A 43,834-nucleotide genomic window follows, 5' to 3' on the forward strand; every position below is an offset into this window, starting at 1 on the left:
ACGCCGACCAGCAGGCCCACGCCGCCGGCGTGGCCGACAAGGCCGACGCGGCCGCGGCCGCAATTTGATTCACGGAACATGAACGCGCCGCAAGGCTCCCTGTCGCTGCGCCGCTACGGCGCTTCCCACGGCAGCCATGCGCACCCGCATTTCCAGGTCCTGCTGGGGCTGGACGGCGTGCTCGAACTCGAAGTCCAGGGACGCGGGCGCCGCGTCGCGGCCGGCCAGGGCTGCGTGATCGCGCCCGGCGAGCACCATGACTTCGAATCGCGCGAAGGCAGCCGCTGCATCGTGCTGGACACTCCACACGCCGGCTGGGCGCGCTGCGCCGCCGACCCGGCCAATGCCGCGCAGGCCCTGGCACTGGGCAACTACCTGGCCCACGCGCTGCAGCAGCGCGGCAGCCTCGCCCAGCATTACGGCCCGGCCCTGCTGCTGGAATCCTGGCAGCCGCTGGCGCAGCATGCGCCGCGCACCACGCGCTACCGCCGCCCCATAGACTGGGAACAGCTGGCCACCTGGACGCGGCAGCGCCTGCACGAACCGCTCAGCGTGGCGCAACTCGCCGCCCAGGTGTTTTTAAGCCCCACACAATTCGCCGCGCGCTGCCGGCGCGAAACCGGCCTCAGCGTGATGCACTGGCTGCGCCGGCAACGCCTGGAACTGGCCTTGCAACTGCGCGGCCGCGGCATGAGCGTGGCCGACACCGCGCTGCACTGCGGCTACCACTCGCCCTCGGCGCTGACGGCCGCGCTTAAGCGCCAATCTCAATAGCGGTAGGGATTGTTGGGCCGGCGATCGTAGCGGTCGCTGACACCGTCGCCGTCACGGTCATGGCGCGGGCCGTAACCGCCGCCGCGGTAATGCGGCCCATTGTCATAAGGCACCGGATAGGCCACGCAGCCCGACAAGGCCAGAAAGCCCACGAGCGAGAGCAGGAGGATGGAAAGCTTTTTCATGAGGGGTCTCCTTGAGGTTGCAGGCCTCGGTTTGTTGTCAGAACATCTGCACCCTCATTGAACGCGCCACCCGCGCCCGGGAGGTGTCTGCCACACGCCCGCCAGGTGAAACTGGTTACCGGATGTAGGCATTCGTGTAGGACGGCAGGCGCACATGGTTCCGGCACGGACCTTGAACGTCGTTGCGCGCCGGAACAGCGTCGTTACGCGACGATGCCCCGCGCGGCGGCTTTTATGCTCGCGGCATGCCAGCCAATCTTTATGCACTCGGTGCCATCGCCCTCTGGGCCCTGCTTGCCTCGCTCGGCGTGTCGCTCAAGCACGTGCCGCCCTTTTTGCTGACCGGCGCCGCGTTGCTGGTCGGCAGCACACTGGCCCTGCCCTTTGTGCTCAGGGACAGGCGGCAATGGCGCATCCCGCCCGCCACGCTGGCGCTTGGCGTCTACGGTCTTTTCGGTTTTCACTTCCTGCTCTTTATCGCGCTGCGCCATGCGCCCGCCGTCGAGGCCAACCTGGTCAACTACCTGTGGCCGCTGTTCATGGTGGTGCTGGCGCCGCTGTTTCTTCGCGGCGTGCGACTGCGCGGCGTGCATGTGGCCGCGGCCCTGCTGGGGTTTGCCGGCGCGGCGATTGCCATCCTGGGTGCGGCCGGCGGGTCTTCCGCGGGCGGCTGGTCCTGGGGCTATCTGCCGGCGCTGGGCTCGGCCTTGATCTGGGCCAGCTACTCGCTGCTGACCCAGCGCGTGCCGGCTTTTCCCACGGCGGCCATAGGCCTGTTCGGCCTGGTGTCGGGCCTGCTCTCGCTGCTGTGCCACTGGGCGCTGGAGCCGGCGGCGACGCTGTCGGCACAAGACTGGCTGCTGCTGGCCGTGATGGGCCTGGGCCCGCTGGGCGCGGCTTTTTTCCTCTGGGACAAAGCCCTCAAGCTCGGCGACGCGCGGCAGATAGGTATCCTGAGCTACCTCACGCCGCTGGGCTCCACCGTGCTGCTGATGCTGGTCAGCGGCCGCGCGCTAAGCTGGAGCATAGGCCTGGCGGCTGCGATGATCATAGGCGCGGCGGTGCTGGGCACACGCGCGAATTAGATCAAGAGATCAAGGCTTGACGAGTCTGGTGATGCCGCAGGGCCATCGAATGCCTGTGCGGTACATCACCGCTCCAGGCAGGTATAGCCACCTTGCGGCGTATCGACATATTCGCCGTCGTTCCCGAAAGATATGCCGCCGTAACAGGCTGCCCACCTGTATTGCCCACCATTTTTTTGACCGATTGTCTCCTGCTTACCCGGATCAAGATTATTTGAATGGGTAAAAAACGCTCCCTTCGGGCCGCTGCCGCATGTCTTCCTTGAATACTTGAGATCGCCACAATAAATAATGAAAATCTTCGCGCCGCAGTTGTTGGTCAACACACCATTGTTGTCAGACACACAGCCTGCGGCGTCTCGGCCGGGATTCCTATTGCTGGAACCTGGTCGGCCACTTGTCGTGCCATCACCCGCAGAACCAGAACCAGAACCGGAGCTGGAGCCAGACCCAGAACCGGAGCCAGACCCGCCAGCGGCACTCGCCGAAGCATTGGGGTTACCGCCTGCAGCGGCCGGTGCGACGCAACGATTGCCGCTAAGCACGTTAGGCGCCGGGCAAACAACGGCCGCAGCGACACATTGGCCTTTGCTTTTTACCTGACCCGGCAGGCATTTCGGCTCTATGCATGCAATGGTCCCGTTATGCCGCTGGGCGGGCTGGTTGCAATAAAGATCCTGATCCGTAAACGCCGGGTTGGCGCCGCTCAATGTAGATCCCTGGCCCACGCGCTGCGCAGCAGCAGGATTCTCGCCATTGCGGTTCCGAAGATCGTCCAGCCCCGGCGTGTGCTGCTCGTCCTTGATGCAAATGGCAGTGGGCGGGATGGCGACGTAAGTGCCATTGGCGTGCCGTGCAGGCGAAGAGCCCGGCGGGCAGCTCGGCTGCGATGGTGACATGGTGACCACCGGCGTTTGATACCCGGCAAATGCCTTTGCGGCCTGCTTGCCGGCATCGTTCGACGCCTGCCCGGACGGCAAGGCCTGCGGCATCAAGCGGTTCGCGACCGACGGCGTGCCCTCACTGGAGGTATCGCGCGGAGGTGTCCCGGTCGGCCGATAGGCATTGTCGCCATACCCCACCTGGGGCCGGCCGGAGGTCGGCGGCGGCGTGTAGAGCTGGGGCCGTGCCGCCAGCCCGCCACTGGGCTGAATGCCGACACGATTCGGGTCCGCTATGGCACCCGTCGCGCCTGGGGGCACGCCAGGCCGGGCAAGCGCATTCTGCTGTTGCTGTTGCTGTTGCTGTTGCTGTTGCTGTTGCTGTTGCTGTTGCTGTTGCTGTTGCTGTTGCTGTTGCTGGGATTGTGATCTCCCCAGGTTCTGCTGCTCCAGCTGTTGACGCTGCATGGCCAAATGCCGTTCTTTTTCAGCATCACGCTCCTGTGCGGCACGGAGTTTTTCTGCCAGGCGTTCTTTCTCCGCTTCACGTGCTTGTGTCAGGCGCTGCTGTTGACGTTCCTTCTCCGCTTCGCGCTCTTGCGCCACGCGCTGTTGCTGCTGCAGGCGTTGTTTTTCCGCTTCTTGCTGCTGTTCAGCACGCTGGCGCTGCGCCTCTGCCTGCTTTTCAGCACGCTCGCGCGCCTGCTCGGCCTGGCGTGTTCTCTCCGCTTCGCGCTGCTGCTCGGCCCGCTGTTGCTGGCTCTGCTTTTCCGCTTCACGCTGCTGCTCGACACGCTGGCGCTGCATATCCGCCTGGCTTTCTTTTCGTGCGTCACGTTGCCGTTCAGCCTGACGTTCCCTCTCGGCCTCACGCTGCTTTTCGGCACGCTCCCGTTGGGCCTCGGCCTGGCGCTCCTTCTCGGCCTCACGCTGCCTTTCGACGCGCTCACGCTGCAGTTCGGCCTGGCGCTCTCTCTCGGCTTCGCGCTGCTTCTCGGCGCGCTCGCGTTGTAGCTCGGCTTGGCGCTCCCTTTCGGCCTCGCGCTGTTTCTCGGCGCGCTCGCGTTGCAGCTCGGCTTGACGCTCCCTCTCGGCTTCGCGCTGCTGTTCCGCTCGCTGCTGCATTTGTTGTTGCCGCGCATTGTTGGCGTTTCCATACTGGGCGAAGACCAGTGTGGAAAACAGGCAACCGGCCACAACCGAAACAAAGCGGGAGACGGGCATTTTTTGATGCTGCATGGTGTTGGATAGGGTTTAGCCGTGAGTTCCCGGACCTATTTTTTGCAGTACGTCGTATCCAGGGCTTTCACGACATAGGCGCTGTCGGTTGCGGGCAAATCACCCTTGGCCCTTATCAGCCTCAGCTGATTGCAGTAGGCATTCATGCGCCCGTCTATCGCGCCGAAGACCATCTTCAAAGGATTGGTTGTCGTCAGGTTGTGATACGCGATCCGAAGCTTCGCCGAATCTTCGTCAACTTTTTCAAGCTCGCCGATCAGGCCCGTCTGCCTTTGCAGCCATGCAAATGCAATCGGCGATGGCAGCTTCGCCGCATCAAAAACATCAAATTCGGCAGTCATTGCATCGACGCTGCCGATTGCGACGGCTTTATCGAGCACATCGAGCGCAAGCCGCTGCCTGGAATCAGGGTCCGTCACGTCAGGCAACGCCTCGTTGGCAAGGATTTTTTTGGCGGCAGCTACGCAGCTTCTGACCTCTTTTTTGTCGCATGCGGCAAGCAAGGCGGCAAACTCTGTACGGCCGGTGTTTTTGTCGGCCGCTGGAGCCGATTGCGTCGGCAGCGCCTGGCTGTCGTTACGGCTGTCGTTACGGCTTGCGGGACCGGCCGGCATGGGGGCCGGCGTCGCGATCGGCGCAGTGACCCTTTGCCCTTCGTTCATCGTGCAGTCCTCCAGCCCCCCGGCGGGCAATGCGCATTTGCCGGTTCCATGCATGGCAAGGCCTCGCATCGGCCCGGAATACTCGACCACCCACGCAATGGATTTGCCGTCCGCAGCCAGCACTGGCCGCTTGATCGCGGCGGAGACAAAGTCAAATGGTTCGCGTAGCGGGCCTTCGATGACGATCCCCTGGCGGAAAAGGGTCAGCACGCCCAGCTTGTCGTTAATTTGAAGGCGATCAAAGGTTTCCCGGTGGCTCAGTTCGGGAACGGCTCCGTTTTTGCCCTTGACCAAGCCTTGCTTGGTACAGGCTCCCGCCAGCAGTATCCAGCCGTCATATTTGCCGTTGCATCCATTGGGACCACTTGACAGGGACCTCAGGTCGCCGGATGCCAGCGCCTTGACGCCGTTGACGAAGTATTCCGCATTGACCTCGCCATCGCGCGCGGTACGAAAGTTAAAACCACTTCTTTCGTCCTCGAACCAGTCTCCTTCGGACGTGACGCCGTTTGCCCAGCGATAGGTACCGAAACCCTGGCGTCTGCCATTGACCCATTCACCCTCGTAACTATCCCCATTGGGGAATTTCTGCAGCCCCTTGCCGTTCGGCTGGCCGTTCCTGGACTCACCTTCGTAACCCGTTACGCCCCCCTTGCTGGGAATCGGGCTCTCGCTCCGCCCCGGCGCTCTTTCATTGAGTTGTGTCGCTGCGGACACACTGGCAAATGCAAGGACGAGGCCACCGATAAAAATCCACTTTGCCTGCTTGATCATTTTTCTATTTCATTTCTTCGACAGAAGCCGGCACTGCACCATGCACGGGAGCGTCACAGCTCTTTTCTGAGCCGGATACCGACCTGCGGCGGTTTGTATCTATTTGTTATTGTTACCCACAACGATAGTAAGGGCAAGCACCGGGTGAAGGTGGTAGCGTCAGGCCGCAACCTTTGCTGCCCGGCCTGGCGCGCGGCTACCCAGCGCCACAGTCAGTGCGGCAACGGCCAGCGCAGTAGCCACCACGAAAGCGATACGCATGCCGCCCGCCACCGCTTCAGGGCTGGCCGCCGTGATATCGCTGGCCGCCGAGGCAAAAGCGAACACCGCGCCCATGACGGAAGCCCCGGTGATCAAGCCCAGGTTGCGCGACAAGTTAAGCAGGCCGGAGACCACACCGCGCCGGTCCGGCGGAACATCCACCATAACCACCGTGTTGTTGGCCGCCTGGAACAGCTGGTAGCCCGGCGTCAGCACGGCGATGGCGGCGATATAACCCGCCAGGCCGAACAGGCCCGGCAGCACGGACAGCGCCGCCGAGCCCGCCACCATGGCGACCAGCCCCGCGGCGACCATGGCCGGCGCGCCCAGGCGGTCGACCAGCCGGCCCGCCACCACGCCGCTCAGCGCGGAAATCACCGGCCCCACCGACAGCACCAGCCCCACCATGGCCGTACCCAGCCCCAGCGCGCGGGACAAATAGAAAGGCCCGACCACCAGCGTCGCCATCATCACCGTGGCGACCAGCACATTCATCACCAGGCTGGCGCTCAGCACACGGTCGCGGAACATCGCCAGCCGCAGCAGCGGCGACGCGACCCGCGACTGGGCCAACACAAAGAGGCCGGCGCCCAGGGCCGCCGCCAGCAGCAGCGCGATATTGAGCGGGCCGAAGCTGCCGCGCCCCAGGGTCACGGCCAACGCATAGGCCGCGAGCGCCAGGGCCAGCAGCAGCGTGCCCAGCACATCAAAACCGGCCTTGCCGGTTTTTTCGGCACCGGCCGCGCGATCCGGCGGCAGGTGGCGCCAGGCCAGAAACAGCGCCAGCAGGCCCAGCGGCAGATTGACGAAAAACAGCGTCCGCCAGCCCAGGCCGGCGATCAGCACGCCGCCCAGCGAGGGCCCCAGGGCAGTGCCCACCGCCGACATGGTTCCCAGCAGACCCATGGCGCTGCCGGTCCTGGCCTTGGGTACCGTCTCGCCGACAAAAGCCATGGTCAGCGCCATCATCACGGCGGCGCCCAGGCCCTGCAGCGCGCGGGCCGCGACCAGCAGCCCCAGCGTGGGCGCGGCGGCGCACAACACCGAAGCCGCCGTGAACAGGCTGATGCCGGCCAGCAGCAAGCGCCGCCGCCCGAAGATGTCGCCCAGCCGCCCGGCACCCACGATCAGGGTGGTGATGGCCAGCAGGTAGGCCAGGACTATCCATTGCACCTCCTGAAAAGAGGCATTGAAGGCCTGCGCCAGCGTGGGCAGGCCCACATTGGCGATGCTGGTGCCCAGCGCGGACAGCAGCATGGACAGCGACAGGCTGGCCAGCGCCCAGCGAGCCGCGGGCGGCATGGGCGGCGATGCCGCGCCGGCACCGGGTTGTGTAGGGATTGGCTTGGACATGGGCTCCGCTTTCTTTCTTACTTACTTAGTTAGACAAGGCCCGAAACCGGGCTGTCCCAAGCGTAGGTTTTTGCCAGGCATAGCGGAAGACGCAGCATTTGCACTTTATTCGTGCGCTTGACGCCATGTCAGGCGCAAATGCGCTATGGTGCGGGCATGTCCATGCCTGATTTCAACCTGCTGGTGGTGCTTGACGTGCTGCTCGCCGAAAGCAGCGTGGCCGGTGCGGCCAGGCGTTTGCGGCTCAGCCCCTCGGCCATGAGCCGGGCGCTGGCCCGCCTGCGCGAGACCACGGGCGACCCGCTGCTGGTCAGGGCCGGGCGCGGCTTGGTGCCCACACCCCGGGCCATTGAACTGCGCGAGCAGGTCGGCCAACTGGTGCAGCACGCCGAAGCCGTGCTGCGCCCTGCCGAAAAGCTCGACCTCCAGCAACTGGTGCGCACCTTCACACTGCGTACCCGCGAAGGTTTTGTGGAGAACTTCGGCCCCGCGCTGATCGCCCGTGTAGGCCGGGAAGCGCCCGGCGTGCGCCTGTGTTTTGTGCAAAAACTCGACAAGGACAGCGCGCCGCTGCGCGACGGTGACGTCGACCTGGAAACCGGCGTGATCGGCAAGGCCACCGCGCCCGAACTGCGCGTGCAGGCCTTGTTCCGCGACCGCTTCATAGGCGTGGTGCGCCAGGGCCACCCGCTGGCCGAAGGCGAGATCACACCCGCGCGTTATGCGGCCGCCCGGCACATCGCCGTCTCACGGCGCGGCCTGGGCGCCGAGCCGGTGGACGAGGCCCTCGCGCCGCTGGGCCTGCAAAGAGAGGTCGCGGCCATCGTCGGCAGCTTTTCGGCGGCGCTGGCCCTGGCCGGCGATTCCGACCTGGTCGCCAGCGTGCCCGAACGCCATACCGGCAAGCTGCGCGCCGGCATGCTGAGTTTTGCCCTGCCCGTCGCCACGCCCGAGTTCACCGTGTCATTGCTCTGGCATCCGCGGCTGGATGCCGACCCGGCGCACCGCTGGCTGCGCGCTTGCGTGCGCGAGGTGTGTGCCGGCCAGCCGGCCTGAAGCCGGCGCGAAGCTTCAGCTCAGCGCCACAGCACCTGCACCGCCAGCCCCGGTGCCGCGTTGCGCACCTCCAGCGTCGTGCCGTGCGCCTGCGCCACCAGCCGGCACAGATACATTCCCAAGCCCACACCGCCGGTGGCGCGCTGGCGCGCGCCGTCTGTGCGGAAAAAAGGCTCGGTCAGGTGCGCCAGCTGCGCCGGGTCCACGCCGGGGCCGAAGTCGCGCACCTCCAGCATCACGCCGCCGCCGTCCCCGGCCTGCAGCGACAGGCGCGGCGGCTGCGCCGCGCCGGCGCTGTAGCGCAGCGCGTTGTCCAGCAGGTTGCGCAGCAGCAGGCGCACGCGCATGCGGTCCAGCGCCAGCGCCGGCAGGTCCGGCGCCAGGTCCAGCTCCACGGCGGCCGCCTGCGGCATGTCGGCCGCCACCTCGTGCGCCAGCGCGGCCAGGTCCACGGTCTCGCGCTGCAGGGCCGCATGCGGGCTGGCCAGGCGTTCGCTTTCCAGCAGGTCGCTGATCAGGTCGCGCATCTCGCCGAGGTCGCGCAGCAGCGCCTCGCGCTCGCGCGGCGCGCTGCCTTCACCCTGCACCGGCAGCAACTCGGCATTGAGGCGCGCGCGCGTCAGCGGCGAGCGCAGCTCGTGGCTGAGCGCCAGCAGCAGCCCGCGCTTGGCGTCCAGCATGGCCTTGATGTCGTGCGCCATGGTGTTGACACGCGCGGCCAGGTCGCCGAGCTCGTCGCGCCGGCGCAGCGGGATGGGTGTGTCGAACACACCGCGGCCGAAACGCTCGGCCCCGGCGCGTATGTCATCTAGCGGGCGCAGCAGGCGCCGCACATAGGCATAGGCGCCCACCAGCAGGCACAGCAGCAGCGACAGCGTGATCCAGCCGAACATGCCGTGCGAGGGAATGGTGCCGGGGCCGAATACCACCTTGTGGCCGTCGGCCGTGGTGCGGCTAAGCCACTCGCTGGCGCGGCCGCCGAAGAACTGCCGGTCCGGGTGCGACTGCCAGTTGACCTGCGGCCCCTCTATGCGTATCGAGATCGGCAGCCGCGCCGCCAGCGCCTGCGCGCGGCCCAGGTCGGGTGGAGAGCCGAGATCGGCCACCAGCCTGTCCATGTAGTCGCTGACCAGGGGCCTGGCCGCGTCGCGCCAGCCGCTGGAAAACGCGCGCTGCATGCCGCTCATGAAGACCGCGCCCATGGCCAGCGCCAGCAGCAGGAAGACCGTGATCAGGCGCAGGCGCAGCGAATGCCCCCAGCGGCGGCGCCAGCGCTCAGGCCGCGAAGGGCGGCAGTGCTTGCGCCTCATGGCGCGCCCGGCTTGCCCACCGCCAGCGTGTAGCCGGCGTTGCGCAGCGTCTTGATGCAGTCCAGCGGCTCGAGTTTTTTGCGCAGCCGGCTCACCACGATGTCGACGGCGCGCGTGTACAGCTCGGCCTCGTGGCCGCGCAGGCGGTTCAGGATGTCGTCGCGGTTAAAGACCTTGCCCGGGTCGGCCGCCAGCAGCGCCAGCAGTTCGAACTCGGTGCCTGTCAACTCGACCTTTTCGCCCAGGCGCAGCACCTCGCGGGTTTCCAGGTTGATCGCCAGGCCCTCGAACACGCGGCGCGGCGCAGCCGGCGCCACGGCGCGCTGGCGCCGCAAAATCGTCTGCACGCGCGCCACCAGCTCGCGCGGCTCAAAGGGCTTGGGCAGGTAGTCGTCGGCGCCCAGCTCCAGGCCGACCACGCGGTCCATCACGTCGCCGCGCGCGGTCAGCATGATGACCGGGATGTCGCTTTCCTTGCGAATCTCGCGGCAAAGCGCGAAGCCGTCCATCTCGGGCAGCATGACGTCCAGGATGGCCGCGTCGTAAGTGCCGGCGCGCAGTTTGGCCAGGCCTTCGCCGGGGCGCAGGGCGCTGTCCAGCGCAAAGTCAAAACGAGCGAAGTAGGCGGCCAGCGGCGCGGCCAGGTGCTCGTCGTCGTCGATCAGGAGTATGCGGGGCATGCAACCATCATAGGGAGAAATCGCGGTCCGCCCTCAGGCGACGCGGCGCGCGAAATACAGCCCCGCCAGCAGCAAGGCGACCAGCGCGAAGTGAAACACCAGGTCGGGTGCCGACCGCGGCCCTATGCCCACGGCAATGGTGAACAGGCCCACCAGCGTGCCGAGCAGCGCGAAGCCCTGGCCCAGCAGCGCCAGCTTGCGTGTGCGAGCCGGCAGCGCGAAGCTCAGAACCCAGGCCGCCAGCAGCACGGCGGCAATCACCGCTTCGGCGATGCGGGCCTGGCCGTGGGCATGGCCTTGCAGCAGCAGGCCGGAATGCACCGCGGAGGCCGCGCCCAGCAGGCCGGCTTCCAGCATTAGAAAGCCGCGCAGCGTGCGCGCAGCCCGGGCGGCCATCACCATGGGTCCTGCGGCCCCAGCCGGCCCAGGTGGGTATGGCCAAAACCCGCGCCGTATTTGAGGCCGTAGCCGAGCAAGCGGTCAAAGCCGATATGCGCGCACCAGACCAGCGCCGTGGCCAGCAACAGGGGTGAGCCACCGAGCACGCCAACGACCAGCAGGCCCACGGCACCTAGATAGGAATGCGCCGCGTTGTAGGCCAACGCACCCCAGCGCGGCCCGGCCAGGTAAGCCGCGAAGGACAGGTCGGGCAGCAGGAACAGTGCCGCGAACCAGCCCCAGCCCGCGCCGAACTGGGCATAAGCCGCCACCGAGGCGGCCAGCACCATCAAGCCTTCGGCGCGCAACAGCAGGCGCACGCCGCCATTGGCGCTGCCGGGCACCGCCGCCGCCGCCGCCTCGCGGCGCACGGGCCGCGCCACGCGGCCGGGCAGAAAGACCAGCGCCTCAGCCACGGTAACCCCAGCGGCGGCCGCGCTCCATGAAGTCGCGCACTTTCTGCTGCTGCTCGGGACGCAGGTTGTCAAAGAAGTCAGCCGCGGCGGCGATCACCTCGGGGCTGCCGGACTGCAGGGCCGCGGTTTTTTCGTCAATCAGCTTTTTGGCGCCGGCCTGGTCCAGCTTGTTGCCGGCAAACAGGCCGCGAAAGGCCTCGCGCGGCTCGGTGGCACCGCGCAGGGCGGTGCGCTGGGCCTGCAGCTTGTCGGCCAGCACGGCGAGTTTCTGTTTCTGCGCGGCGTCCAGGTCCAGGCGCTCGCCGATTTTTTCGACCATGCGGGCGCGCGCTTCGGGCGAGCCCGGGTCACCGTGCCAGCCGTGCCAGCCGTGGCCGCCGTGCGAGCAGGCGCCCAGGCTGCCGATGATGAGTGCCCCGCCAAACAGGCCGAGCAGGGTTTTTTTGATGCGGTGTTTCATGAAGAGCCTTGCGGGAGGTGTTGAGGTTCTTCATGGTGCCCGCGCCGGGCGCGGCGGTGTTTTCGCGCCGGTTGCGGCATGTTTCGCTTTGTTTCGGCGGGGGTCTTCCCCTAAGATAGGCAGCGAGAACAAGGGCCGGGGGGCCCCGAGGAGGGCTCAAACACATGGATCGTCGACGTTTTCTGCAGCGCGCCGCGGCAGCACCGGCCGCCGCGCTGGCCGCCTTGAGCCTGCCGGTTTTTTCACAGCCTTTTCCCGCAAGCGCCGCCGACCCGGCCGCGCGCGCCGCCTCCATCGAAGCCTGGCGGCAACGGCTGCAGGGCATGCTCGACAAGGGCCGCCTGCCCCTCATCGACATGGAAGCCACCTATGTGGCCGGCACCACCAACATCCCCCAGATCATGGCCTGGATGGACGAGACCGACATTGCGCAGATCGCTTTTGCGCCGGCCTTTTCGCCGGACTCCGAGCCCTCGCTGGAGCTGCACCGCCAGTACCCCGGCTATTTCATCCCCACGACCAGCAGCGGCGAGTTCCCGCGCTGGTGGAACAATCCCGACGCCTTTGTGAGCAAGGTGGCCGGCGACCTGAAAACCGGCCGCTACCACACCATGGGGGAGTACGAGTTTCGCCACTACCCCTCTCCCGAGCAGGTGGAAGCCCGCAACTTCGCCCGCGACATCACCGTGCCACTGGACGGGCCCGCGGGCCAGGCCCTGTTCCAGCTCAGCGAGGACACTGGGACGGCCTTCCAGATCCACTACGAGATCGAAGACACCCTGCTCCCGGTGCTGGAAGGCATGCTGGCGCGCTACCCCAAGGCGCAGGTCATCTGGTGCCACCTGGGCATGGTCCGTTACCCGGAGCGCGCCAAAAACTACAACCCCGCTTATGTGGCCTCGCTGATCACACGCTTTCCCGGCCTGCATTTCGACCTGGCGGTACCGCGCCCCGAAAACATTTACCGCCCCTCGGGCGCGCGCGACTCCACCCTGTTCCAGGGCGGGCGCCTGGGCAGCGAATGGCAAGCCTTGCTGGAGAAATTTCCCGAGCGCTTTGTGGCGGCCAGCGACTACCGGCCGCCGGTCGAATCCATGTACCGGACCGCCATGGGCCGGCAGCGCAACCTGATCCTGGCGCCGCTCAGCGAAGCCGCGCGCCACAAGATCGCCTATGGCAATGCCTGGCGGCTGGTGACCGGAAAGAACTGGGGCGCCTGAACGCTCAGGCGGACTGCAGCAGCGCGGCCGGGTCCTCGCTGGCCAGTACCTGTTCGGCCCAGGGCTGCAGCTTGGAGGCGTCGGCGCGCAGGATCTGCTGCTTGACCGCCAGGATTTGCGAGGGATGCATGGAAAAGCTGCGCAGGCCCAGGCCCAGCAGCAAGCGTGTCATGCCCACGTCGCCGGCCATCTCACCGCAGACGCTCACGCCCTTGCCCTGGGCATCGCACTCGGCAATGGTGTCGGCGATCAGCCGCAGCACCGCCGGGTGGCAAGGATCGTAGAGGTGCGAAACCGCCTCGTCGGCGCGGTCGATTGCCAGCGTGTACTGGATCAGGTCGTTGGTGCCTATCGACAAAAAGTCGAAGTACTTCAGGAAGAGCTTGAGCGTGAGCGCGGCCGCCGGGATTTCAATCATCGCGCCCAGGCGCACCGGGCCGTAGGGCGTGCCGTTGTTGTCCAGCGTCGCGCGCGCATGGTCGATCAGCGACATGGTCTGGCGGATTTCCGTGGCGTGCGCCAGCATGGGCACCAGCAGGTTGACCTGGCCGTGCGCGGCCGCGCGCAGGATGGCGCGCAGCTGCGTGAGGAACATGGGCGGGTCCGCCAGGCTCCAGCGTATGGCGCGCAGGCCCAGCGCCGGGTTCAAATGGGTGTCCTGGGCCTTGGCATGGCGGTCCAGCGGCTTGTCCGAGCCTATGTCCACTGTGCGTATGGTCACCGGCAGGCCGTGCATGCCTTCAATCGCCTTGCGGTAGGCCTGGTACTGCTCTTCCTCGTCGGGCAGCTTGCCGCTGCGCCCCATGAACAGAAATTCGCTGCGAAACAGCCCGACGCCGACCGCGCCGGCCGTCACCGCGCCCAGGGTGTCCTCGGGCATTTCAATGTTGGCCAGCAGCTCCACGCGCTGCCCGTCAATGGTCAGCGAAGGCGTGTTTTTCAGCCGGTTCAGGCGCTGGCGCTCAAGCTCGCCCTGGCGCTGCTTGAAGCCGTACTCGGCCAGGATGATGGGCGAGGGGTCGACGATCAGCACGCCGGCGTCGCCGTCGATGATGACCCAGTCGTCCTGCTTGATCAGCTGGCTGGCGCTGCGCGCGCCCACCACCGCCGGGATGTCCATGCTGCGCGCCACGATGGCCGTGTGCGAGGTCTTGCCGCCCACGTCGGTGGCAAAACCCGCGAACAGGCTTTGCTTGAACTGCAGCATGTCGGCCGGCGACAGGTCGTGCGCCACCAGCACCAGCGGCACGTCGGTGGTGTCGTCCAGCAGCAGGTCCTGCTGCGAGAGCTTGCGGCCCGCGCCCGCCTGGGCGGCCGGCTGCACCGGCGAGGCCACGCCCTTCATGTGGCGCAGGATGCGCTCGACCACCTGCTCGAGGTCGGCCTTGCGCTCGCGCAGGTACTCGTCCTCCATGTCGTCGAACTGGCGCGCGATGATTTCGTACTGCGTGGTCAGCGCCCACTCGGCGTTGTAGTGGCGATCGACGATCCAGTGCTTGACGCCGCTGATCAACTGCTCGTCCTGCAGCAGCATCAGGTGCACGTCCAGCAGGGCGGCCAGCTCGTGCGGCGCGTCCTTGGGCAGGTCCTGCTGCAGGCGTGTGATTTCCTCCATCACCGCGTTGCGCGAAATCCGCACCCGCGTGATCTCATCGGCCGTCTTGTCGTCCTCGATGAAATAGTGCGCCACGTCGGCGCGGCTGGACGCCACGAGCACGGCACGGCCTATCGCGATGCCACGCGAAACGGCAAGACCGTGGACGGAGAAAGTCACTTCACTCTCCTTCGCCGAATTTATCGGCGATCAAGGCCAGTATGGCCTCCATCGCGGCCTGCTCGTCATTGCCGTTGGTCTCGACCTCGACGGTGCTGCCCAGGCCGGCAGCCAGCATCATGACGCCCATGATGCTTTTGGCATTGACGCGGCGCTCGCCCTTGCTCATCCAGACTTCGCAGCCGAAGCTGCCGGCGAGTTTGGTGAGCTTGGCGGAGGCGCGGGCGTGCAGGCCCAGCTTATTGCTGATGTTCGTGCTGGTCTTGATCATGGTTTCGGCGCACCTGGTTTTGCGGTGCGGTAATGGCGACTTGCATCACGCCCTGCGTGGCCCCGACGAGGGCGCGCGCCACCAGGGCGTCGAGCGACTCGTGCCGGTAGGACACGGTGCGCAGCAGCATGGGCAGGTTGATGCCGGTAATGAGTTTGGAATGAACGCCGTCGACGAGTTTTTGCGCCACATTGCAGGGCGTGGCCCCGAAAACGTCGGCCAGCACCAGCGCATGCGAGGTGCCCAGCTGGGCCAGCATGATGCGGGCCTGGGCCAGGGTTTCCTCGGGCGGCATGTTCGGCTGCACGTCCAGCGCGGCGACGCCGGGCGCGTTGTCGGGGAAGACATGCAGCACGCACTGGCGCAAGGCGGAGGCCAGCGGGGCGTGGGCGATGATGAAGATGCCGTTCATGGGTTTTCGGGTTCCACTGAATTATCGGCGCGCACACTGAGGAAATACCCATATGAGGCGATACAACAACACAATAACACCCCCATGGCCGCCTGGAAGCTCGCCAGCGTGCCCAGGCCCAGGGCGGCGAACACGTCGATCAGCAGGCCTATGCCCCACTGCACGACAAACACGCCGGCAAAAATCATGAGGTTGTAGGCCGACAGCGCCCGCCCCGCCAGCGAAGGCTTGAAGGCCATGCCCACCGCCGGCTGCGCCAGGCCCATCACGCTGCAGCCCATGCAGAACAGCGCCCAGCCCAGCCAGCCGGTGGACGCGCCGGCCGCGATGTTGAAGGCCAGCACCGCGATGCTCACCGGCACACCCCAGGTGATCAGCCGGGTCGCCGACCAGCCCTGGCGCGACAGCCAGGGATTGACCATGCCCCAGCTCCAGAAGGTCAGCAGCATGGTGGCATTGATATAGAAGAGGCCGGTCGCGGCCTCAAGCGGCGTGTAGCCCGCGACCTTCACCATCCAGGGCCCGGCCCACAAGGTCTGCACCGCAACCAGCCCGCCGTAGTTGAAGAAGGCCATGGGCGTCATCTTGCGGAAATAGCGGCTGCGCCAGATGGGCGCGTAACCCGACTCGCCGACTGGCGCTGGCGCTGTGGGATGGTTCAGCCTCCAGGCCGGTGCCACCCAGGCGATGGCGGCCATGGACAGCACAATCATGGCCGCGAGGATCCAGAACAGCGGCCGCCAGCCCGTCACCGGCATCAGCCACTGCACCGGCAAGGTGGAGGCCAGCATGCCCAGCGAGCCCGTCATCAGCATCCAGGAATTGGCGCGCAGCACCGTGCCCGGCTCGAACCAGCGGCGGTAGCCGGTGAGCGGCGCCATCAGGCAGGCGCTCACGCCCATGCCCACCAGCACGCGCGCCGCCAGCAGCCATGCAAAACTCGTGGCCAGCGAAAACGCCAGGCAACCCAGCACGGCAATGCTTAAAAAACCCAGGATCACACGCTTGGGCCCATGACGGTCCAGCCAGGTGCCCAGCGGCAGCTGCGTGGCCGCAAAACCCAGGAAATAACCGCCGGCCAGCAGCCCCAGGTCACGCGCATGCAGCGAAAAATCCTGCGTCAGCACGGGCGACAAGGTGGCCGTGATGGCCCGCACCAGCGCCGAACAAAAGTAGGCCGCGGCAAAGGCCAGGAACACGATGGCGCCGGTCCAGGCATCCAGCCGGCCGGGTTCGGACGGCGCGGCCGATACATTGCGAGCGGCGGACAAGGAGGTTTCGGCAGTCGTCATTCGAATTTCAGGCTGGAGAAAAAGGTCTCGGCCACCTCGGGCGCGATACGGTCCGCATACAGCACCACCTGGAAGATTTGCGCGCCCTGGGCGAAATAAGCGGCCTGCCCCTCGACCACCGCACCGTCGGGGCGACTGCCCTGGGCCTTGACCAGCACGGCGGCGCTGCCGGAAACCTTGAGCGGCGACACCTGAGGGGACCCGGCCTTCATGTTTGCCAGCGTCAGGCTTTGCCATTGCGCCAACACCGGCTCGGCCTGGGACGCATCGCCCAGCTGCGCCACCGCCACGGCAAAGGTCGCGCCGCCGGCGTCACAGCCCAGCATGGACAGCGGCGTCGCCGGCCCGCCCAGGGGCACGGTTTTTTGCGCCTTGTCGGGTTTGCAAGGCAGCAGCAGCGCCAGGCGCGTACCCTCGGGCCGCACTTCGCGCCAGTTCAGGGTGGGGCTGCAGGCCGCGAGCGCGGCCAAAAGCAAGGCCGCCGCCGGTCGCAACAGCAGGCGCCCGGAGTTGCTGCAAATCGTAAGCATGCCTTGGACTTTACAGGGATTCATGCACCAGCTTCAGCCGGGCACGACGCTTTACAGGATTTTTGCACCGCCTTGGCGCATTCAATCCATGCGATGTACGCGAGGGAGGCACAAGCCAGGGCATGAGGCTTGCTATGGCATCCCAACACAGGAGCCAAACCATGAACCGCAACGACATCACCGAAAAAATCATTACCGTCAAAGTCAGCAAAGGCATCACCTGGGAGTCCGTCGCCAAAAAAGTCGGTCTTAGCAAAGAGTGGGTCACCGCAGGTTGCCTGGGCCAGATGACCTTCGACGCCAAGCAGGCGAAAGTGATTGGCAAGATATTCGGCCTGACGGTCGAAGAACAAAAATGGCTGCAGGTTGTGCCCTACAAGGGCTCGCTGCCCACGCCCGTACCGACCGACCCGCTGATCTACCGCTGGTATGAAATCGTGAGTGTCTACGGCACGACGATCAAGGAACTGATCCACGAGGAGTTCGGCGACGGCATCATGAGCGCGATTGACTTCAGCATGGACATCGTGCGTGAGCCTGATCCCAAGGGGGATAGGGTCAATGTGGTGTTGTCGGGGAAGTTTTTGCCGTACAAGACGTATTGATCTTATTAACGCTGCCGGTGTGCGGAGAGAAAGCGCACCAGGCTCTTGCTCAAGCCGGGCGCAATCGGCAAAGCCGGGTCGCCATAAGAGGCGATCTGCCGCGCCGGGTCCAGGGGAACCTGCTTGAGCACATGGTTCATGCCCTGGATGATGCGCAGTTCGGCATCCGGCTTCGCCGTGCCCAGCGCCATGGCTTGCGCGATGGAAACCTGGATATCGGTGTCGCCTTGCAGGATCAGGCACGGCACGCGGAGCTGTTTAATCTCCAGCGCAGGAATGCGTTTGAACCAGGAGATCAGATAGGGCTGGACGCTGGGCCGGTACAAAGCGGCCAAGGCCGCAGGCACATCGCCGACCGCCTCGCCCCTCTCCAGCGAGGACAGGATGGCCTCGTTGCGCTCGGCCAGGTCCGCAGGCAATTGGGGTGCCAGCTGCTGCCGCAGGATGGCGGCTGCGCCCTGGGCCGCGCCGGCAATGGAAACAAATGCGCTGACGTCCCGCCCTTGCGCGGCGAGCATGCCGATCAGGGAGCCCTCGCTGTGGCCTACCACGGCAACGCCTGAAAAGCGCGCATCGCTGGCCAGCAGGTCTATCCATGCGGCCGCGTCTTCCACAAAATTGTCCAGCCGCAGATCGGCCTCCCGGCCCATCGCCGCAGCACTCGCACCCACACCGCGCTTGTCATAGCGGACCGAGGCAAAGCCCGCATCTGCCAGGGACTGGGCCAGCATCTTGAGGCTGTCGTTTTTTCCTTGAACACCCGCGCTGTTGCCGTCACGGTCTGTGGGGCCCGAGCCTGAGATGATCAGCACAAGCGGGATCTTTTTTTCGCTGCCCGCCGGCAGCATCAGCGAACCCGCGATCCGGCCATGGGCGGTGTCCAGGGAAATGGGCTGGTCGGCCGCCGCTGCTACTGCAATCTGCACGGCCAATGCGGCAAAGGCGCAGGTGATGAGTTTTTTCATGGCTTGATGCTGAGGTCTGGGCTGGGTGCGATTGACTTCAGCACGGACATCGTGCGCCATCCCGATCCCAAGGGCGATAGGGTCAATGTGATCTTGTCGGGGAAGTTTTTGCCGCACAAGGCTTATTGATGCTGCTGAGCAGCCCTAAAAGAACTCATTTGCACTTCTTGATCGATGGCGCGCCCAGAGATACGCGCCTAGCTCATAGACCCAAAGGACTGGAATCACAAGAACCATCAAGCTCAGCAAAACAGGCCCGGCTATAAATCCCAGGCAGACAATCGCCAGGACAAAAAGGCCCGCCTGAAGGGCCATTGGGCCGGCGAGCGAAGCGGGACGCGCCAGCCGCAAACGTTGGAGGAAGATGGCTGTTGTCCGATACAAGACGTACATACCGCCAGCAACAACAGCGACGTCAAAAGCCCAATGCGTGAACAGCGCCCACAGCGACCACCAGGCGCGCCGAACCCAATCCTCACGAAGCTGGTCCAGGCTTGAACCGACTGCAAGTCGGCCGACACGTACACGCGGTGCCGTGAACTCGTCCGCGGCAAATGCCCGGGAGAGTTCTTGCGCGCTCACCGGAGGGTCTGCGTAGTAGCGATGGACAAGCGTGGCTTCGTAAGTACCAGAGCCCAGTTCATTCGAGAGCCGATGCAACAAGATTTCCGCTACGTCGGAGGGCACATCCTCGACCACGATGCGCCGCGCACAAGCTCCGGGCGCGGGAACATCCCTCGCCCGAAACTTCGTCGTGCAGGTTCCGTTGGAGCACTGCACAAAGAACCGGTCTTCGAAACCCATACAGGAAAGTGCATGGGCGGGCGCCGACAGACCCCAAAGACCCGCCGCAAAGAGCACGGCGGCAGTTGCTCGAATGATCGAAAGCTGGTTCATGTTCTCCCGCAGTGTATGCCGCAAGACCCGCGACCAACTTGATGGCTGCGGTCTGGGCTGAACATGCAACCCTCTTACTAGAGTTTCGTGGGGTCGCCAAGCGCCCGGTTGAGCCGCACCGCCTCTTTGGCGAGCCGGCGCGACAAGGCGGCATTGACCTTATCTCCCTCATGAAACTCTCTGGTCGCCATTTCATACTTGCCGCCGGGTTTGAGCAGTGGGTCCATCTCGCGAAGGCGTTGCCCTCGCCAGAAGCCGAACAGCACGCGATTTTCTTCAGCGCGAATCAGCAGCACAGGGCCATCCGATAGATAAACCAGGTGGCCCCATTTGATGGCTTCGTCCAGCGTGGCACTGCCCACCACTGCCGCTCGCAACTGCTCAACCGCCACACGTTGCCAGCCGGACAAGGCGGCGACGTATGCATCAGGGCTAGCGGCTGGGATGGTCTTCTTCATCATGAAAAGTGTTGCCCGCTTGTGGTGAACCTCTCGACTATCGTGTTAGATCGAGTCAGGCAGTTCGCTTTCTGAGATACCGGTCAATTGAGCTGAGGATTTTGAAACGATTGCGCTTAAGAATGGCGAACGTGGGAATTCGCCCAATTGTTCTTGATAGGCGCCAGTCATTCATGAGCATTTTGCGCAGCACGGCTTTGTCGCCGGCAACATGAGCTCGAATAACCACAAGTTGCTCAGTATTCCAGGACCAAAGAATACCTTCCGCAACTTTAATTTTGATGTACGCGGCCTCTGGCCATGTGAGTGATGTTGCAACTTTCCCGCACTTCCCACATGCGCCGCGACCTGCTATTGGGCCGCAAATTTCACCTTTAAGAACTGTATAGCCGCCGACCTCAGGGTCATATTGGTGGGTGGGAACAGGGTCAGGATTGAACAGGTAGGGCGCTTCACACTGACCGCATATTGCCTCAATGACTGATGGACGTTCATATGTCCAGTAACGGCTCTCGACGGGATTCCAGAAACGCCGAATCGAACGATGAAGTGGATGGAGTGGCATTTCACGCATGACGAGGTCTAACTTTTTGATGCATCTCGCAAAACCGCCGCATAACACGGCCTTGGTTTTTTGAGATTTTTCGTGACGCGACAGCCTACATCAACCCGGTGTAAAGGCAAAATGCCCCCATGAACTCCCTATCCGGTATCCGCATCCTCGACCTCTCCCGCGTACTCGCGGGCCCCTGGTGCACCCAGACTTTGGCCGACCTGGGGGCCGATGTGATCAAGATTGAACGGCCGGGCACGGGCGACGACACGCGGACCTGGGGACCGCCCTTCTTGAAGGATGCCGATGGCGCAGACACCGAGGCGGCTTATTACCTGGGCACCAACCGCAACAAGCGCTCTGTCACCTGCGACATTGCCCAGCCCGCGGGCCAGGCGCTGGTGCGGGAGTTGGCCGCGCATTGCGATGTGTTTGTCGAGAACTTCAAGGTGGGCGACATGGCGCGTTACGGCCTGGATTACGCCTCGCTCAAGGCCATCAACCCGCGGCTTGTGTATTGCTCGGTCACGGGTTTTGGGCAGAACGGGCCTTATGCCGAGCGTGCGGGTTATGACTACGCGATCCAGGGCATGGGCGGGCTGATGAGTGTGACGGGTGAGCGCGACGACCTGGGCGGCGGGCCGCAAAAGGTGGGCGTGGCGGTGGCCGATTTGATGACGGGCATGTATGCGACGGTGGCGATTCTTGCCGCGCTGCGCCATGCCGAAAAGACCGGCGAAGGCCAGCAGGTGGACATGGCGCTGCTGGACACGCAGGTGGCCATGCTGGCCAACCTGGGCGCCAACTATTTGGTCAGCGGCAAGGCGCCGGGCCGGGCCGGCAATGCGCACCAGAACATCGTGCCCTACCAGGTGTTTGAAGTGGCGCCGGCCGCTGACGGCAGCAAGGACCATTTGATCCTGGCGGTGGGCAATGACTCGCAGTATGCGAAGTTCTGCGCGGTGGCCAATATCCCTGAGCTCGCGACCAACCCGCTGTTTGCCACGAACCGCAACCGGGTGCAGAACCGTGCCAAGCTGGTGCCCATCCTGGAGGCCGTGATGAAGACGCGCGGCAAGGCCGACTGGCTGGCGGCGCTGGAGGCGGCCAAAGTGCCTTGCGGCGCGATCAACAACCTGGCCGAGGTGTTTGCCGACCCGCAGATCGCGGCGCGCGGCATGGTGACCGAGTGGCAGCATCCGGTGAAGCAGGACCTGAAGCTGGTCTCCAGCCCGATACGCCTGAGCGCGACGCCGGTGCGCACAGATTTGCCGCCGCCGCTGCTGGGCCAGCACACCGAGGAGGTGCTGCGCGAGCTGCTGAACTATTCCGACGCGAAGCTGTCGGAGTTAAAGGGCGGCAAGACGATTTAAACCCCACTCACAAGAGCACTTCACATGATGGTGATTCGACGCCGTGTCATCCAGGCCATGCTGGGCCTGCCCCTGGGCGCTGCCCTGCCCGGCCTGGGCCGTGCCCAGGGCATGGCCGACTTTGGTGTGCTGAAGGGCGGCTATGCCCAGCGCCTCAAGAAAATCCTGGCGGCGCGCGAACTCCCTTATGTGGACATCGAAAGCTCCTGCAACCCGGGCAAGCTGGACATCGATTTTGTGGCCGGGAATATGGACAGGCTCAACATCGGCCTGATGGCGCTGTCGGCCGACATAGGCCAGGGCGAGTTCAAGAAGGGCGTGCGCTTTCACACGTTGTCGGAAAAACTGGTCGCGGCCTACCCGGACCGCTTTGTCCCCGTGGGCAACGGCGGCCAGCCGCCGGCGCTGACGGAGGCGCCCACCGAGTTCATGGACGGGCAGGAGGCGGCCATCGCGAAGCGGCAGATCATGTGCCTGGGCGAATACGAGTTCCGCCACTACCCTTCGCCGCGGCAGGTCAAGCACGGCTCGGGGGATGACCGCGATGTCAGCGTGCCGATCGACGGCCCGGTGGGGCACCGCGTCTTCGCGCTCAGCGAAAAAACCGGTGTCGCCTTCCAGATCCACTATGAAATCGAGGACGGCCTGCTGGCGCCGCTGGAGGCCATGCTGGCCCAGTACCCCAAGGCCAAAGTGGTCTGGTGCCACCTGGCGCAGGTCCGCTACATCGAGCGGGCCACGCGCTACAACGCTGCCTATGTGGACGGCCTGATACGGCGATTTCCCAACCTGCAGTTCGACACGGCGTTTGGCGACTCGGCCTCGGTCTACCCGCTGAGCAACCAGCGGCATGCGCGGGTCTGGGGCAGCGACGGCGGGCTGGCGCGCGAGTGGCGCGATTTGATCGTCGCCCACCCGAAACGATTTTTGTCGGCGCTGGACCTGGGTGGTGACCGCATGGACCGCATGGTGTCCTACGACCAGAAGCACCGCTATTTTTTGCAGCAGCTGCCGGAGGAGGTCCGGCACCAGGTCGCCTACCGCAATGCCTGGTCGCTGCTGTTCGGCGAGGAATTTGCCTGAAACACAAAGAGGTGATGCGATGAAACACAATTTTGTTCTGGTGCATGGCGCATGGCACGGCGGCTGGTGCTGGCGGCGTGTGGCGCAGGTGCTGCAGCTGGACCACCACAAGGCCTTTGCGGTGACGCTGACGGGCCTGGGCGAGCGGGCGCACCTGCTGTCGCCCGCGATCAACCTGGATACCCACATCAACGACGTGATCAACCTGATTGAAGCCGAGGAGCTGCACGAGGTGACGCTGGCGGTGCATTCCTACGCCGGGATGATAGGCACGGCGGTGGCCGACCGCATGGGCGGGCGCCTCAAGCACCTGGTGTATGTGGATGCGGTGCTGCCGCAGCCGGGCGAAAGCTGGAGCAGCACGCACGATGCGGCCACGCAGCAAAAGCGCATGGTGGCGGCGCAGGCATCGCCCTGCTTCAGCTTTCCGCCGCCTGACCCCGAGGTGTACGGCCTGGCGGGCGCCGACCACGACTGGGTGCAGCGCCGGCAGACGCCGCACCCGGGCAACACCTACCAGGCGCCGCTGGATTTTGATGTGCAGCGCGTGGCGGCTGTGCCGCGCACTTTTGTGAGCTGCACCACGCCGGCGCTGGCGACCATCACGCCCAGCCGGCTGCGCGCGCGCGACTCGAATTTCTGGGGCGGCGCCTGGCTGCCGAATTCGCGTGTGCTGGAGCTGGCCACCGGCCACGACCCCATGGTCACCGAGCCCGCGGCGCTGGCGCGCATCCTGCTGGAGTGCGCTGAATGAAGGCGCTGGGCCGCCGCGGCTTCACGGCCGCGCTGGCGGGCAGCCTGGCCTGGCCGCTGCAGGCCCAAGCCAAGGACAGCGCCCTGCCGGTGCCGGCCTCGCTGCCCGAGGCGGCCGGGCTGGCCGCCGCGCGCGGCGAGCCGCTGGTGCTGCTGGTCAGCCTGCCCGGCTGCCCTTATTGCGAGCTGGTGCGGCGCAACTACCTGCTGCCGGCGCGCCAGGAAAGCGGCCTTCAGGCCTGGCAGCTCAATGTGACCGACAACCGCGCACCGCTGACGGGTTTTGACGGCAAGCCCACCACGGCGGCCGCGTGGACCAAGGCCGCCAAAGCGACTTTTACGCCCACGGTGCTGTTTTTGGGCCCGCAGGGGCAGGCGCTGGCCGAGCCGCTGGTGGGTGCCGCCATTCCGGATTTTTACGGCGCCTACCTGGACGAGCGCCTGGTGCTGGCGCGCCGGGCCGTGGTGACGCTGCGCTGAGCGGTTGATTTCATGACGGACGCCGAGTCGCTGCAGGCCGCCATCCACGAGGAGGTGGCGCTGCGGGCTTACGACCCGCACTGGCCCGCGATGTTTGAGGCCGAGCGGGAGCGGCTGCTGGCGCTGTTTCCTGGCGACTTCATCTCGATTGAACACATGGGCAGCACGGCGGTGCCGGGGCTGGCGGCCAAGCCGATCATCGACATCCTGGGCGGCGTAGCCTCCATGGCGGCGGCCAGGGCGCTGGTGGCGCCGCTGTGCGCGCAGGGTTACACGGCTTCGGCCGAATTCAACGCGACGCTGGCGGACCGCCAGTGGCTGATGCGCTGGGCCGACGGCCACCGCACCCACCACCTGCACCTGGTGATGCACGACGGCCCGGTGTGGGCGCAGCGCCTGCAATTTCGGGATGCGCTGCGCGCGGACGCCGCGCTGGCCTGGCACTATGCGGCGCTCAAGGCCGAGCTGGCGGCCAAACACCCGGCCGACCGCGAGGCCTATACCGAGGCCAAGGCGGCCTTTGTGCGGTCGGTGTGCGAAGGCTGAGGCTCCCGCATGCACCCTGGCTACTATTAAGCCGCCAAATCACCCCGCTGGACCTGTACTAATGCCCCCTGGGCCCTTGGCAAACAAGGCTTAGGTGGTAAATTCAAACCGTTCAAGCAGGAGAGCGCTGCCGCAAGGCAGCCACCGAAGGCGCAAACTTCCATAATCGCTCAGGTCCCGTACTGCCCGGAAACACACAGCCGTCTGGAGAGACGCCGCATGCAAGGTGCGGCGCACCGAAGGAGCAAAGCCCAAGCGTAAGCCGCGGCTGAATCTCTCAGGTAACAAGGACAGTGGAAGCGGCCGCAAGCATCTGATGGCTTGGCGGTTGCCATGATTCTTCCCGGATTCAAGCACCCCTCAAGGCATTGCATGGCGCTTGCGCAACTGCCATTTCTGCTTGAATAAAAGGAATTGCCATGAAAGTCATGGTTTTGGGTGCGGGTGTCACGGGGGTCACGACGGCCTGGTATCTGGCGCAGCGCGGACACGAAGTCACAGTCATCGAACGGCGCGGCGCGGCCGCGATGGAAACCAGTTTTGCCAACGGCGGGCAGATTTCCGTCAGCCATGCGGAGCCCTGGGCCAACCCGGGCGCGCCGCTCAAGGTGCTGCAGTGGCTGGCGCGCGAGGACGCGCCGCTGTTGTTCCGGCTGCGCGCCGATGTGAACCAGTGGCTGTGGGGCCTGGAGTTTTTGCGCAACTGCACGCCGGCTCGCACCGCGCAAAACATACGGCAGATCGTGAACCTGGGCATGTACAGCCGCGGTGCGCTGCAAAAGCTGCGGGCTGACCTGGGCTTGCAGTACGACGCGAAGACCCAAGGCATTCTGCATTTCTACACCAGCCAGGCCGAGTACGACGCCGCGCAGGAGCCGGCGCGCATCATGCGCGAGCACGGCTGCGAGCTCGACATGAAAACCGCCGATGAATGCGTAGCCATAGAGCCCGCGCTGGCGCAGTGCCGCGGCAGCATCGTGGGCGGCAGTATGACGCCCAGCGACGAGTCGGGCGACGCCCAGGCCTTTACCACCGCACTGGCGGCGCGCTGCGAACAGGCCGGCGTGAAGTTTCTCTACAACACCACCATCCTCGATGTGCAGGCCAGCGGCGGCCAGCTGGACGGTGTACAGGTCGCCAGGGGCAGCGGCGAGGCGGGCGGGCGCATTGAAACGCTCAAGGCCGACGCCTATGTGATGTGCCTGGGCGCCTTCAGCGCACCCTGGGCCAAAAAGCTGGGGCAAAGCCTGCGCATCTACCCGGCCAAGGGTTATTCGGTGACGCTGCCGGTGATCAACGAGGCGGCCTCTTACCAGGTGAGCCTGACGGACGATGAGTACAAGCTGGTGTTCTCGCGCCTGGGCAATCGCCTGCGCATCGCGGGCACGGCGGAACTCAATGGCTACAACACCGAGCTGAACCTGGTGCGCTGCCAGGCCATAGTCCGCCGCGTGAAGCAGCTGTTCCCGGAAATGACGGACGGCGAAGGCGCGCAGTTCTGGACCGGCCTGCGCCCGGCCACGCCCAGCAACGTGCCCTACATCGGCAAAAGCAAAACCCGCAATCTGTTCCTCAACACCGGCCACGGCACGCTGGGCTGGACGCATGCCTGCGGCTCGGGCGCGGCGATTGCCGACATTGTGAGCGGGCGCGTGCCGGAAGTGGATTTTGCGTTTACCGGCATGCCGGCGCGGGGGCACAGCATGCTATTGCCGGGCATGGTGAAAGCCTGAGGGCGGGCGCCTGTGCAGCATGGTGGCGGACACGGTAATATCGCCCTCCGTTCACCAGCCCCATGCCGCCATGACATCAGCCACGAACATGCCGCCCGACGGCCTTCCCATTTATCGACTGCTCACCGGCCCGGATGACGCAAGTTTTTGCCATCGCGTGAGCGAAGCCCTGGCTTTGGGTTACACGCTTTATGGCTCGCCGGCGGCGACTTTTAACGGTGAGCGTGTGATCGTGGCACAGGCGCTGCTCTGGCCTTCCGTTCAGACAGGCAAAGCATGAGCAAGGCTCTGCCCCTGAACCCCGCGACCCTGCAGGCCATGGCGGATTTCCCGCGGCAGCTGGAGCTGTTTTACGCGGCCGTTCCCGAGAGCTACCGGAACTGGACACCTTCGTCCTGGGACGGCATCCCGAGCGAGACCTTCTCGGCACTGGGCCAGGTCTGCCATGTGCGGGACATCGAAATCGATGGCTACCATGTGCGCATCCAGCGCACGCTCGCCGAGGACAAGCCGGTACTGGTCTCGCTGGACGGCTACGAGCTGGAGCGGGAGCGCGGCTACGCGACAGCCGATGCGCGGGAAGCCCTGGCGGCTTTTCGCGCGGCGCGCGCCAAGACCATGGAGCTTCTCGCGAGCCTCACGCCAGAGGCGCTGGAGCGCACGGCGGAGTTCGAAGGCTACGGCGCGCTGACCCTGCGCAGCCTGGTGCACTACCTGTGCAGCCACGACCAGCAGCACCTGGCCGGACTGCAGTGGCTGCTCGGCAAGATCGATGCGTCTCGCGCCGCGAGCGCCTAGTACCAGCCGGCTTAAAACCGCCAGCCAAGCCCCACGCCGAACAACATCGGGTCGGCCTTGAAGGTACCGATCTTGGCGCCGGCCGCGGAGACGTCGGTGCGGATGTAGACCTTCTTCAGGTCAAGGTTCAGGGACAGTTGCTTGCCCAGGGGAATGTCCATGCCGACCTGCAATGCCGGGCCCCAGCTGCTGCGCTTGATGTCCACACCGGCCGGCAGGTTGACCGCGCTGAAGCGGGTGTAGTTGATGCCCGCGCCGACATAGGGCTTGAAGGCGCCCGAACCCAGGGCGTCGAAATGGTATTGCGCCGTCAGCGTGGGCGGCAGGTGCTTGAAGCTGCCGATGGCGGTGCCGGCGGCCGACAGCGTGTGTTTTTGCGGAACCGTCAGCACCAGCTCGACCGCGACCTTGGGTGTGACGAAGTAGCTGATGTCGAACTCGGGTATCCACTTGTTGTTGATGGCCAGCCCGAGTCCGGTGCTGTCTCCGTTGGCGCTGTCCAGGTGGACCGCACGGGCGCGGACCAGCCAGGGGCTTTCAACGGGTTGGGCAAAGGCTGCGCCCGACAAAAGGGCGCAGAGGGCAGAGGCGACGATGGTCTGTTTTTTCATGGGTAAGCAGAAGAAGCGGGAACATTCCCGCCATTCATTGAAGCCGTGCGGCCCATCGGGCGGCTTGATCTGGCGCAAGCGCGCCCTATCCCGCAAACGCAATCAGCGCAAACCTTGCGGCAGATCAAACGTGGTGGCGCTTCGGTGCTTGCCCCTGAGGACCAATGTGGCTAGCGCCATAAGCGCCGCGCGCAATTTGTAACGCCGCAGTACCAGAAAAGGCGTTTGGCGCGCTACCTTGGCGCCCTCTTTTTCGGCAAAAAAACCACGAATCACCCCGGGGTATTCCCGCTGCTTGTCGCTTTAGCGTCCGCCCGTTTGTAAGTAAAAGTTGGTTTGGCCGCACACTGGGTACACGGCCCTGCGGCCGTGCTTGCCGTGGGATGCGCGGTTCACCAATGACGAGGGGCGATCAAGATGATGGTTTTATTGCGTAATGTGACGGTGCTGTCGGGCGCGGCGCTGGCTCTGGTTTCTGCCTTGGCACAAACCGAAACCCCACCCTCGAAAAAAACCAGGGCCACGGCCGCGCCGGCAGTTGAAAAATTCACCGGCCCGCGCGAAAAAATGGTGGTGGCCATGCCCAAGACTTATGGCAAGACCGAGACCATGGCCTTGTGGGGCGACTACTTCAGCCACCTGTCGCGCTGCGCCAATGTGGAGCTGCAAAATGCCCAGGGCGATTCGCTTGAGCGCACCAGCAACGTCGACATCCTGGGCGAGAAGGAGCTGATCGAAAGTCTTTCAACCGGCAAGGCCCAGCTGGGACAGGTGAACCCGGGACTGGCCGCGCAAATGGTGACGGCCGGGCAGGCGCCGCCCTTCGCGGTGCCGGGCAACAAGGCCACCGGCCTGCGCAATTCCTACAAGCTGATCTTGATCACGCGCGTCGACAGTCCCTACAGGGAACCCAAGGACCTGATCGGCAAAAAGATTGCCCACACCACACCGACCTCCAACTCGGGCAACCTGGCGCCGCGCGCGCTGTTCCCGGCCCTGGGCCTGACGCCGGACAAGGACTACGAGGTGGTGTTCTCCAACGGGCATGAGCGCTCGGTGACGGGCGTGATGCACGGCTTCTTTCCGGCCGCGGCCGTGGCCAGCGACCTGTACCAGCGCATGATCGTCAAGGGCGACGTCAAGGGATCGAGCATACGCACGATCTGGGAGAGCCCACCCTTCATGACGGAAAGCTGGATCATGAGCAAGGACGTATCGCCCGAGCTGCAGGCCAGGGTCAAGAAGTGCTCCTTCAACTACAGCTTCTCGCCCACGCTGAAGAAGCAGCTGCCCGGCAACGACACCTTCCTGCCCATCAATTTCGACCGCGACTTCGCGACAGTGATGCAGGTCTACCGCTCCACCCAGAAGAAGTAACACCCCCGTCCAGGCTCACTGCGTGTAGCCTGTTCCCCCCTCAAGGGGGCGGCGCCTGCGGTCTGGCAAAGCCAGTCCCGCGGCCCCTGCTGGGTTGAAGATTCAGGGTGTATTCAATGGGCACAGTCCGCCAGTGGGGGCCGAGGGTCCGGCTTCGCCGGCCCCAGGCGCCGCCCCCTGGAAGGGGGGAAGGCGCTACACGAAGTGAGCGTCCGACGGGGGTGAGCTAGATACTCAATGGCGGGTGCACCGTCCCCCACAGGCTTTCGTCCAGCACGCGCTGCAGGGTGCGCAGCAGCTGGTCGTTGGAGGTGTGGGCTTTCACCAGCACGGCCTCCACGCGGTCGCTGTCCAGGGCCACCGCGTCGCTCGCGGAGAACACGACCACCGGTGGCGCCGGGTTCAGGTCCTCTATGGTGTCCAGCAATTCCCAGCCCGAGCCGTCTTTGAGGGTGAGGTCCAGCAGCACCAGGTCGTAGTGGTGTTTACCCAGCTGTTCGCGCGCCTCGCGCAGGCTGGCGGCGAATTCAAAGGTGGCGAAGTCCTGGGCGATGGCGGCGGCGATGCGCTGGATGTCCAGGTCGTCCTCGACATGCAGGATGCGCGGCCGGCCTTCGGCCATGTTGGCGATGGCACGTTGCAGGCTGAGGATCAGCTTGTTTTCGTCGATGGGCTTTTCCAGCCAGGTCGACACCGCCAGCGGCTGGTTGTTGAATTCGAGCTCGCCGGCTTCGGCGTTGGCCGACACCACGACGATGGGCAGCTCGCGCGTGCGCTCTTCCAGGCGCAGCTTGCGGATCAGGCTGATGCCGTCCAGGTCCGGCAAGCCCAGGTCGACCGTCATGGCGGCGTAGGGCCGTTTGACCACCTGCTCCATGGCCTGCGCGGCGCGGTAGACCATGTCCGAATCGAACCCGCCCTTGTCGAGCATCAGCTTGATCAGGTGGGCGATGTCGGGGTCGTCCTCGCAGACCAGGATCAAGGGCCTGGGCGGTGCGCCAGCCTGGGTTTTGCTTTCATCGACGCTGGCTTCTTCCACCGGCAGTGCCAGTGCTTCGGGCAGTTCGAAATAAAACACCGTTCCCACGCCGGTCTGCGAGGTGAAGCCCACGCTGCCGCCCATGCGCTCCACGATGGCGCGCGAGATGTTCAGACCCAGGCCGGTGCCGCCTTTTTGCCGGGTGTCGGAGGTGTCGGCCTGCGAGAACTTCTGGAAGATGCGCTTGCGGAATTCCTCGGGGATGCCGGGGCCGCTGTCGGCGACCTCGACCCGGACCCGCCTGTTGCTGCACAGCAGCCTGATGTAGACAAAGGAATCCGCCGGTGAAAACTTCACGGCGTTGGAGATCAGGTTGGTGGCGGCCTGGGTCAGCCGGTCGCTGTCGACGCTGACCATGACCCCTTCGGCCTGGACATCCAGCGCCAGCTTGACCTTGTGCTGGTCCGCAAAGCCTTCATTGGCCACCAGGACCTGGGCCAGCAGCGGCGCCAGCTCTATGACCTGCATGTCAAAGCGCATCTTGCCGGATTCGATTTTTTCGCTGTCGAGGATGTCGTTGATCAGCCGGATGAGCCGCTCGCAGTTGCTGGTGGCGATGCCGACCAGGTTCTTGGCCATGGGCGGCAGGTCCCCGGCGACGCCGCCGACGATCAGGCCCAGCGAGCCGCGTATGGAGGTCAGCGGCGTGCGCAGCTCATGGCTGACGGTGGAGACGAACTCGCTCTTCATGCGGTCCACGCGCTTGAGCGCGGTCACGTCGGTGCCCAGCGAGTAAAAGCCCAGCACCTTGCCCTCATCCTCACCCTCGCCATAGCGCGGAAAGTACTGCATGACGTAGTCGTGCATCTGGCCGTCGACGCTTTCCTGGGTACGGTCGTACTCCGCCGCGTAGCCCGCCAGGGCCTCCTGGATCTTGGCGCGCTCTTTCTCGTAGAGCTCGTGGCCCATCAGCTGGCGCATGGTCTTGCCGTGGATCTGCTCGCGCTTCAAGCCAAAGCGTTCTTCATAGGCCAGGTTGTGGAACTGGAAGCGCTGGTCGGCGTCGATATAGGCAATCAGGGCCGGCACGGAGTCGGTGATCTGGTGCAGCTGCGTTTCGCTGGCATGCAGCGCGAGGGTGCGTTCCTGCACGCGCTGCTCCAGGGTTTCATTGGCGGCCTGGAGTTCTTCGTTGACGCGCCGTATGGTCGAGTGGCTGCGCAGGAGGTCGATCGCGGCGTATAGCAGCAGCGCCACCAGCACCGCCGAGAAAATCAGCAGGTAGCGGCCGTAGCGCTCACCCTCCGCGCCAGCCTGCTGCTGCTCGACCGTCAGGGCGTCGTTGGCTTCATCGAGCAGCTTTCCGGTCGGCGCCGCGGAAATGCCGGCGAGAAGGTCATTGACGGTTTTCTGTTCGCGCAAAATGGCCTGGACATGCGCGCGGAAAATACCCAGCCTGTCGCGCATATCCGGCGGTGCGAGGTGCAGCGTGCCGTCAAGCCGGTTCAGTTCGTCGTGTATTTCGGCGCCCTTCTCGCCGGTCGGGCTCTGGCTGTACAGCATGCTCGCGAGCAGCAGCCTGCTCACGCCGGCCGAAATCAGCTGGAACGCCGGTTGCGCCGCGCCGCGGCCGGTCCCGAGCGACTGCTGGACGTCCTCAGCCGCGGTGGGGAGAAAGGCCAGCGAATTGCGCAGCACCGAGTTGTGTGACTTGAACTGCTCGATCAGCTGGGCCTTGTCCTGGATGGCGCGTTGCAGCGCCGCGAGCTTATCCGCCTGCGCGGCCGCATCATGGTGATGTTCGTCCGTGTCCGACTGCAGTTGCTCCATGAGCCGGGCCATCTCACCCTGGTTGTCCGCCAGCGCGTCGTAGTGCGTGGTGATGCCTATCCTGGACTTCAGCACGTCCAGTTCCCATTGCGCATCGAGCTGCTTGAGGTGGCGCAGCACGGCGATATCCTCAAAATAATGCGACTCGTCGAAGCTCTGGGTTTTGGCGTACAGAAACACCAGGATGGACAGCAGCACGGCGGTGACCGCCGCCATGGGCATCCAGGCCAGTCGGTTCGTTTTTTTCACGGTTTGGGGTCCAGTTCGCCGGTGAGTGTGTTGAGGAAGCGGATGATGGCCTCCTTGTCTTCCTTGGAAGCAACGCGGCCGAGCTGGTAGCGGAACATGATGTCGACGGCCTCGTCCAGGGTTTTTGCCGAGGCGTCGTGGAAGTAGGGCGCAGTCAGCGCGATGTTGCGCAGGCTGGGAACCTTGAAGACGTGCTTGTCGCTTTCCACCTTGGTGACAAGATAGCGGCCGAGATCGGCTTCCGTCGGGTTGCCGCGTTTGGCGAAGTAGTCGCCCATGACGCCGAACTTCTGGAACATATTGCCGCCGACGTTGACGCCCTGGTGGCAGGCGACGCAGCCGTACTGCTTGAATTTCGCATAGCCGGCTTTCTCCGCGGCCGTGATCGCGTTGGCGTCACCGCGCAGGTATTTGTCAAAGCGCGAGTTGGGCGTGATCAGGGTGCGCTCGAAAGTGGCGATGGCATTCTGGATGTTCGCCTTGGTGACGCCGTCCTTGTAGGAGGCGGCGAACGCGGCCTTGTACTTGGGGTCCTGCGAGACCTTCTGCACCACCTCCTCCCATTTCGAGCCCATCTCGACCGGGTTCTGCATGACGTGGTCGGCTTGCGACTCCAGCGACTCGGCGCGGCCGTTCCAGAATTGCTTGAAGTTGAGCGCGGCATTGAGCACGGTCGGGGCGTTGACGCTGGTGAGGCCGCCATGCAGGCCCACCGAGCGGTCGCGCCCGTCAGCGCCGCCCTTGCTGATGTCGTGGCAACTGGCGCAGGAGATGCGGCCGTTGCCGGACAGGCGGGCATCTCGAAACAGCAAGCGCCCGATGTCCGCGCGGGCCGGGTCCTGTTTGAGCGTCAGGGGAACCGGTTGTATCGGTTCGTCGAGCAAAGGCGCCGCGGCGGCGGCGAGGGATGTCCACGGGGCGGCGGCCGCCAGAAGCAGCGCCGCAAGACGCGCTGCGGCCAAGTGTGCGCCGGCCTTCCCAGGCCGCATGCAATGCCTGCTCGCACGGACGTATGCCCAAACCGGTTTTGTTATTTGCACGGCTGCTGTCCTCCTGATCGTTAACTGCAACCAGTCTCAATCAGAGCACGTTTATCAACCGCGCCGCAAGGGCATTTCCCGTGTGGGCATATTTACCAACACTATGTAAGGAAATGCTTCGCCTCCTCCAAATGAAGGATGGGATGCAGTGCCAGCGCGCTCAGTCCTTCGCCACGCCTAGCGCCTCAAGTTCGTTAGAACTTTTTATTTCATTGACCCGAAGACCTTCTTGAGGATCGCGCTGCCGGTGCCCACGGGGTCCTGGCGGATCTTCTTTTCTTCCTCGCCAATGATGAGGTAGAGGCCGTCCAGGGACTTGCCGGTGACATATTGCTGGATGTTGGCGTCTTCTTTTTTGACCAGGCCGAAACCGGCGGCCTTGCCGGCGAACTCGTTGTATTTGTTGGCCAGCCCGACTTTTTCGGTGGCCTTGGTGACCACGGGCAGGAATTTGACGCCCAGCGGCGCGCGCGTCTTTTCCGCGAAAAAGGTGGTGACCGAGGTCTCGCCGCCGGTCAGGATGTTCTTGGCGTCGGTCACGCTCATGCTGCGTACGGCATTGACCAGCAGGTCCTTGCCCATGGGAACGGCGGCTTCGGCGGCGCGGTTGATGGAGGTGACCAGTTCGTCGATGTGCTTGCCCTGGCCGAAGTTTTTCAGCAGTTTCGACGCATCTTCAAGGTAACCAGGCAAAGGAATGCGAACTTTTGGGTTTCCGAGGAATCCATCCGTCTTGCCCAGCAGGGCGACGGCCGCGATAGCGCCTTTTTCGAGGGCGGTTTTGAGGCCGGCGCTGGCGTCGGCGTTGCTGATGCCGGACAGGTCGCCCAGCGACAGCGCGTGGGCCTGGTGGTAAGTGGCCAATATCAGTGCGCCCAACGCGCTGACGCCGGCCTGGTTAAAATTGCGACGTTGCATGATGAGGTCTCCCATGAAATTGACATCCACCCGGACAGTATGCCGCATGGCGCTGGCCGGTATTTTGGCGCTGGCGGCTTTCGCCAGCCTGCCCGGATGCAGCGGCGCGCAGGCCGCGCCTGAGTCGACCTTCGTGCTGCTGGACGGCAGCAAAAAAACCACGGCTGACCTGAAGGGCAAGGTCACCCTGGTCAACTTCTGGGCCACCAGCTGCGTGACCTGCGTGGCCGAAATGCCCAAGGTCATTTCCACCTACAACAAATACCAGAGCCAGGGCTATGACACCCTGGCCGTGGCCATGAGCTACGACCCGCCCAGCTACGTCGTGAACTACACCGAGACGCGCAAGCTGCCGTTCAAGGTGGCCATCGACAACACCGGCGCGGTCGCCAAGGCCTGGGGCGATGTGCAGCTCACGCCCACCACCTACCTGGTGAACAAGCGCGGCGAGATCGTCAAGCAGTACGTGGGCGAGCCGGATTTTGCGGCGCTGCACCAGTTGATTGAGAAGCTATTGGCTGAGACCTGAAGCGTTTCGCTTTTCAAACAAAAAAAGCCGGTTCGTTTGAACCGGCTTTTTTGTTGCTCTTTCGAGCATGGGCCGCGGAACTGGCTTTGCCAGGCCGCAGGCGCAGCCCCCTGCAAGGGGGGAAGGCGCTACACGAAGTGAGCGTCCGACAGGGGTGTTACTGATTTCGATACGCGTCGTGGCAGGCTTTGCAGGTGCCGGCCGTGGAGGTAAATGCCGTCTTCAGCGTGTCGAGGTTGCCGGTCTTGGCGGCGGCGGCCAGCTTGGCGGTTTCAGCGACCAGTTTTTCATGGCCTTCCTTGAACTTGGCCTGCTCGGTCCAGATCTCGGGCTTGGCCTTGGTGTTGCCGCCCTTGTCGGTTCCGGGTACGAAACCGGCCCACGGGAGCTTGGACATGTCGGCCACGATCTCGGCGTTCTCGGCGGCGACTTTGGCGTCGAAGGGAACACGGCCGTTGGCCATGGCGCCGACGCGGCCGAAATGCTGGCCCATGACAAACAGCGCGCTCTGGCGGTATTTGATGGCATCTTCGGGTTTGGCGAACTGCGCGGAGGCCGGGGCGGCCATGGCTGCCAGGGTGGCGGCCGCTGCGATGCTGGCAAAAAATTTCATGGTTTTCCTCGTGAGGTTTTTTTAGGATATGGTCGGTGACGGGCCATGGCAGCGCGCTGGGCTTGCTGCCATGTGGCTGAGTTTAGCCAAGCCTGATAAGTTCCGCAGGAACTTATGCACTACGGGAAAGCACCAAGCCTGCAGCGGGCCGGCTGCGGACAATGCCTTGCACAAAACAACCCACATGATCGAGGAGTGAGCGTGTACACCAATAAAAATCTTCACAAGGTGCGTGTGTGGGACCTGCCCACGCGGGTTTTCCATTGGGCACTGGTGGCCTGCGTGATAGGCCTGGCCATTACCGGCACCGTGGGCGGCAACGCCATGGTCTGGCACTTCCGCTTCGGCTACACGGTGCTGGCCTTGTTGCTGTTTCGCATCGTCTGGGGCCTGGTCGGCGGGCGCTGGTCCCGTTTTGGTGCGTTCATCTATGCGCCGCAAAGCGTCATCAGCTACCTCAAGGGCCAGGGCAAGCCCGAGCACGGTATCGGCCACAGCCCGATAGGCGCCGGGTCGGTGTTCGCCATGCTGGGTTTCCTGGTGGCCCAGGTCGGCACGGGGCTGCTCAGTGACGACGAGATCGCTTTTGCCGGCCCACTGACGCGCTTTGTCTCCAACGCCACGGTTAGCCTGACGACCAACTACCACAAGAACATCGGCAAATGGGTGCTGCTGGCGCTGGTGCTGCTGCACATCGCAGCCATTGTTTTTTACCTGAGCCGCAAGCACAACCTGGTGGGCGCCATGCTGCACGGCGACAAGGAGCTGGTAGTGCCCGCGCCGCCCTCGCGCGACGACACGGTGTCGCGTGTGGCCGCGGTGCTGATCCTGGCGGTTTGCGCCGGCGTGGCCTACTGGGTTTCGACGCTGGCGGCGCCGGCTTTCTGAGGCCCCGCGGCAGGCTGGCGACGGCGGCAAATCACGTTAAACTGGTTGTCGACTTTTCACCGCCGACCCCGTGCAGCGTCCCTCCATCCAGTTCATCACACCCGACTCGCCCGAAGAGCTGGCCGCCACGCGGCTGATCTTTCGCGAGTATGCGGAGCAGCTGGGCGTGGACCTGTGCTTCCAGAACTTTGAGGCCGAACTGGCCGAGCTGCCCGGTGAATACGATGTACCCGAAGGCGCGCTGCTGCTGGCGCTGGTGGACGGCGAAGTCGCCGGCTGCTGCGCGCTGCGCGCGCTGGATTCGGTCGACTATCCCAATGCCGGCGAGATGAAGCGCCTTTATGTGCGCAAGCCCTTTCGCCGTTTCGGCCTGGGGCGCCAGCTCGCGGAGGCCATCCTGGACGCGGCGCGGGTGGCGGGCTACCACTCGGTGCTGCTGGACACGCTGGACGACATGGAGTCGGCGCGCGCGCTGTATGCCGAGCTCGGCTTTGCCGAGATCCCGCCCTACTATCACAACCCCATCGCGGGGGCGCATTACCTCAAGGTAGATCTCTAGGGCCCAACAAAAAGCCACCGGGCTTGCGCGCGGTGGCCTCCTGGCGAAGAGTCTCCTCTCAGCCCTTGGCTTGCGCCAGCAGCGTGGTCGCATCGCTGACTTCAAACTTGCCGGGGCCTTCCACATTGAGGCTGGCGACCTTGCCGTCCTTGACCAGCATGGAGTAACGGTTGCTGCGCAGGCCCATGCCGCGCGCCGTCAGGTCCAGCGTGAGGCCCGCGGCTTTCGCGAAGTCGGCGCTGCCGTCGGCCAGCATGCGCACCTTGTCGCCGGTCTTCTGGTCGCGCGCCCAGGCGCCCATGACAAAAGCGTCGTTGACGCTCAGGCACCAGATCTCGTCAACGCCGGCGGCCTTGAACTCGGCGAATTTCTCCACATAGCCGGGCACGTGTTTGGCCGAGCAGGTGGGCGTGAACGCACCGGGCAGGGCAAACAGGGCGATGGTCTTGCCGGCCGCGGCCTTGGCCACGTCGACCGGGTTGGGGCCTATGCTGCAGCCGTTGCCTTCGACTTCGGAAAATTCCATCAGCGTGGTGGCCGGAAGGGTGTCGCCTACTTTGATCATGGTGTGCTCCTCTAAAAATAATGGGTGGGTTGAAAATCAACCTCCGCAGTTTAGTGCGGCGGCGGCTAGCGTGCGCTCACTGTGCAAGAACCGATGAAGCGCTGAAGGTCATACCCGGCGCCGGCACAAACAAAAACGGCCCACCTAGGTGAGCCGCTTTTTAGACTGGCGATCGCCGGCCCCAGGTCAACCCGGGACTTAAACGTTCACAGCCTTTTCAACCAGACGGGTCACAACCCAGTTCTTGGTCTTGGAGATCGGGCGGCTTTCGGTGATCTCGATCACGTCGCCCGTGTGGTACTCGCCCTTTTCGTCATGGGCGTGGTACTTGCTGGACAGGGACACGATCTTGCCGTAGAGCTCGTGCTTCACACGGCGCTCAACCAGAACCGTCACGGTCTTGGCGCGCTTGTCGCTCACTACCTTGCCGATCAAGGTGCGCTTGAGGGATTTTTTAGCTTCCGTCATTTTTTGGCTCCTTGCTTGACGATGGTTTCGGCCAGGATAGTCTTGGCGCGAGCGATGCTGCGACGCGTGGAACGCAGCGTGGAAGTGTTGGTCAGTTGTTGCGTGGCTTTTTGCATGCGCAGGCCAAAGTGGGCTTTTTGCAGCTCTTTGACTTCAGCTTTCAGGCCGGCAACGTCTTTTTGGCGCAGTTCAGTAGATTTGGTCATTGTCATTTCCCCTTACTGGCCGATCATGCGGCTGACGAAGGTGGTGCGCAGCGGCAGCTTGGCGGATGCCAGGCGGAACGCTTCGCGGGCCAGCTCTTCAGGCACACCGACGATTTCAAAGACGATCTTGCCGGGCTGGATTTCAGCCACGTAGTACTCCGGGTTACCTTTACCGTTACCCATACGCACTTCAGCGGGCTTTTGGGAAATCGGCTTGTCCGGGAAGACGCGGATCCAGATACGGCCGCCACGTTTGACGTGACGGGAAATCGCGCGGCGCGCGGCTTCAATTTGACGAGCAGTCAGGCGACCACGGTCGGTGCATTTGAGACCGAAGTCACCGAACGCAACCGAGGAACCCCGGGTTGCGACGCCGGTGTTGCGGCCTTTTTGCTCTTTGCGGTATTTTCTGCGAGCGGGTTGCAGCATTTTGATTCTCCGTTAATAGACCGATTACTCGGTCTTGGCACCGTCAGCTGCTGCAGCTGGCGCGGCTTTGCGGACGCGCTTAACGGTGGTTTTCGGGGCTTCGCTACCAGGGGTAGCTTCAGCCGGCTTGTCGCTTCCATCCGCCGGGGCGGTGTTGGTCGCGCCGCGCGGTGCGCGGGCACCACGGGGAGCGGGACGGTCGCTGCCTGGACGATCACCAGGACGAGCATCACGGCGGGGGCCGCGCGGCTTGCGTTCTTCGTCAGGCACTTCCACCATCTTGGCGCCGGGCGCATCATTGCGGCCCAGCGTGTCGCCCTTGTAGACCCAGACCTTGACGCCGATCACACCATAGGTGGTCTTGGCTTCGGAGGTGCCGTAGTCGATGTCGGCGCGCAGGGTGTGAAGGGGCACGCGACCTTCGCGGTACCACTCGCAGCGAGCGATTTCAATGCCGTTGAGGCGGCCGGACGACATGATCTTGATGCCCAGGGCACCCAGACGCATGGCGTTTTGCATGGCGCGCTTCATCGCACGGCGGAACATGATGCGTTTTTCAAGCTGCTGCGTGATGCTGTCGGCGATGAGCTTGGCATCAATTTCAGGCTTGCGAACTTCTTCAATGTTCACGGCGACCGGCACGCCCAGCTGGCGGCTCAGTTCTTTCTTGAGGTTCTCGATGTCCTCACCTTTTTTGCCGATCACGACGCCCGGACGTGCCGAGAAAATCGTGATGCGGGCGTTCTTGGCGGGGCGCTCGATCAGAACGCGCGAAACCGCTGCGTTCTTGAGCTTGGCCTTGAGGTACTCGCGAACCTTGATGTCTTCGGCCAGCATGCCGGCGAAGTCACGGTTGCTTGCGTACCAGCGGCTGGCCCAGTTGCGGCTAACTGCAAGGCGAAACCCGGTTGGGTTGATTTTTTGTCCCATATCCTGCTGCCTTTAGTTGCCAACCACCACGTACACATGGCACGTGGGCTTGCTGATGCTGTTGCCGCGGCCTTTTGCGCGCGCGGAGAAACGCTTGAGCGTGGCGCCTTGTTCGACGTAGATGGTTTTCACCTTCAGTTCGTCGATATCGGCACCATCGTTGTGTTCAGCGTTGGCGATGGCGGACTCAACAACCTTCTTGATGATTCCAGCAGCTTTTTTCTGCGTGAAATTCAGGATGTTGAGGGCTTGATCCACTTTCTTGCCGCGGATCAGGTCAGCGACCAGACGGCCCTTGTCGACCGACAGACGAACGCCCCGGAGGGTTGCACGTGTTTCCATGGTCTTTCCTTACTTTCTCACAACTTTTTTGTCAGCCGGATGACCTTTGAAAGTCCGGGTGAGTGCGAACTCGCCCAGCTTGTGGCCAACCATTTGATCGGTGATGTAGACAGGCACGTGCTGCTTGCCGTTGTGCACGGCGATGGTCAGGCCGATGAACTCGGGCAGGATCATGGAGCGACGCGACCAGGTCTTGATCGGCTTTTTGTCCTTGTTGGTAACGGCCTTGTCGGCTTTTGCTACCAAATGATGGTCGACAAACGGACCTTTTTTGAGTGAACGTGTCATGGGTTAGCCTTACTTCTTGCGACGCGAAACAATCATCACTTGCGTGCGCTTGTTGTTGCGGGTGCGGTAGCCCTTGGTCAGGTTACCCCATGGGTCGACAGGATGGCGGCCTTCGCCGGTCTTGCCTTCACCACCGCCGTGCGGGTGGTCAACCGGGTTCATCACCACACCGCGAACGGTCGGGCGAATACCCATCCAGCGCTTCACACCGGCCTTGCCGAGGCGGCGCAGGCTGTGTTCTTCGTTGGCGACTTCACCGATGGTGGCGCGGCACTCGATGTGGATCTTGCGAACTTCACCGGAGCGCATACGCACCTGGGCGTAGGTACCTTCGCGGGCCAGCAGCGTTGCCGAGGTGCCGGCGGAGCGGGCGATTTGCGCGCCCTTGCCGATTTGCATCTCGATGCAATGGATGGTGGAACCCACGGGAATGTTGCGGATGGGCAGCGTGTTGCCGGCGCGAATCGGCGCTTCCGAACCGCTCACCAGCGTGGCGCCGACTTCAAGGCCGCGAGGGGCGATGATGTAGGTGCGCTCGCCGTCGGCGTAGCAGAGCAGGGCAATGTGGGCGGAGCGGTTGGGGTCGTACTCGATACGTTCGACCTTGGCCGGAATGCCGTCCTTGTTGCGCTTGAAGTCCACCACACGGTAGTGGTGCTTGTGACCGCCGCCTTTGTGGCGCGTCGTGATGTGCCCGTTGTTGTTACGGCCGGCCTTCTGGAATTGCGGCTCCAGCAGCGGCGCGTAAGGCTCACCCTTGTGCAGGTGGTCCCGGGAAATCTTCACCATCCCGCGCATGCCGGGGGAGGTGGGTTTCATTTTAATGACAGCCATTACGCAGTCTCCCCGCCGAGGTTGAGCTCTTGACCGGGCTTGAGCGTCACATAAGCCTTGCGAACGTTGTCGCGGCGGCCGATGGACTTGCCAAAGCGCTTGGTCTTGCCCTTGATGTTGAGAACGGCGACCGACTGGACATCCACCTTGAACATCAACTGCACGGCGGCCTTGATTTCAAACTTGGTGGCATCCTGCAGCACCTTGAAGGTCACGGCATTGGTCTTGTCGGCGATCATGGTGGCCTTTTCGGACACGATGGGCGCGACCAGGACCTGCATCAGGCGGCCTTCGTCGAATTTCAGTTTTGGAGAAGATGGGTTACGGGCGCTCATGCGAACATCTCCTTGAGTTGGTCCATGGCGGCCTTGGTGACCAGAACCTTCTTGTAGTGGACCAGCGACACCGGATCGGCGTAACGGGGTTCAACCACGAGGATGTTCACCAGGTTGCGGGAAGCCAGGTACAGGTTTTCATCAACTTCATCAGCGATGACCAGCACCGAGTTGAGGTTCATGGCCTTGAACTTGTCGGCCAGGACCTTGGTCTTGGGCGAGTCCACGGTCAGGGAGTCAACCACAGCCAGGCGGCCTTCACGGGCCAGCTGCGAGAGGATGGACGCCATGCCGGCACGGTACATCTTCTTGTTGATCTTCTGCGTGAAGTTTTCGTCGGGCATGTTCGGGAAGATACGACCGCCGCCGCGCCACAGGGGCGAAGACGTCATACCGGCACGTGCGCGACCGGTGCCCTTTTGTTTAAAAGGCTTCTTGGTCGAGTGACGAACCTGCTCACGGTCCTTCTGGGCACGGGTGCCCTGGCGGGCGTTGGCCTGGAAGGCCACGACCACCTGGTGAACCAGGCTTTCGTTGTATTCGCGACCAAACACGGTATCGGGCACGTCCACTTTGGACGAGGCCAGACCTTGGTCATTCAGGAGTTCGACCTGCATCAGTTCGCTCCTTTAGCAGCGTTGGCGGGCTTGGCCTTGATCGCGGCGCGAACCGTGACAAAACCACCTTTGGAACCAGGCACAGCGCCGCGGATCATGAGCAGCTGACGGGCTTCGTCGATGCGCACGATGTTGAGGTTTTGCGTGGTCACGGTGACGTCGCCCAGGTGGCCCGTCATGCGTTTACCGGGAAACACACGGCCGGGATCCTGCGCCATACCGATGGAGCCGGGAACGTTGTGCGAACGGCTGTTACCGTGCGACGCGCGCTGCGAGCTCATGTTGTGGCGCTTGATGGTGCCGGCGTAGCCTTTACCAATGGAGGTGCCTTGCACGTCCACCAGCTGGCCCACGGCAAACACGTCGGCTGCGGGCACAACGGTGCCGGCAGCGTATTTGCCTGCGACGTCAGGCGTCACGCGGAATTCTTTCAGGATTTCACCAGCTTCAACGCCTGCTTTCGCAAGGTGGCCGGCGGCCGGCTTGGTCACGCGCGATGCTTTGCGTGCGCCAAATGCCACTTGAAGGGCATCGTAGCCGTCATTTGCTTCGGTTTTAACCTGGGTCACGCGGTTGTTGGATACATCCACCACGGTGACAGGAACTGTGTCCCCATCATCCGTGAACAGACGCATCATGCCAACTTTGCGGCCCAGCAACCCGAGGGAGTTGCTCAGACTCATGATGTGTTCTTTCGTAACTTTCACCGCTGCGACTTCAATTGGCCGCAGACGTTTTGATGTGAAAGACAGTTAATAAAACCGTCCAATCCATACCGGCAACAAGCCAATATGCAATAGACAGCCCAAGAGTATAGCCCAGGCTGCCAAAAATGGCAAACCTGGGCTAAAACCTGTCGATTTGGGGCCCGGCTTGTGGCCGAAACCCCGATTTTTCGCTTACTGCAGCTTGATTTCGACGTCCACGCCGGCCGGCAGGTCGAGCTTCATCAGGGCGTCCACGGTTTTGTCCGTGGGGTCCACGATGTCCATCAGACGCTGGTGGGTGCGGATTTCCAGCTGGTCGCGGCTCGTCTTGTTGACGTGGGGCGAACGCAGGATGTCGAAACGCTTCATGCGGGTCGGCAGGGGCACGGGACCCTTGACAATCGCGCCGGTGCGCTTGGCAGTGTCAACGATTTCAGCTGCCGACTGGTCGATCAGCTTGTAATCAAACGCCTTCAGGCGGATGCGGATTTTTTGCTTGGTGGCCATGGTAATTCCTTGGTTTTTTCAGAATTACGCGATGATCTTTGCCACGACGCCGGCGCCGACGGTCTTGCCGCCCTCACGGATGGCGAAGCGCAGGCCTTCTTCCATGGCGATCGGGTTGATCAGCTTGACGGTGATCGACACGTTGTCGCCTGGCATGACCATTTCCTTGCCTTCTGGCAACTCGATCGCACCGGTCACGTCCGTCGTGCGGAAGTAGAACTGGGGACGGTAGTTGTTGAAGAAAGGCGTGTGGCGGCCGCCTTCGTCCTTGCTCAGAACGTAGATCTCGCCGGTGAAGTGCGTGTGCGGCTTGATGGAGCCGGGCTTGCACAGCACCTGGCCGCGCTCGACGTCTTCACGCTTGGTGCCGCGCAGCAGGATACCGACGTTGTCGCCGGCCTGGCCCTGGTCCAGCAGCTTGCGGAACATTTCCACGCCGGTGCAGGTGGTCTTTTGCGTATCCTTGATACCGACGATCTCGATTTCCTCGCCGACCTTGATCACACCGCGCTCGACACGGCCGGTCACGACAGTGCCGCGGCCGGAGATGGAGAACACGTCTTCCACGGGCATCAGGAAGGCGCCGTCAACCGCGCGCTCTGGCAGAGGGATGTAGGTGTCCAGGGCTTCGGCGAGCTTGAAGATCGCGCCTTCGCCGAGTTCGCCCTTGTCGCCTTCCATGGCCAGCTTGGCCGA

Annotated in this window: 55 protein-coding genes, 1 pseudogene and 1 riboswitch (1 of these 57 running past the window's edge); of the genes and pseudogenes, 19 read left to right on the forward strand and 37 right to left on the reverse strand. The window is 64.0% G+C overall.

The window, feature by feature from the left end; translation table 11 throughout:
- Both lipA and ACEN8I_RS11850 read left to right on the forward strand, forming a co-directional pair.
- Positions 1–68, forward strand: the final stretch of a protein-coding gene (gene lipA / locus ACEN8I_RS11845) for a lipoyl synthase (RefSeq protein WP_413328641.1). The gene continues 970 nt to the left of window position 1, outside the view; only the last 68 of its 1,038 coding nucleotides appear in the window; its start codon lies beyond the left edge, outside the window; it ends in the stop codon at positions 66–68.
- A 10-nt stretch (positions 69–78) separates the two neighbouring features.
- Entirely contained in the window at positions 79–774 is a 696-nt protein-coding gene (locus ACEN8I_RS11850) for a helix-turn-helix domain-containing protein (RefSeq protein WP_413328642.1), read from the forward strand.
- Here ACEN8I_RS11850 and ACEN8I_RS11855 read toward each other — a convergent pair.
- On the reverse strand, positions 768–959 hold the full coding sequence (locus tag ACEN8I_RS11855) for a hypothetical protein (protein ID WP_413328644.1): 192 nt from the start codon (positions 957–959) through the stop codon (positions 768–770). The genes ACEN8I_RS11850 and ACEN8I_RS11855 overlap by 7 nt on opposite strands.
- Before the next feature lie 245 nt (positions 960–1,204).
- On the opposite strand from ACEN8I_RS11855, the gene ACEN8I_RS11860 reads away from it, so the two are divergent.
- Positions 1,205–2,044 (forward strand): DMT family transporter, encoded by an 840-nt coding sequence (locus tag ACEN8I_RS11860; protein WP_413328645.1) that lies wholly within the window; start codon positions 1,205–1,207, stop codon positions 2,042–2,044.
- Between the two features lie 65 nt (positions 2,045–2,109).
- Here the strand turns inward: ACEN8I_RS11860 and ACEN8I_RS11865 are convergent, their stop codons facing one another.
- The 3 genes from ACEN8I_RS11865 to ACEN8I_RS11875 all read right to left on the reverse strand — a co-directional run bounded on the left by ACEN8I_RS11865 (position 2,110) and on the right by ACEN8I_RS11875 (position 7,214).
- Positions 2,110–4,164, reverse strand: a complete 2,055-nt coding sequence (locus tag ACEN8I_RS11865; protein ID WP_413328646.1) for a hypothetical protein — start codon at positions 4,162–4,164, stop codon at positions 2,110–2,112.
- Positions 4,165–4,199: 35 nt separating this feature from the next.
- Complete coding sequence (locus ACEN8I_RS11870; protein WP_413328647.1) at positions 4,200–5,600, reverse strand: hypothetical protein; 1,401 nt, start codon at positions 5,598–5,600, stop codon at positions 4,200–4,202.
- Between the two features lie 159 nt (positions 5,601–5,759).
- On the reverse strand, positions 5,760–7,214 hold the full coding sequence (locus ACEN8I_RS11875) for an MFS transporter (protein ID WP_413328648.1): 1,455 nt from the start codon (positions 7,212–7,214) through the stop codon (positions 5,760–5,762).
- Positions 7,215–7,370: 156 nt separating this feature from the next.
- Here ACEN8I_RS11875 and ACEN8I_RS11880 point away from each other — a divergent pair, with 156 nt between their 5' ends.
- On the forward strand, positions 7,371–8,270 hold the full coding sequence (locus ACEN8I_RS11880; protein ID WP_413328649.1) for a LysR family transcriptional regulator: 900 nt from the start codon (positions 7,371–7,373) through the stop codon (positions 8,268–8,270).
- 20 nt (positions 8,271–8,290) lie between these two features.
- Here ACEN8I_RS11880 and ACEN8I_RS11885 read toward each other — a convergent pair whose 3' ends face one another.
- From ACEN8I_RS11885 to ACEN8I_RS11905, 5 genes are read right to left on the reverse strand one after another with little or no spacing between them, the layout of a single operon-like run.
- A complete protein-coding gene (locus tag ACEN8I_RS11885) occupies positions 8,291–9,580 on the reverse strand; it encodes a sensor histidine kinase (RefSeq protein ID WP_413328650.1) in 1,290 nt (429 codons plus the stop codon).
- On the reverse strand, positions 9,577–10,260 hold the full coding sequence (locus ACEN8I_RS11890; protein WP_413328651.1) for a response regulator transcription factor: 684 nt from the start codon (positions 10,258–10,260) through the stop codon (positions 9,577–9,579). The genes ACEN8I_RS11885 and ACEN8I_RS11890 overlap by 4 nt, the downstream gene beginning before the upstream one ends.
- Before the next feature lie 33 nt (positions 10,261–10,293).
- Complete coding sequence (locus ACEN8I_RS11895) at positions 10,294–10,656, reverse strand: hypothetical protein (protein WP_413328652.1); 363 nt, start codon at positions 10,654–10,656, stop codon at positions 10,294–10,296.
- Positions 10,656–11,114 (reverse strand): DUF4260 domain-containing protein, encoded by a 459-nt coding sequence (locus ACEN8I_RS11900; RefSeq protein WP_413328653.1) that lies wholly within the window; start codon positions 11,112–11,114, stop codon positions 10,656–10,658. Before ACEN8I_RS11900 ends, ACEN8I_RS11895 begins: the two co-directional genes overlap by 1 nt.
- The gene (locus ACEN8I_RS11905) at positions 11,107–11,574 is read right to left on the reverse strand and encodes a Spy/CpxP family protein refolding chaperone (RefSeq protein ID WP_413328654.1); all 468 of its coding nucleotides are present in this window, start codon (positions 11,572–11,574) and stop codon (positions 11,107–11,109) included. The genes ACEN8I_RS11900 and ACEN8I_RS11905 overlap by 8 nt, the downstream gene beginning before the upstream one ends.
- Before the next feature lie 164 nt (positions 11,575–11,738).
- Between ACEN8I_RS11905 and ACEN8I_RS11910 the strand changes: the two genes are divergently transcribed.
- The gene (locus ACEN8I_RS11910; RefSeq protein WP_413328655.1) at positions 11,739–12,794 is read left to right on the forward strand and encodes an amidohydrolase family protein; all 1,056 of its coding nucleotides are present in this window, start codon (positions 11,739–11,741) and stop codon (positions 12,792–12,794) included.
- A gap of 4 nt (positions 12,795–12,798) precedes the next feature.
- Here the strand turns inward: ACEN8I_RS11910 and ptsP are convergent, their stop codons facing one another.
- Genes ptsP through ACEN8I_RS11935 form a run of 5 tightly spaced genes read right to left on the reverse strand, consistent with a single transcriptional unit; the run spans position 12,799 to position 17,073 of the window.
- Positions 12,799–14,568 carry a phosphoenolpyruvate--protein phosphotransferase gene (gene ptsP / locus ACEN8I_RS11915; RefSeq protein ID WP_413328656.1) on the reverse strand — a complete coding sequence of 590 codons (1,770 nt, stop codon included), beginning with the start codon at positions 14,566–14,568 and terminating at the stop codon, positions 12,799–12,801.
- Position 14,569: 1 nt separating this feature from the next.
- Positions 14,570–14,839 (reverse strand): HPr family phosphocarrier protein, encoded by a 270-nt coding sequence (locus tag ACEN8I_RS11920; RefSeq protein ID WP_007869021.1) that lies wholly within the window; start codon positions 14,837–14,839, stop codon positions 14,570–14,572.
- On the reverse strand, positions 14,808–15,251 hold the full coding sequence (locus ACEN8I_RS11925) for a PTS sugar transporter subunit IIA (RefSeq protein ID WP_007869023.1): 444 nt from the start codon (positions 15,249–15,251) through the stop codon (positions 14,808–14,810). The genes ACEN8I_RS11920 and ACEN8I_RS11925 overlap by 32 nt, the downstream gene beginning before the upstream one ends.
- Entirely contained in the window at positions 15,248–16,543 is a 1,296-nt protein-coding gene (locus tag ACEN8I_RS11930; protein ID WP_413328658.1) for an MFS transporter, read from the reverse strand. The genes ACEN8I_RS11925 and ACEN8I_RS11930 overlap by 4 nt, the downstream gene beginning before the upstream one ends.
- Positions 16,540–17,073 (reverse strand): hypothetical protein, encoded by a 534-nt coding sequence (locus ACEN8I_RS11935; RefSeq protein ID WP_413328659.1) that lies wholly within the window; start codon positions 17,071–17,073, stop codon positions 16,540–16,542. Before ACEN8I_RS11935 ends, ACEN8I_RS11930 begins: the two co-directional genes overlap by 4 nt.
- Before the next feature lie 161 nt (positions 17,074–17,234).
- Here ACEN8I_RS11935 and cynS point away from each other — a divergent pair, with 161 nt between their 5' ends.
- Positions 17,235–17,678, forward strand: coding sequence for a cyanase (gene cynS, locus ACEN8I_RS11940; protein ID WP_413328660.1), 444 nt, complete (start codon positions 17,235–17,237; stop codon positions 17,676–17,678).
- 5 nt (positions 17,679–17,683) lie between these two features.
- Here the strand turns inward: cynS and ACEN8I_RS11945 are convergent, their stop codons facing one another.
- Positions 17,684–18,643, reverse strand: a complete 960-nt coding sequence (locus ACEN8I_RS11945; RefSeq protein WP_413328662.1) for an alpha/beta hydrolase family protein — start codon at positions 18,641–18,643, stop codon at positions 17,684–17,686.
- Between the two features lie 24 nt (positions 18,644–18,667).
- On the opposite strand from ACEN8I_RS11945, the pseudogene ACEN8I_RS11950 reads away from it, so the two are divergent.
- A pseudogene (locus ACEN8I_RS11950) lies at positions 18,668–18,772 on the forward strand (cyanate hydratase); the annotation flags it as partial.
- Between the two features lie 15 nt (positions 18,773–18,787).
- Here ACEN8I_RS11950 and ACEN8I_RS11955 read toward each other — a convergent pair.
- The 3 genes from ACEN8I_RS11955 to ACEN8I_RS11965 all read right to left on the reverse strand — a co-directional run bounded on the left by ACEN8I_RS11955 (position 18,788) and on the right by ACEN8I_RS11965 (position 20,572).
- Positions 18,788–19,540 carry a hypothetical protein gene (locus ACEN8I_RS11955; protein ID WP_413328663.1) on the reverse strand — a complete coding sequence of 251 codons (753 nt, stop codon included), beginning with the start codon at positions 19,538–19,540 and terminating at the stop codon, positions 18,788–18,790.
- 77 nt (positions 19,541–19,617) lie between these two features.
- Positions 19,618–20,001: a DUF1801 domain-containing protein gene (locus ACEN8I_RS11960; protein ID WP_413328665.1), complete on the reverse strand. Its 384-nt coding sequence runs from the start codon at positions 19,999–20,001 to the stop codon at positions 19,618–19,620.
- Positions 20,002–20,053: 52 nt separating this feature from the next.
- Entirely contained in the window at positions 20,054–20,572 is a 519-nt protein-coding gene (locus ACEN8I_RS11965; protein WP_413328667.1) for a hypothetical protein, read from the reverse strand.
- Positions 20,573–20,691: 119 nt separating this feature from the next.
- Between ACEN8I_RS11965 and ACEN8I_RS11970 the strand changes: the two genes are divergently transcribed.
- From ACEN8I_RS11970 to ACEN8I_RS12005, 8 genes are all read left to right on the forward strand, one after another.
- Entirely contained in the window at positions 20,692–21,924 is a 1,233-nt protein-coding gene (locus ACEN8I_RS11970; RefSeq protein WP_413328668.1) for a CaiB/BaiF CoA transferase family protein, read from the forward strand.
- Positions 21,925–21,948: 24 nt separating this feature from the next.
- A complete protein-coding gene (locus ACEN8I_RS11975) occupies positions 21,949–23,007 on the forward strand; it encodes an amidohydrolase family protein (RefSeq protein WP_413328670.1) in 1,059 nt (352 codons plus the stop codon).
- A gap of 19 nt (positions 23,008–23,026) precedes the next feature.
- On the forward strand, positions 23,027–23,761 hold the full coding sequence (locus ACEN8I_RS11980) for an alpha/beta fold hydrolase (protein ID WP_413328672.1): 735 nt from the start codon (positions 23,027–23,029) through the stop codon (positions 23,759–23,761).
- Entirely contained in the window at positions 23,758–24,240 is a 483-nt protein-coding gene (locus ACEN8I_RS11985) for a hypothetical protein (protein ID WP_413328674.1), read from the forward strand. The genes ACEN8I_RS11980 and ACEN8I_RS11985 overlap by 4 nt, the downstream gene beginning before the upstream one ends.
- Before the next feature lie 12 nt (positions 24,241–24,252).
- On the forward strand, positions 24,253–24,786 hold the full coding sequence (locus ACEN8I_RS11990; RefSeq protein ID WP_413328676.1) for a GrpB family protein: 534 nt from the start codon (positions 24,253–24,255) through the stop codon (positions 24,784–24,786).
- A 194-nt stretch (positions 24,787–24,980) separates the two neighbouring features.
- Positions 24,981–25,089, forward strand: a riboswitch (glycine riboswitch).
- A 116-nt stretch (positions 25,090–25,205) separates the two neighbouring features.
- Positions 25,206–26,519, forward strand: a complete 1,314-nt coding sequence (locus ACEN8I_RS11995) for a D-amino acid dehydrogenase (RefSeq protein ID WP_413328678.1) — start codon at positions 25,206–25,208, stop codon at positions 26,517–26,519.
- A gap of 70 nt (positions 26,520–26,589) precedes the next feature.
- Positions 26,590–26,799 (forward strand): DUF1737 domain-containing protein, encoded by a 210-nt coding sequence (locus ACEN8I_RS12000; RefSeq protein WP_413328680.1) that lies wholly within the window; start codon positions 26,590–26,592, stop codon positions 26,797–26,799.
- A 14-nt stretch (positions 26,800–26,813) separates the two neighbouring features.
- Complete coding sequence (locus ACEN8I_RS12005) at positions 26,814–27,317, forward strand: DinB family protein (protein ID WP_413328709.1); 504 nt, start codon at positions 26,814–26,816, stop codon at positions 27,315–27,317.
- 11 nt (positions 27,318–27,328) lie between these two features.
- Here ACEN8I_RS12005 and ACEN8I_RS12010 read toward each other — a convergent pair whose 3' ends face one another.
- Positions 27,329–27,928 (reverse strand): OmpW/AlkL family protein, encoded by a 600-nt coding sequence (locus ACEN8I_RS12010; protein WP_413328683.1) that lies wholly within the window; start codon positions 27,926–27,928, stop codon positions 27,329–27,331.
- A gap of 392 nt (positions 27,929–28,320) precedes the next feature.
- Positions 28,321–28,509 (reverse strand): hypothetical protein, encoded by a 189-nt coding sequence (locus ACEN8I_RS12015; protein ID WP_413328684.1) that lies wholly within the window; start codon positions 28,507–28,509, stop codon positions 28,321–28,323.
- Between ACEN8I_RS12015 and phnD the strand changes: the two genes are divergently transcribed.
- On the forward strand, positions 28,508–29,305 hold the full coding sequence (phnD, locus tag ACEN8I_RS12020) for a phosphate/phosphite/phosphonate ABC transporter substrate-binding protein (protein ID WP_413328686.1): 798 nt from the start codon (positions 28,508–28,510) through the stop codon (positions 29,303–29,305). The genes ACEN8I_RS12015 and phnD overlap by 2 nt on opposite strands.
- Positions 29,306–29,531: 226 nt before the next feature.
- On the opposite strand, the gene ACEN8I_RS12025 is transcribed toward phnD, so the two are convergent.
- From ACEN8I_RS12025 to ACEN8I_RS12035, 3 genes are all read right to left on the reverse strand, one after another.
- Positions 29,532–32,363, reverse strand: a complete 2,832-nt coding sequence (locus ACEN8I_RS12025) for a DAHL domain-containing protein (RefSeq protein WP_413328687.1) — start codon at positions 32,361–32,363, stop codon at positions 29,532–29,534.
- Complete coding sequence (locus ACEN8I_RS12030; RefSeq protein WP_413328689.1) at positions 32,360–33,325, reverse strand: cytochrome-c peroxidase; 966 nt, start codon at positions 33,323–33,325, stop codon at positions 32,360–32,362. The genes ACEN8I_RS12025 and ACEN8I_RS12030 overlap by 4 nt, the downstream gene beginning before the upstream one ends.
- A gap of 282 nt (positions 33,326–33,607) precedes the next feature.
- Positions 33,608–34,321 (reverse strand): DUF4197 domain-containing protein, encoded by a 714-nt coding sequence (locus ACEN8I_RS12035; protein ID WP_413328691.1) that lies wholly within the window; start codon positions 34,319–34,321, stop codon positions 33,608–33,610.
- A 13-nt stretch (positions 34,322–34,334) separates the two neighbouring features.
- On the opposite strand from ACEN8I_RS12035, the gene ACEN8I_RS12040 reads away from it, so the two are divergent.
- A complete protein-coding gene (locus ACEN8I_RS12040) occupies positions 34,335–34,850 on the forward strand; it encodes a TlpA disulfide reductase family protein (RefSeq protein WP_413328692.1) in 516 nt (171 codons plus the stop codon).
- Positions 34,851–35,007: 157 nt separating this feature from the next.
- On the opposite strand, the gene ACEN8I_RS12045 is transcribed toward ACEN8I_RS12040, so the two are convergent.
- The gene (locus tag ACEN8I_RS12045; protein ID WP_413328693.1) at positions 35,008–35,463 is read right to left on the reverse strand and encodes a c-type cytochrome; all 456 of its coding nucleotides are present in this window, start codon (positions 35,461–35,463) and stop codon (positions 35,008–35,010) included.
- Between the two features lie 201 nt (positions 35,464–35,664).
- Between ACEN8I_RS12045 and ACEN8I_RS12050 the strand changes: the two genes are divergently transcribed.
- Both ACEN8I_RS12050 and ACEN8I_RS12055 read left to right on the forward strand, forming a co-directional pair.
- Positions 35,665–36,351, forward strand: coding sequence for a cytochrome b/b6 domain-containing protein (locus tag ACEN8I_RS12050; RefSeq protein WP_413328694.1), 687 nt, complete (start codon positions 35,665–35,667; stop codon positions 36,349–36,351).
- Between the two features lie 70 nt (positions 36,352–36,421).
- Positions 36,422–36,910 (forward strand): GNAT family N-acetyltransferase, encoded by a 489-nt coding sequence (locus tag ACEN8I_RS12055; RefSeq protein ID WP_413328696.1) that lies wholly within the window; start codon positions 36,422–36,424, stop codon positions 36,908–36,910.
- 58 nt (positions 36,911–36,968) lie between these two features.
- On the opposite strand, the gene ACEN8I_RS12060 is transcribed toward ACEN8I_RS12055, so the two are convergent.
- The 13 genes from ACEN8I_RS12060 to ACEN8I_RS12120 all read right to left on the reverse strand — a co-directional run.
- Positions 36,969–37,475, reverse strand: coding sequence for a peroxiredoxin (locus tag ACEN8I_RS12060; RefSeq protein ID WP_413328697.1), 507 nt, complete (start codon positions 37,473–37,475; stop codon positions 36,969–36,971).
- A 198-nt stretch (positions 37,476–37,673) separates the two neighbouring features.
- Positions 37,674–37,943 (reverse strand): 30S ribosomal protein S17, encoded by a 270-nt coding sequence (gene rpsQ / locus ACEN8I_RS12065; protein ID WP_413328699.1) that lies wholly within the window; start codon positions 37,941–37,943, stop codon positions 37,674–37,676.
- A complete protein-coding gene (gene rpmC, locus ACEN8I_RS12070; RefSeq protein WP_007866523.1) occupies positions 37,940–38,149 on the reverse strand; it encodes a 50S ribosomal protein L29 in 210 nt (69 codons plus the stop codon). Before rpmC ends, rpsQ begins: the two co-directional genes overlap by 4 nt.
- A 12-nt stretch (positions 38,150–38,161) precedes the next feature.
- Positions 38,162–38,578 carry a 50S ribosomal protein L16 gene (rplP, locus tag ACEN8I_RS12075; RefSeq protein WP_007866520.1) on the reverse strand — a complete coding sequence of 139 codons (417 nt, stop codon included), beginning with the start codon at positions 38,576–38,578 and terminating at the stop codon, positions 38,162–38,164.
- A gap of 24 nt (positions 38,579–38,602) precedes the next feature.
- Positions 38,603–39,508: a 30S ribosomal protein S3 gene (gene rpsC, locus ACEN8I_RS12080; RefSeq protein WP_007866518.1), complete on the reverse strand. Its 906-nt coding sequence runs from the start codon at positions 39,506–39,508 to the stop codon at positions 38,603–38,605.
- A gap of 12 nt (positions 39,509–39,520) precedes the next feature.
- Positions 39,521–39,850: a 50S ribosomal protein L22 gene (gene rplV / locus ACEN8I_RS12085; protein ID WP_007866508.1), complete on the reverse strand. Its 330-nt coding sequence runs from the start codon at positions 39,848–39,850 to the stop codon at positions 39,521–39,523.
- Positions 39,851–39,859: 9 nt separating this feature from the next.
- Positions 39,860–40,138, reverse strand: a complete 279-nt coding sequence (gene rpsS, locus ACEN8I_RS12090; RefSeq protein WP_007866503.1) for a 30S ribosomal protein S19 — start codon at positions 40,136–40,138, stop codon at positions 39,860–39,862.
- 9 nt (positions 40,139–40,147) lie between these two features.
- The gene (gene rplB, locus ACEN8I_RS12095) at positions 40,148–40,972 is read right to left on the reverse strand and encodes a 50S ribosomal protein L2 (protein WP_074578631.1); all 825 of its coding nucleotides are present in this window, start codon (positions 40,970–40,972) and stop codon (positions 40,148–40,150) included.
- On the reverse strand, positions 40,972–41,307 hold the full coding sequence (gene rplW / locus ACEN8I_RS12100) for a 50S ribosomal protein L23 (protein ID WP_007866498.1): 336 nt from the start codon (positions 41,305–41,307) through the stop codon (positions 40,972–40,974). Before rplW ends, rplB begins: the two co-directional genes overlap by 1 nt.
- Positions 41,304–41,924, reverse strand: coding sequence for a 50S ribosomal protein L4 (rplD, locus tag ACEN8I_RS12105; protein WP_007866495.1), 621 nt, complete (start codon positions 41,922–41,924; stop codon positions 41,304–41,306). Before rplD ends, rplW begins: the two co-directional genes overlap by 4 nt.
- Positions 41,924–42,607 (reverse strand): 50S ribosomal protein L3, encoded by a 684-nt coding sequence (gene rplC / locus ACEN8I_RS12110; RefSeq protein WP_007866493.1) that lies wholly within the window; start codon positions 42,605–42,607, stop codon positions 41,924–41,926. Before rplC ends, rplD begins: the two co-directional genes overlap by 1 nt.
- A gap of 216 nt (positions 42,608–42,823) precedes the next feature.
- A complete protein-coding gene (gene rpsJ, locus ACEN8I_RS12115) occupies positions 42,824–43,138 on the reverse strand; it encodes a 30S ribosomal protein S10 (RefSeq protein WP_007838118.1) in 315 nt (104 codons plus the stop codon).
- A gap of 24 nt (positions 43,139–43,162) precedes the next feature.
- Positions 43,163–43,834 (reverse strand): EF-Tu/IF-2/RF-3 family GTPase (locus ACEN8I_RS12120; protein WP_413328702.1); only part of this gene is annotated, 672 nt, incomplete at its 5' end.

Origin of the sequence: Polaromonas sp. CT11-55, from assembly GCF_047303325.1 — a bacterium.
GTDB lineage: Bacteria > Pseudomonadota > Gammaproteobacteria > Burkholderiales > Burkholderiaceae_C > Polaromonas.

Coding starts and splice junctions, on each gene's coding strand:
- ACEN8I_RS11850 (WP_413328642.1), top strand. CDS start 79: ATGAACGCGCCGCAAGGCTCCCTGTCGCTGCGCCGCTACGGCGCTTCC.
- ACEN8I_RS11855 (WP_413328644.1), bottom strand. CDS start 959: ATGAAAAAGCTTTCCATCCTCCTGCTCTCGCTCGTGGGCTTTCTGGCC.
- ACEN8I_RS11860 (WP_413328645.1), top strand. CDS start 1,205: ATGCCAGCCAATCTTTATGCACTCGGTGCCATCGCCCTCTGGGCCCTG.
- ACEN8I_RS11865 (WP_413328646.1), bottom strand. CDS start 4,164: ATGCAGCATCAAAAAATGCCCGTCTCCCGCTTTGTTTCGGTTGTGGCC.
- ACEN8I_RS11870 (WP_413328647.1), bottom strand. CDS start 5,600: ATGATCAAGCAGGCAAAGTGGATTTTTATCGGTGGCCTCGTCCTTGCA.
- ACEN8I_RS11875 (WP_413328648.1), bottom strand. CDS start 7,214: ATGTCCAAGCCAATCCCTACACAACCCGGTGCCGGCGCGGCATCGCCG.
- ACEN8I_RS11880 (WP_413328649.1), top strand. CDS start 7,371: ATGTCCATGCCTGATTTCAACCTGCTGGTGGTGCTTGACGTGCTGCTC.
- ACEN8I_RS11885 (WP_413328650.1), bottom strand. CDS start 9,580: ATGAGGCGCAAGCACTGCCGCCCTTCGCGGCCTGAGCGCTGGCGCCGC.
- ACEN8I_RS11890 (WP_413328651.1), bottom strand. CDS start 10,260: ATGCCCCGCATACTCCTGATCGACGACGACGAGCACCTGGCCGCGCCG.
- ACEN8I_RS11895 (WP_413328652.1), bottom strand. CDS start 10,656: ATGGCCGCCCGGGCTGCGCGCACGCTGCGCGGCTTTCTAATGCTGGAA.
- ACEN8I_RS11905 (WP_413328654.1), bottom strand. CDS start 11,574: ATGAAACACCGCATCAAAAAAACCCTGCTCGGCCTGTTTGGCGGGGCA.
- ACEN8I_RS11910 (WP_413328655.1), top strand. CDS start 11,739: ATGGATCGTCGACGTTTTCTGCAGCGCGCCGCGGCAGCACCGGCCGCC.
- ACEN8I_RS11920 (WP_007869021.1), bottom strand. CDS start 14,839: ATGATCAAGACCAGCACGAACATCAGCAATAAGCTGGGCCTGCACGCC.
- ACEN8I_RS11925 (WP_007869023.1), bottom strand. CDS start 15,251: ATGAACGGCATCTTCATCATCGCCCACGCCCCGCTGGCCTCCGCCTTG.
- ACEN8I_RS11930 (WP_413328658.1), bottom strand. CDS start 16,543: ATGACGACTGCCGAAACCTCCTTGTCCGCCGCTCGCAATGTATCGGCC.
- ACEN8I_RS11935 (WP_413328659.1), bottom strand. CDS start 17,073: ATGCTTACGATTTGCAGCAACTCCGGGCGCCTGCTGTTGCGACCGGCG.
- cynS (WP_413328660.1), top strand. CDS start 17,235: ATGAACCGCAACGACATCACCGAAAAAATCATTACCGTCAAAGTCAGC.
- ACEN8I_RS11945 (WP_413328662.1), bottom strand. CDS start 18,643: ATGAAAAAACTCATCACCTGCGCCTTTGCCGCATTGGCCGTGCAGATT.
- ACEN8I_RS11955 (WP_413328663.1), bottom strand. CDS start 19,540: ATGAACCAGCTTTCGATCATTCGAGCAACTGCCGCCGTGCTCTTTGCG.
- ACEN8I_RS11960 (WP_413328665.1), bottom strand. CDS start 20,001: ATGATGAAGAAGACCATCCCAGCCGCTAGCCCTGATGCATACGTCGCC.
- ACEN8I_RS11965 (WP_413328667.1), bottom strand. CDS start 20,572: ATGCGTGAAATGCCACTCCATCCACTTCATCGTTCGATTCGGCGTTTC.
- ACEN8I_RS11970 (WP_413328668.1), top strand. CDS start 20,692: ATGAACTCCCTATCCGGTATCCGCATCCTCGACCTCTCCCGCGTACTC.
- ACEN8I_RS11975 (WP_413328670.1), top strand. CDS start 21,949: ATGATGGTGATTCGACGCCGTGTCATCCAGGCCATGCTGGGCCTGCCC.
- ACEN8I_RS11980 (WP_413328672.1), top strand. CDS start 23,027: ATGAAACACAATTTTGTTCTGGTGCATGGCGCATGGCACGGCGGCTGG.
- ACEN8I_RS11985 (WP_413328674.1), top strand. CDS start 23,758: ATGAAGGCGCTGGGCCGCCGCGGCTTCACGGCCGCGCTGGCGGGCAGC.
- ACEN8I_RS11990 (WP_413328676.1), top strand. CDS start 24,253: ATGACGGACGCCGAGTCGCTGCAGGCCGCCATCCACGAGGAGGTGGCG.
- ACEN8I_RS11995 (WP_413328678.1), top strand. CDS start 25,206: ATGAAAGTCATGGTTTTGGGTGCGGGTGTCACGGGGGTCACGACGGCC.
- ACEN8I_RS12000 (WP_413328680.1), top strand. CDS start 26,590: ATGACATCAGCCACGAACATGCCGCCCGACGGCCTTCCCATTTATCGA.
- ACEN8I_RS12010 (WP_413328683.1), bottom strand. CDS start 27,928: ATGAAAAAACAGACCATCGTCGCCTCTGCCCTCTGCGCCCTTTTGTCG.
- phnD (WP_413328686.1), top strand. CDS start 28,508: ATGCCCAAGACTTATGGCAAGACCGAGACCATGGCCTTGTGGGGCGAC.
- ACEN8I_RS12015 (WP_413328684.1), bottom strand. CDS start 28,509: ATGGCCACCACCATTTTTTCGCGCGGGCCGGTGAATTTTTCAACTGCC.
- ACEN8I_RS12035 (WP_413328691.1), bottom strand. CDS start 34,321: ATGCAACGTCGCAATTTTAACCAGGCCGGCGTCAGCGCGTTGGGCGCA.
- ACEN8I_RS12040 (WP_413328692.1), top strand. CDS start 34,335: ATGAAATTGACATCCACCCGGACAGTATGCCGCATGGCGCTGGCCGGT.
- ACEN8I_RS12045 (WP_413328693.1), bottom strand. CDS start 35,463: ATGAAATTTTTTGCCAGCATCGCAGCGGCCGCCACCCTGGCAGCCATG.
- ACEN8I_RS12060 (WP_413328697.1), bottom strand. CDS start 37,475: ATGATCAAAGTAGGCGACACCCTTCCGGCCACCACGCTGATGGAATTT.
- rpsQ (WP_413328699.1), bottom strand. CDS start 37,943: ATGACGGAAGCTAAAAAATCCCTCAAGCGCACCTTGATCGGCAAGGTA.
- rpmC (WP_007866523.1), bottom strand. CDS start 38,149: ATGACCAAATCTACTGAACTGCGCCAAAAAGACGTTGCCGGCCTGAAA.
- rplP (WP_007866520.1), bottom strand. CDS start 38,578: ATGCTGCAACCCGCTCGCAGAAAATACCGCAAAGAGCAAAAAGGCCGC.
- rpsC (WP_007866518.1), bottom strand. CDS start 39,508: ATGGGACAAAAAATCAACCCAACCGGGTTTCGCCTTGCAGTTAGCCGC.
- rplV (WP_007866508.1), bottom strand. CDS start 39,850: ATGGAAACACGTGCAACCCTCCGGGGCGTTCGTCTGTCGGTCGACAAG.
- rpsS (WP_007866503.1), bottom strand. CDS start 40,138: ATGACACGTTCACTCAAAAAAGGTCCGTTTGTCGACCATCATTTGGTA.
- rplB (WP_074578631.1), bottom strand. CDS start 40,972: ATGGCTGTCATTAAAATGAAACCCACCTCCCCCGGCATGCGCGGGATG.
- rplW (WP_007866498.1), bottom strand. CDS start 41,307: ATGAGCGCCCGTAACCCATCTTCTCCAAAACTGAAATTCGACGAAGGC.
- rplD (WP_007866495.1), bottom strand. CDS start 41,924: ATGCAGGTCGAACTCCTGAATGACCAAGGTCTGGCCTCGTCCAAAGTG.
- rplC (WP_007866493.1), bottom strand. CDS start 42,607: ATGAGTCTGAGCAACTCCCTCGGGTTGCTGGGCCGCAAAGTTGGCATG.
- rpsJ (WP_007838118.1), bottom strand. CDS start 43,138: ATGGCCACCAAGCAAAAAATCCGCATCCGCCTGAAGGCGTTTGATTAC.